Here is a 57671-nt window from a genome sequence, read left to right on the forward strand (position 1 = left end):
GTTATAAAAATGCACTATATAATAAATTGATTATCAATAAATTAATTTGAAAAAAAATTTCATTTATGCGATAAGAGATATTGTATTTGAAATTGAATAACTGTTTTTTTATTTCCGTAAATAAGATCGTTCCCACTTCCGGTTTTCGTTTGCCCGGGATAGACAGATTGATGAAAACGTGCCCAGCAGGCCAGCTGCCGGTTTACCTTCCATTTAACATTCAGGTAGTATTGCCACCCATTTCCGTATAACTGAGATACTGCGTTTTCATACAGTACACTACTTTCGGTAGCATAAATCCGGCTGCTATAGTCGCTGGTGCGGAAACTGGTGAGTCGCCCGGTAATACTGAAAGGCAGGCGCCTGAAATGATAATCAGCTTCCTGATAGATCATCCACCCCGATTGCCGGGCATCCTCATCCCGATAAGCGCTGTATTCCAAACGTGTTTTAGCTTCCAGTTGACGACCTTTTTTGACGGTATATTGTAAACGTATATGCGTTGACGTAATATCGCCCGGAGCCCTGATTGGATTTCCGGGAAGCGTAGTATTCTCTGCCCCTTGCCGTTGATTATACCGCAACAGTATAGCCATCTGCCGACCGGGTATATAGGTTGCCTGCACGAGAAAATCCTTGCCGGCAGAGGGAGCATTGGCGCGATACTTCAACCAGGGAAAACTAAAAACATCTGCATATGCATCCAGCTTCAGGCGGGTACTGACTTTCAGCGATATGGCGCTGTAAATTCCCTGTTCATTGGAAGTACGGTAACTTTCTCCAAATCCTTTAGCGTACATCGACTGATAGGCCCGGTCGTAATAGCGATACAACAAAGCTACATCTGCTGCCGGAGCTACACTTGTCATCAGTCCCTGCAAAATAGCGGGCTTTCCATTGGCACTCATGGCCATCTCTCCGAAGAAGTGTACATTTTTCCATCCGGCGGCATAATCGATACTTGCTGCTGTCAGTTCTCCGCTGTTAAAGTCAAACTGATTATACGGGGCCGTTTTCTTCTGCAATATGGGCGTAAAGCGATGATTGATAATGTTTGCGCCGATCCTCCATCTCCCGTTATTAAACTGTACATTGCCTCCTGTACTAACAGCGCTGATCGCTCCTTTTTTGGCACTTTCCGCCAATGTACGATGGTACCCGCTACTGTTCAGACTGGCCGTCGTTATTTCTTCCATCAGTGTATCGGTACTGCCATCCAGCCGGCGATAGGAAACAAATACAGTGGCCTCCCAGCGGCCATACTGCAACGTGGCGGCCGCGCCTCTGAAAAAATAAAACTCACCAGGGGAAGTATATGGCTTCAATACATCTCCTTCTTTCTTTATCTGCATAACGGCTGCCCCTTTGCCATAGGCCTGCCCCTGCCAGTTCAGCAACCCCTGTCCGAGGTTGACGCTGTAATCCCCCAACGCCAGCGCTTTTAACCGATGACGATTCCTGACAAACAAGTGAGCACTGTAAAAATCGAATCCCTGCCGCTGTGCCCCTTTAAACAGGGCTTCACCGGGATCTTTCTCCATTGTTACACCCCAGCTGCAGTGCCGGGGAAAGCTATAACGGTAACGGATAAACATTTTTTCGGGACTGCCCCGGTAAGCCGGCAAGGTACTGTCTGTACGCAGGTATCCCCTGGATTTTTCCAGCTGCCGGCTGGCACGCAGTAAAAATGTATGCTCTCCTTTACGCATGTAGTCACGCAAAGTGTAATGAGGCTCCAGGTCGTCGCCCACATATACATAAGGCAGGATGCGCCGGATTACCTCCGGCTCAAAGCCCGGCACTGCCTGCAATTCATAAATACTCACCAGGTTTCCGAGCAACGCGCGATATTGAAGAAAGCTGCTGATTTGCAACGGCGTCAACAGACCTATCGACTGTAAGTCCGCTTCATCAGCCTTGTTGAGCTGTATTGGATGTGTAGCCAGGGCATTTAGTTGCTGCCATTGCGCATCATCTTCTGATACCCGGTCTGTTGCTGCGGCCTCGCGCTCCAGGCTGTTCTCCATTGCAGCAGGAACCTGCTCGGTCTGTTGCCGGGCACTCAGCTGAAAACTCATGCCGGATAGCAATAGCACGCCTGCAGCTATTTTGCGGAAGTTGGTAACTGCCATATCAGCACGGTTGAAGGAGTAAGCCCCAACTGGGGATGAAATGCAGCAGCAACATCTATCCGCAATGAATGCAGGTAAAAAACAATTCCGGCATTATTGTACACGGGAGCAGAAGTCACTCCCATCTCCAATGCGAGGGCCTGCCCCAACCGGTAGAAAGCGGCTGCCTTTACCTGTGTGAATGCCGGCATACGCATCAATTCTCCCGTTAGCAGGCATTGCCCGGAGGCCTCCCATCCAACGCCCAAACTATACACAGTGCCTTCCTGTAGCGGCTTCAGAAAATTCACTCCCATATGAAGCTTTTCACTGAAATGCCATAGCAATCCTCCCTGTACACTGAAGCTTCCGGAATTACCTGCTCCCTGCACAGTAACCGAAGTATAACTGAACTTCAACCCCACTCCTGCCTTTGCGCCAAGCCGCCTGCCGTAAGCGCCTCCAACCTGTTGCTGATGCCAGGCTGTATTTCCAAAACGAAAGATGCCCGCCCCGAAAGCTCCACCGGGTACGGGCACCGTTCCAACAACACCATACAACGGCATCTCCTGCAGCATAAACCGGCGCTCAGCATAAACACCCAATGCAGCAGCAGATAAACACGACAAACCCGCCGGAGTATACCACGCGGATAATAAATGCTGAAAATGACGACTGTAACTTCCTACACCAATATTCCTTCCAATAGGCGCCAATATAGGCTGGGCCAATAACACAGGTATCAGCCATAACAACATAAGGGTTAACATCAACCGTTTCATACGGGAATTGGGTTTAACAATAAATCAGGCTAACAAACTATTACAACACAAATGTAGGTATCAAAAAAAACAGGTTTGTTAATGAAATCTAAACATAAAAAAGCCGGAACACCTCTCATGTTCCGGCTTTCCTCCGAGGGACGGAGTATCTTTAAAACAGTCCGTATAACTGTGAATCTATCTTTGATATTATCTCCCCGAGATCTTCATCACTCTCCGGAAATTTGTTCTTATCAATGTCGATGATCAATAACGGTCCTTCTTTATACTTCTCAATCCAGTTATTATAATATTCATTCAGTCGCTTCAGATAATCGAGCCGGATATTTTCTTCATATTCCCTTCCTCTTTTCTGGATCTGTGCCACCAGTGTAGGCACCGAAGCCTGCAGGTATATCAGCAGATCCGGTGGCTTCACCATACTTTGCAGCGTTTCGAAAAAATTGAAATAATTATCAAAATCCCGCTTCGTCATCAGCCCCATTTCATACAAGTTAGGCGCAAAGATGTGCGCATCTTCATAAATAGTGCGATCCTGTATCACTGTTTCCTTACCATTCTGGATCTCCAGCAATTGCTTCAACCGGCCGTTCAGGAAATATATCTGCAGGTTAAATGACCAGCGTGGCATATCCTCATAAAAATCGTTCAGGTAGGGATTATGCTCCACATCTTCATACTGTGCATGCCATTTGTAATGTCTGCAAAGCATTTCTGTTAACGTGGTCTTTCCTGCGCCAATATTCCCGGCGATAGCAATATGCTTGATCTTATTCTGTTTTGCCATGCGATATGTGGTGATTCGTATTGAAAATAGCTACTGTCAGCGACTTTTTCAATAATAATTTATACCAATGAGTTTTTTCGCCTGATGCAAAGTTTGTGCCGCATTTGCCCTTGCTTTTTCAGCACCGGCCTTCACTACATTTTCCATGTAACTGGTATCCTGCTGCAGTTCTTTTGCTTTTTCGCGGATCGGCGCTATAAACTTCACCATATCTTCTCCCAGCTGTCCTTTCATATCACCAAAGCGGATCGTCTGATTATCCCATGCTGCTTCATAAAATTGCACCACATCCGGAGCTGACACAAGTTTCATCAGATCAACCAGGTTGCGTACTGATTCCGGCATCGGAGTGCCCGGACTAACAGCGGCGCTATCGGTTTTAGCCTTTTTGATCTTCGTGCGGATCTTATCATCATCATCTGCCAGGTAAATGGTAGCCATCTCATTTTCACTCTTGCTCATTTTGCCGTTACCATCCAGGCTGGGAATGCGCAGCAGGTTATCTCCGTAGTTGAATGCCACCGGCTCCGGGAACAAATCAGTTTCATAACGGTGATTGAAGCGCTGGGCAAAATTACGGGCCATCTCCAGGTGCTGTCCCTGGTCTTTACCCACCGGAACTTTTATAGCCCTTTGTATCAGGATATCCACACTCATCAGCACAGGATAAGTAAGCAATCCTGCATTCACGTTCTGGGGCTGCAGGCGCACTTTATCTTTAAAAGTGGGTACTTTTTCCAGCTCCCCAACGTAAGCCAGCATATTCATCAGGAGGTATAGCTCTGCGATTTCGGGGACATCACTCTGTACATACAGGGTCACCTTCTCAGGATCCAGCCCGGAAGCAATGTTCTCTGCCAGCACACGCATTACGTTGCCCTTCAGATCTTTAGGATTGGGATGGGTGGTCAGCGAATGCCAGTCTGCCACAAAAAAGTAGCAGTTAAAGTCTTCCTGCATCCGGATATAATTACGGATCGCACCAAAATAGTTGCCTAAATGCAAATAACCGGTAGGGCGAATGCCACTTACCACAATTTCTTTTTCTGTTGCCATAACAGGGCGCAATTTAATGAAAAACCGCAAAGCTTTAAGGGGAAAGCTTAAGCCACCGAAGCAGGAACTTATCCCGTTGCAGTCATCCCGCAGCATAAAGGTTTCCTCTTTTTTCTGGCCGTTTATCCCTAATTTTGAAGCACTATCATAATTACCCTTTATATTTAATTATCTTTTGATTTAATTTGACTATGGAAGTGAATGACGCACTGGTACAACAACTGGCTGATCTGGCCAGACTTGAATTCAACGACCAGGAAAAGGCGGAAATACGCGGAGATCTGCAACGAATGATCACTTTTGTGGAGAAACTGAATGAGCTCGACACCAGGGATGTAGCACCATTACTTCATCTTACAGATGATTATAATGTTTTCAGAGAAGACAAGGTGATACCGGCTATTACCCGTGAAGAAGCCCTGCTGAACGCTCCTTCAGCCACTGAAGAATACTTCAGTGTACCCAAAATAATAAAGAAATAACCCACATGCAAAAGTCCGTCATCCATCTGGAAGCAATCAGGAAAAGTTATTACCTCGGTAAGAACGAATTGCCGGTACTCAAAGGTGTATCGCTCGATATCTTCCGGAATGAATATGTGGCGCTCATGGGCCCCTCCGGCTCAGGGAAATCTACCCTGATGAATATCCTGGGATGCCTGGACAGTCCTACCAGTGGTAAATACATACTGAGCGGACATGATGTTAGCAAGATGGAAGACAATGACCTTGCCACCGTACGCGGAAAGGAGATCGGCTTCGTTTTTCAGCAGTTCAACCTGATGCCGCGTCTGACTGCCCTCCAGAATGTTGCCATCCCGCTGATCTATGCAGGTGTAGGCAAGAAAGAAAGAGAGGAAAGGGCCATGACCATGTTGAAAAAAGTGAAACTGGGCGACCGGTTCGACCATAAGCCCAATGAGCTTTCCGGCGGACAATGTCAGCGCGTGGCCATCGCCCGTGCCCTGGTCAATAATCCTTCCCTGATCCTTGCAGATGAGCCCACCGGAAACCTTGATACCAAAACCTCTGTGGAGATCATGGAAATTTTTGGAGATATTCACGCTTCCGGTAATACCGTTGTTTTAGTGACCCATGAAGAAGATATTGCAGAACACGCCAAACGCATCATACGACTGAGAGACGGTGTCATTGAATCCGATATGGTCACGGCAGAGGTAAGAATGACGAATTAATCATCATGAATTATAAAGAGAAGATCCCGGCGGAGAGGCACTCAATTAGTGCTATCTTCGCCGGGATCTTCTCTTTATAATTCCTAATGCTCAATTTATGTCATTAAAGATATATACCAAAACTGGCGACAAAGGTAAAACCTCCCTCATTGGCGGTACCAAGGTGCCTAAAAGTGATATCCGTATTGATGCCTATGGCACGGTAGATGAACTCAATTCTTATATTGGTCTGGTGAATGATCACATGGCAGACCCAGGCACCAAAGCCCTGCTCAGGGAAGTACAGGACCGGCTCTTCACAATCGGCGCTGCCCTGGCCTGCGATCCGGAAAAAGAAACCAAACTGAAGATACCCGATCTCCATGATGCTGATATTACACTACTGGAAAAAAGCATTGACCAGATGAATGAAGAATTGCCACCCATGAAATCTTTTATTCTGCCCGGCGGACATGTAGCCGTGTCTACCTGTCATATTGCACGTTGTGTTTGCAGACGTACGGAAAGGCTCTGCGTTGGGATGCAGGAACATGAACTGTTTATTGAGCCGCTGATACTGAAATACATTAACCGGCTGAGTGATTATCTTTTTGTGCTCGCCCGCTGGACAGGTCACAAACTCGGCGCGGAAGAAATTCCCTGGAAACCCCGGGTATAGAAAAAGTCTTAAATTCGCTTATGTTTACAGGAATCATAGAAACACTGGGAGAAGTAGTTACTACCAGGGAAGAAGGTGCCAACCGTGTATTCACCATTAAAACACCGCTGGCGTCCGAATTAAAAATAGATCAGAGCGTATCACATAACGGCGTTTGTCTTACCATCACCCATGTGAAAGATAATACCTATGAGACCGTTGCTGTCGCTGAGACATTGCAGAAATCCAATCTCGACCGGCTCGCTCCGGGGCAGCTGATTAACCTCGAAAGAGCCATGCTTTTCAATGGCCGGATCGACGGACACCTGGTGCAGGGCCACGTAGACGGTGTAGGTGTTTGCCTGTCTGTAACACCACAGGATGGCAGCTGGCTGTTCCGCTTCCACTTTCCGGACGAATTTGCAGCACTCATCGTGGAAAAAGGCAGTATATGCCTGAACGGTATCAGCCTGACCGTTTTCGATGTTACAGATAACGAGTTTTCTGTAGCCATCATTCCATACACATACGAACACACCAATATATCGAAAGTAAAACCAGGCGACATGGTAAACCTGGAATTCGATATCCTTGGCAAGTATGCCGCCAAACAGATGCAATTGGCCCGCTATTAATATCAGACCATGATCAATATTTCCCGGATACTGAAGTTATTGTTGTTCCTGCCCGCACTATACTGTTATTTACCGGCAAACGCCCAACAGACAGGGATAGTGCGGGTAACGGCCAGTTACGATCCGAACGCAGTACCAGAACTGTATAACCAGGTACCTATCGGCCTGCAACTTACTTACAACGACAGCTCCTACCGGCAAACTACCGGGTATTTACGTGGCAATTACCGCTGGAATAAACTCAATATCAAAAGCAATAACGGCGCCGTACAAAACGGTATACTGAGCTTCAACAGAGCACAGCTCGTGCGGGATAATTATCGTATAACCATTACCGTTATAACTGAAGAAAATGTGTCTCTGCAAACAAACCTGGAACTGCCCAGGCTAACCGGAATACGCTTCAATCATTATGCAGACAGCATAAAGCGGGACATTCACTTTTATCTCAATGTAGAAGGAAAATTCAGCAGCGGTAAAGTATTTCCACTCGACACCGCCACTATCAGGTTCGCTGCTTCCGATGGAAAACTGATAGGCCAGGATCTGCTGCTGCCTAAAGAGGATACTACCAAAACTGTCATAGCAGAAGCCTGGTACAAATACAACAACCAGATGTACCTACGCTCCGTAATCCCCGTCAAACAAGCCCCTGAAGATGAATCACTCATCATGAAAAACGGACAGGATCTGTATAATAATAACAAACGCCGCAGGCGGCAATAGCTAAATCAGCATTCTGGATTTAAGTTCAAGATACTTGTTCACCACATTCAAGGTAAGATGTTCCGGTGGTGTCAGCAGCGACATGATGCCGTACTTTGCCAGCTCTTTAACGATCAGTTTCTTATCATACGCAAATTTCTGCGCAATGGTTTGCTTATAAATATCCTCGATATCAGTAGCTGTATTTTCTGTCACCTGCTTTAGTTCAGAGTTTTCAAAGAAAACCACCAGCACCAGGTGATAACGTGCCAGCCTGCGGATAAATGGCAGCTGCCGCTGCAGGCTCGACATCGACTCAAAATTTGTATATAACATCAACAGCGAGCGGGTGGATAAGCGGCCGCGCAATTGTACAGTAAGTGCCTCGTAATCGCTTTCCTGCCAATGGGTTTCCTGTGCATAAAGCGATTCCATAATCTTGTTTATCTGCACCTTTTTACTGCTTGCCGGCAATATTTCTGTCTTACTTTCCATGAATGTGATCAGCCCGGCTTTGTCGCCTTTATTCACAGCAACATTGCTGAATACCAGCGATGCATTGATGGCATAATCCAGCAACGCTAAACCGTTGAAAGGCATTCTCATGGTACGTCCCTTATCAATCACGGAATATACCTGCTGTGATCTTTCTTCCGTAAAACTATTCACCATCAAATCACCGGTACGGGCAGAAGCCTTCCAGTTGAGCAGGCGCACATCGTCGCCTTTTGTATAGGGCTTGATATGATCAAACTCCATGCTGTGTCCGATTATCCGGCGCTTGTGTACCCCCAGTTCGTTCAGCCTGTTCATGGCTGCATACAATTCGTAATGCCGCAGCTGCTGAAAACTCGGATATACACTAACAGACTGCTCTGTATTAAAAACAAAGCGGCGACAAACCAACCCAAGAACACTTTGAATAAATACATTCGTATAGCCGAAGTTGTATATCCCTCTCTCTACCGGGCGCAGTTCATAACGAAAGCTATATGTTTGTCCTGCCGGAACAGTTGCTGCCAGGTTGAAATCGCGCTGCTGAAACTGCACCGGCAATTCATCGATAATGGAAACATCTACCGGAAAGGGATACCTGTTCTGCAAGGTAAGCACCACTTCGTTGTTATCGCCATTGCTGAACCGGGGACTGAGTTTCCTTTCAAGCTCAACCACTTCACTCGGACGAAACAGCAGCAATACCATATCCAGCAACAGCAGCACCACTACCGCCAGCAAGGCTATGAGGGCGACATTGTACAGGGCTGGCATGAAAAAAGAAACGATAAACAGCAGAATATTTCCCCCGATCAGGTAGTATAACCTTCTGGTGAAGAAAAGTATCTGGTATAAATTATTCTTTATAGTTGAAGACACGTGCTTACTTTTAAAATCAATACTACATCTTATCTCGGCACTTCTATTGCCTTAACAATCTGTGCGATCACATCATCTGTTTTAATACCTTCCATTTCCTTTTCCGGCGTAAGCATGATGCGATGCCTTAATACATGCGGTAATACTTCTACTACATCATCCGGTGTTACAAAGTCGCGGCTCCTCATAGCAGCTATTGCTTTCGACGCATTCATAACGGCAATGGATGCACGCGGAGAAGCGCCCAGGTATAAAGACGGATTCATCCTCGTTTCATTGATAACAGATGCGATATAACGGAAGAGCTTATCGTCTACAATCACCTGCCGTACACTATTCTGAAATTCGATGATTTGTGTAGTAGTGATCACCTTACTCACCATCTTTGTCAGGTCTGTTTCTCCGTTGAAATGATGAATGCTGCGCAGTACATTGATCTCTTCCTCCAGGCTGGGATATTTCACCTCGACTTTGAAAAGGAAGCGATCCAGCTGAGCCTCAGGCAGGCGGTAGGTTCCCTCCTGCTCTATCGGGTTCTGAGTAGCGATCACCATGAAAGGCCTGTTCATTTGAAACGTAGTACCATCGTTGGTAATCTGCCTTTCTTCCATTACTTCAAACAAAGCAGACTGCGTTTTTGCAGGTGCCCGGTTTATTTCATCTATCAATACCAGGTTACTGAAAACAGGTCCCTTCTTATATTCAAACTCTCTTGTTTGCGGATTAAAAACAGAAGTGCCCAGCACATCCGCCGGCATCAGGTCGGGAGTAAACTGGATACGGCTAAAGTCAGCATCTACGCACTGTGCGATCAGTTTTGCGGTGAGGGTTTTGGCTACGCCGGGCACCCCTTCGATCAACACATGTCCCTGTGTCAGTAATCCTGCTATCAACAGATCTACCATCTGATGCTGTCCTACGATAACTTTCCCGATCTGTGCCCTGATGGCCTCCACTCCTTCGTGCAATGAGGAGAAGTCTGTTCTGGATTGAAATGTACTGGTATCCATTTATTTCGTATTTAAATAAAACTGTTGTATCCGGCTATAAAATTCTTTCAGGTATTCATCACTTACAGATGTTTCCTGTTGTACCTGCTGCATCATTTGCAGCAGTGTCCTGATATCGTTTTCAGGAACGGCAGACTTGCGTGATAACATCCCGATAAATTCATCATTTAATACATTCGTATCGAGGTTATAACGGGTACGTATATACTCCATAAAATGAAGGATCATCTTATGAGTGAGGTTCTGATTGTTATGCTGTTGAAAATACAGTTGTCCGATCGCATCCACAAATTCAAGCGAATTATTCGTCATCGCCGGCCTGTCGGGCACAATACGTTGACGTCGTTTACTTTCAAATATCATGAACAGTGCCGCCAGTATCAGCGATAACCACACCGCCCAGCGCATGGCAGGATAACGCATCAGTGCCTGAAAATCGCTGAAGCTTCCGCGGCTCTGCGCATTGTGTATCCGGTTGTAGTAATCATCCCAGTACACATTGGCCGGGTCATAATGCAGATAGGATAGCTGCGTTTCCAACGCAGCTACATTCTTTTCGTGCATCAGAAAATAATTGGAAAAGGTATAAGGGTTCAGCAACAGGTAGATAAATCCTCCGCCATAGGCAATCTTTATAAAGTTGGGTTTATTCTTATAGTTGTATCCCAGTATCATGGTTGATGTAGAATCTATACCGGAAATATAATTACCTGTCACCATACCATTGTAATTAAAGCTGGTATCATGCGGTATTGCGGGGTCGAGATAATGTTCCACGAAACCAACTTTCGAACCCTGGAACCTGGAGCTTTCCACTACTGTAAATCCGAATTCCTTTTCCAGCAGGGGATCAGGCTTATTTACAGCAAGGAACAAATCGTTGCCTGATCTCACATAGTAAAGCATTGCTTCGAGATCCTTTGCAGTTGTATACATTTCTTCAGCTACGAGGATGTATACGTTATCTTTCTCCTGCAATGTGGGCTCTTTTTTATAAGTATCTTCGAAAGGTTTGGTAACCACCTGTACAGAATGGCTCGCAAATAATTGCGGCAGCATTTTAAACGCAGCATAGGTACCTCCTGCTTTTTTATCGCGGTTAGAGAAGGAAGATACACTCATGTTGGTTGTCTGATCCCGTTCGCTGAGCGCCTGACTACCTCCCAGGATCATGAGCACAATAAGCAGAAACGCCACTACAGCAATGATTATAATATACTGTTTCTTCACCAGGCTTTATTTATTTCATTATTAAAACTCCGAAACTCCTGATTGATTTTATTGAAATCAGGTTCGCTGACTTCAAATCCGCCATACCAGGCATACTCATAACCCAGCGTAAGCATAGAAAACTGCTTGTAATAAGGAGTTTCCCGCAAACTTCGCAGGTAGTCTGTATTTGTTTTTTCTTTACTGGTAGTGATTAACTGGCGACCGGCAAGCTGGAACAGTGTGTACAGATACCACCAGCGGATCGCCTGCCGGAGATCGCCGGCGGAAATAGCTTTACTGATATGCGCTTCATATTCCTGTGCGCTGGTGAGCTCCTCTTCCTGCTGTATATCGGGCATTACGGCCACAATCTGGTTCCGACGCCGGAAGGTAAGTCCATTATTTTTCAGGAACCAATATAACAAGATGCCTAACACAGCCACAATTAAAGTCAGCACTATTACATATACCGCTCTCGAAGCCTGACTGAGCGCCAGCAGCAATTGCTCCAGCCAGTTAAGACGGGGCGGCTCTGTTTTTTGAGGATCAAAATAATGCAGCTTTTTATCCTCCTTCAACGTCTTTACTACCTCATCAGGCACTTTTCTTGGCTCATAATAAGGAACGTTGTTGTCGTCCGTTTCCTCCTGAGATCGAATACTTTCTACCATAGCAGTGCTATCTGCAGCAACTCTTTCTTCTATTGCAGCCTGCTCCTGCCCTCTTATCTGTAAGGAGGAACAGCATATTAAAAGACAGACTGCGATCCAACAATATTTCTTCATATCACTGCTTTAAAAAAGTCGGTATAATCACTTTTCCTTCTGCACTCAAACGAAAGCCATTTTTATACAGAAAAATAGGATAGAGAATAAAATATCCCAGGATAAATGCGAGCGACGATAATAAGATCAGGAGACTAAGTGCTACCGGCATTTCTGTATGCCTGGTCACAAAGCTTTCCAGGAAAGCCGCTACTATGAATACAGGAACAAGGGTCACCATAATCTTGATGCCATCTTTTGCACCTTTGCGCAATGCATCTACTCTTTTGCGGGTGCCGGGAAAAAGAAGGCTTTGTCCCAGTATAATTCCTGCTGTACCGGCAATGATGATGCTGGATATCTCAAGCGTACCATGTATCCAGATAACGAGAATGGATTTCATGCCCAGGCCATGGGAAAAGAAAATGTATTGAAAAACGCCCAGCATGATACCGTTCTTGATCAGGAAATATAAAGTACCTACTCCAAACAAAATGCCTGCAACATAGCAAACAAAAGCAACATAGATATTATTGGAGGCAATCATGAAGAACATCATCAGGGGATTATCCTGCTTATATACATTGAAAGGATTTCCGTTGGCGATATTCCGCTCTGTCATATTGATGTACTCATCTCCGAGGAAGCCTCTGGCAAATGTTTCATCATGCGAGGCAGAGAATACGCCTACAATAACGAACAGCGCAAAAAAGCAGAAAACAAATAACAACAGCCGGTGATATTTGCGAAAAAGTAGTGGCAGCTCATATTGGAAGAACATCTGGAAACGGCCAACGTTCTCTTTTTTATTCTGATAGATCTTACGATAGATACCTGCGGCTATTCCATTGATATAGCGGGTTACTTTACTGAAGCTGTAAAACGTTTTGGCATACGACAGATCATCCAGTATAGATACGAATCTCTCTGCCATCTCATCGGGGTCGTCTGTTGGCTTCTCCTGGTATTCTTTCCACCGGGATAAATTCTTCTTGATAAACAGCGATTCTCTCATATTGAGTTATTTCCCTTTTTTTATTACGGATATTTACCTACAGTAGTGGGTTACTTATGGGGAATACCGTCAAACATACTAAATCGTTGAACAATATATAAACAAATATGTAAATTTGAATATGACGAATATAAAAATACCAACTTCTTTTAATATAGAACTTGAATTTGAATCCGCTGATTTGGGCCAGCGCCTGCTGGCCTGGTTAATCGATTTTGGTATACGGGCAGTTTATCTTATTGGCGTACTGCTGGCATTCAATTTCACCACGGCAAATTTCCCGGGTGTGCTCTTCCTTATCCTGTTTCTGCCGGTTATGTTTTATTTTCCTGTTACCGAAATCAGTATGAGAGGCCAGACGCCCGGAAAAAGGGTCATGAATCTGCAGGTAGTGGGTATGATGGGCAATCAGACAAGCATAAGCCAACACCTTATCAGGTGGATTTTCAGGTTGATAGAAACACCGCTGGGTGTGTTCACCCTCTTCATCCCGGTCATTATTCCTATCGTTTCCATTGTACGTTCTCCGTACAACCAGCGCCTGGGCGATATCGTAGCGGGTACCATTGTAATCAGCACCAAACGGAAGGGCAGCATCAGCGATACCATTTTCAGAGACCTTTCGGATACTGACTACCAGCCTAAATTTCCTCAGATCATGAAGCTCTCCGACCGTGATATGAACAAAGTAAAAGAGTTGCTGGACCGGGCACTGCAGGCCAGGGACGAAGAACTCGCTTTCCGGGTAGCCAACAGGGTGAAAGAAGTATTACATATAGAAGCAGAAATGTCGAATGTGCATTTCCTGGAAACAGTGCTGAATGATTATAACTATTATACCACCAGAGAGAATTAAGCATATAGAATGAAGAAACAGAGCGAAGACCTCAGCAGATAACTACAAAATTGTTGAAATCTGCTGAGGTCTTCGCTCTGTTTCTTCATTCTATATGCTTAATTCTTTCTCTCTATTTGCCAATAGATCCCAGCTCTTCATTTATATTCATATTCATGAAACGGTTAGGATCGCCTGCAGGGCCCTGGTAGGTAATGGTGCGGTCGAATGCCAGGATCGGGTAAAACACGATTCCAAGGAAGATGAGACCGATCGTAAATCCCTCACTCTTACCGAAACTCTTACTGAGCAGGTTGGTCATCCAAATGGCAACAACGATATTGGCAATTGGCACAAAGCACAGCAACAGCCACCACCAGGGTTTACCCACAATTTTGGTAAGGATGTAAATGTTGTAGAAAGGAACAATAGCAGCCCATCCTTCCTGGCCAGCCTTGGTATAAATTTTCCACATACAGATAATCATAAATACTGACACAATGAGCCAGAATAGCATAAAAGTACCAAACATAGCACCCATAGCGCTGCTGCTCTCATAAGTAGTTGTTTCCATAATCTTGGTTTAAAGTGTTATTGTATATACGGTCAAATGGGGGTTGGGGACAACCTGATATCAAATATATATATAATTTCCGATAATACACATACATCACATTATTAACATTAAGAGAAATCTGATTTATACCTGCTGAAATTTTTTTTTCAACTTTTTCAATGCTAATATTTGGAGATTCAACTCATTATATTACCTTTGCAACCGGCAAGTCTTATACGACCAGCTCCTACTGAACTCCCCCAGGACAGGAATGTAGCAAGGGTAGGTGGTTGTAGCGGTGCGATATAAGTAACTTGCCTTTTTTTTCTTTTTTTATTGTCATTAGTTGCCTGTCAATAGTATCCTGGTTGCTATATTCTTCACCTCTTCACTAATGACAGCGATTTCCACAAAGAGTTCATTTCCTGACAACTAATTTTATCATAGTATGAAATTCTTTATCGATACAGCGAATCTGGCGCAAATCAAAGAAGCTCATGATCTTGGCGTTCTGGATGGTGTAACCACCAATCCTTCCCTGATGGCCAAAGAAGGTATTAAAGGAGAGGCTGCCATTATCAAACATTATAAGGATATCTGCGACATCGTAGATGGTGATGTAAGTGCTGAAGTATTCTCCACCGACTTTCAGTCGATCATTGAAGAAGGTAAAAAACTGGCAGCGATTCATCCGAACATCGTGGTGAAAGTACCCATGATCAAAGATGGTGTAAGGGCAATCAAATGGTTTACTGACAACGGTATCAGAACAAACTGCACACTGGTATTTTCAGCAGGTCAGGCTATTCTGGCTGCAAAAGCAGGTGCTGCTTATGTATCTCCATTCATCGGCCGTATCGACGATACCAACTGGGATGGCGTGGAACTGATCGCTCAAATCGCGCAGATATACAGCCTGCAGGGTTTTAAAACTGAGATCCTCGCAGCTTCCATCCGTAGCGCTCTCCACATTGTGAAATGTGCAGAAGTAGGCGCCGACGTATGTACCTGCCCGTTAGACTCTATCCTCGGGCTGCTCAAACATCCGCTGACTGATATCGGTCTGGCTAAGTTCCTGGAAGACGCTAAGAAAATGTAACCTTAGAATATTTTTTAGATGGTGTATCCCCGGTGCAGTAATTGCATCGGGGATTTTTTTTGCTGCTTTTGTTGTATAATTTTATTTAAATTCAACCATATTATCCACGTAGTTCATAAAAGAAAACCTGATGGGAAAATATATCCTTTCGCTGGATCAGGGAACCACAAGTTCACGAGCCATCGTCTTCGACCATAACGGCAGCATCAAAGCAGTTGCTCAGAAAGAATTCAAACAGATATTTCCGCAACCCGGATGGGTGGAGCACGACCCGATGGAGATCTGGGCGTCACAGGCCAGTGTTGCTGCTGAAGTATTGCTCAAAGCAAGGGTCACTGGCGAAGATATAGCCGCAATAGGCATCACCAATCAAAGAGAAACCACTATCGTATGGGACCGTAAAACCGGTAAACCCATCCACAATGCCATCGTGTGGCAGGATCGCCGCACTGCTGCCTATTGCGATGAACTGATCAGCGCAGGCAAAGAACAACTGGTAAAAGATAAAACCGGGCTACGCCTCGATGCTTATTTCTCCGGTACCAAAATAAAATGGATACTGGATAATGTGCCAGACGCACGCAAAAAAGCTGAAAACGGCGAACTGGCCTTTGGTACGGTCGACAGCTGGCTCGTGTGGAACTTCTCCAACCATAAACTGCATGTTACTGATGTCACCAATGCGTCGCGCACCCTGTTATTCAATATCCACGATATGCACTGGGACAGGGAATTGCTGCAACTCTTCGATATACCCGAGTCTATGCTCCCGGCAGTAAAACAATCCAGCGAAGTATACGGATATTCAGAAGCAAACCTTACCCCCTATCGCATTCCTATTGCCGGTATCGCCGGCGATCAGCAGGCGGCTCTTTTCGGCCAGATGTGCATCCACCAGGGAATGATCAAAAATACTTACGGCACCGGATGCTTCATGGTACTGAACACCGGCGACAAACCGATCGTCTCTAAAAACAACCTGCTCACCACCGTAGCCTGGAAAATCAACGGTAAAACTACTTATGCCCTAGAAGGCAGCATCTTCATCGGAGGTGCTGTAGTACAGTGGTTACGCGACGGACTGGGTATCATCCGTCATTCAGCCGATGTGGAAAAGCTGGCTGCCACTGTTCCTCACAGCGATGGCGTATACCTGGTACCTGCGTTCGCAGGATTGGGCGCGCCCTACTGGAACCAGCATGCACGGGGCACGATGGTAGGACTTACGCGTGGCTCCACTGCCGCACATATTGCCAGGGCGGCGCTCGACAGTATTGCTTTTCAGACCATGGATGTGTTGAAAGCCATGGAAGCAGATACTGGCGCACCGGTCACCGAACTACGGGTAGACGGCGGCGCGACGGCTAATAACCTGCTCATGCAATTCCAGGCAGATATACTGAATATCCGCGTGATACGCCCGGTGATTACCGAAACCACCGCGCTCGGAGCGGCCTACCTTGCCGGCCTCGCAGTGGGTTACTGGGATAGCCTGGAAACCATTGCCGGGCAATGGAAGATAGACGCTACTTTCAATACAGCTATGGAAACGGCCGAAAGCAAACGCCTCTGCAGCGAATGGAAACGCGCTATCAGAGCAGCCCAGGCATGGACAGAAGAATAATTTTACCACGTTTAACACATACTCTTTTTATGTCTCCTTATTTAGCCGAAATCATAGGCACCGCTTTCCTTATCGTATTGGGTGATGGCGTTGTAGCCAGCGTAATACTCAACAAATCAAAAGGCGCCAATGGCGGCTGGATCGTTATCACAGTGGGATGGGCCATGGCCGTGTTTGTTGGCGTATATGCCTCCGCACGGTACAGCGGAGCCCACCTGAACCCGGCCGTTACTTTCGCTCAGGCACTCCTGGGAAATTTTCCCTGGGAAAAAGTAGCTGGTTACATCGCAGCACAGGTAACCGGCGCCATGCTGGGAGCATTCCTCGTATGGCTTTGCTACAAACAACATTTCGATGCCACCGAAGATGCTAACACTAAACTGGGCGTCTTTTGCACCATTCCTGCCATTCGCAACAGCAAATACAACTTCCTCACGGAATTTATTGCTACGCTGGTATTCATACTCGCGATCCTTTACCTGAGTGCACCAACTGCGGGTATCGGCTCGCTCGATGCATTACCGGTAGCACTGCTCGTATTGGCCATTGGCATGTCGCTTGGCGGGCCCACCGGTTATGCCATCAATCCTGCCAGAGATTTCGGGCCAAGACTGATGCATGCACTGCTTCCCATCCCCGGCAAACGCGACAGCGACTGGAGTTACGCCTGGATCCCTATAGCTGGTCCGCTGGCCGGCGCAGCAGGAGCAGCACTTATTTTTAAGTTTCTTCTTCAATAAAACACTCCCGGAGAAAGCTGAAATGATTTATCGCTTTTCAAGATTTTCAAGACGATTCTTCATTTCAGCATTTTCCTGTTTGATCTGCTCATTCTCTTTTTTCAAATCAATCATATACAAAGTCAGTTCTTCTACCTTCTTCAGAAGTGCCGCCTGCGTATTTCCTATATCTATCCCCTCTCTTGCTACGTCAGCAGCAGAAGGCATATCCGGTAAATGTTTATTGCTTTTTATGTACTGCTCTACTGATTGTAAAGATGGTAACTGATAAGTGGGCTCAAATACATAATCCGGCCAGTTGGCTGCCTGCTTTACTGTCACTTTTGTGAATATAGCGGAGCCATTCACAGCCAGCTTATACCCTTTCGTATCAGCAGTACCTATCCCCAGATTACCTCCCACATCTAGCCTCATTTTTTCAGTACCATCATTGGTACTAAAAGTTAGGAAGCCACCTGTAGTGCTCCCTCCCCGATGAAAATTAATAGCACTGTTCAACGAGCCGTAAAACCGGTGTTCCAAAGAAAAAGACATCGAATTAACAGGACTGGTTTGCAGGTTTCTTACCCCCAGATAAGTACCGCTTCCCGCACCATTCCCTTCGGGTAATCTTCCCAACACAGCAGATAGCCTGTTTTCTTCAGCCACCCCAATGTCAAACCGAGCGCCAGGTACAGTTGTTCCGACTCCCACATTGCCTGCCGCATCTATGTTGATGGCGCCGGAAGTGGGTGCTGCAGCACCTGTACCGCCAATCGACAACGAATTACCGGTAGGCACATTTACCCAAAAACTAGTACCACCGGAATTTTGTAGTCTTACCCCTCCGTTTGCTGAAGGATTTACAAGCACATTCCCGGCAACATTCAGCAACTCAACAAGGGCAGTGGTACCTACTCCTACATTACCATAGCTGCCAATGCGCATGCGCTCTACCAGAGCATTACTACTGCTTGTACTGAAAGACATGAATCCGTCTGCACCGGAACTTCCCCTATGAAAGTTGATAGATGCCTTAGGCGTGGTATACCAGTTGTAAATTAACCTGGTAGTAGGCATATTAATAGGATTGGTGGTGGTATTCACCTGTTGGATGCCCAACGAAGACTGCTCTCCATTTGGGGAGGTGCTTACTTCCAGCAGATAACCAGGATTGGTGGTACCTATTCCTGCATTGCCGGTAGTAGGAAAAGTATTTGTTTGTGCCTGGATGGGTTCATTTAAGCAAATGCTGATCAATGCAAATGCAATAACCGGGATAATCTTTTTCATTTTATTAAAGGGATATTATTTATTGGATATCGGATTAAAAACAATTAGCTACACTCGGAATATAATTGAAAAATTAGGGTCTTTAAATAAAAAGCAAATTGATCATTCACATGATTGATCAGCTCGTCAGAACAAAATAGGGAAAAATTCATTGGAAGCAAAAGAACACATAAAAGCTAATGTTAAGCTTTTATGTATTTTCATTTTTTTCTGAAAGTTTCGTAACTTTGATACGAATTTAAACCTTGATTGCTGAAAAACCAGCCGGATATTTGTAGCGCTAAACCGGATTTCATTTCAGCAACAATGGCTGTAAAATCTAAAACGATGAATTATGATTCAGCCCAACATTCCGGAAACTAAACTGCCACGTATTGTTATTGTGGGAGGAGGATTTGGTGGCGTAAACCTGGCGAAACAGCTGAAACACGCTCCCGTGCAGGTAGTATTGCTAGACAGGAACAACTATCACCTCTTTCAGCCACTGTTGTACCAGGTATCAACAGCAGGCCTGGAGCCGGATAGCATCGCATTTCCGCTGCGAGGCATCTTCAGAAAACAGCGTAACCTTGTTTTTCGCATGGCGGAAGTAACCGGATTACGAGCGGAAGAAAATATGCTGGAAACAGGTATCGGAGATATACATTACGACTACCTGGTATTTGCTACAGGAAGTAATACCAATTTTTTTGGTAACAAGAATATTGAAGAGAATGCCATTGGGATGAAGTCGCTCATAGAAGCTGTGCAGATCAGGAATTACGTCGTGAAACAATTTGAGGAAAGTTTGCTACTGCAAAACGAAGCTGAAATCAAACCCAAGCTGAATTTTGTAATGGTAGGCGGTGGCCCTACCGGCGTTGAGCTTGCAGGCGCATTTGCTGAACTGCGGAAGTATATCATGCCTAAAGATTATCCTTCCCTGCCCCAGTCACTCATGAACGTATACCTGGTAGAAGCAGGTCCAAAATTGCTACCATCTTTCAGTGAAAAAACATCCCGGAAAACATTGGAAGCATTGCAGGAACTGGATGTAAAGGTGATGACCAATACTGGTGTGAAAGAATACGACGGACAAATAGTTACGCTCAGCACCGGAGAACAGATACCAACACATTCCCTCCTCTGGTCTGCCGGAGTAAAAGGCATTCCCGTAAAAGGCATTCCTGCCGATATTATATTGCCCAATGGCCGGATACTCGTTAATGAATTCAATCAGGTAAAAGGATTCACCAACGTGTACGCTATCGGCGATATCGCACAGATGACCAACGATCCCAGATTTCCTAAAGGCTATCCGATGGTAGCTCAGGTGGCGATCCAACAGGGAAAAAACGTGGCTCATAATATCCGGCTGGGACTGGAAAATAAACCCATGAAAGGCTTTACCTACAAAGATCTTGGAAGCATGGCCACCATAGGCCGTAACAGGGCTGTTGCCGAAATTTCCGGTATGCGCCTGAGCGGCTATTTTGCATGGATAGTGTGGATGGTCGTACACCTGTTAAGCCTGCTGGGATTCAGGAATAAACTGGTAGTGTTCATCAACTGGTTCTACCGGTACTTTACTTTCGAAAGAGGAACCCGCATCATCATCAAACGCGGTGCCGCGAATATAGTGAAGCTGCGGCAGAGTGTGGGAGCCTGAGAAGAATGAAGAATATAGAATGAAGAATGAAGAAAATGCAGCGGAGATGATAGCGAATAATTAAAATTAAATAGTAGCATTATTCGCTATCATCTCCGCTGCATTTTCTTCATTCTTCATTCTATATTCTTCATTCTTATTTCCTATTCAATATTGAATTCAACGTAATCGACGATACCAACTCATCCGCCCTGCCTCCCAGCGCCCGGTAATACAACAGAATAGTGTAGTTGTTCTCTGTCTCCCACCAGTCTCCTTCCGTCATTTCAGTACTTACTTTTGAATTGGGTTTGGTTTTATCCACCAGCCCATAGATGTAATTATAATAGCCCTGCTTCAGGAAAAGCGTTGTCTCATAAGCCCGGGTGCTGCCGTTATACGTAAGTTTGCTGCGGTCGTTCAATTCATAATCGGTCACCTCTCCCATCAGATACATATCATAACCAGCATACGGCTCCGGCGCATCAAACGAAAAATGAACAGTGGCATAATCTCCTTCAAAATTAGGATCATAATCGTCCAGTGTAGCCAGATAATATTTACCATTGATATCTTTAATGAACTGATAAATCTTATCCGCCTGTTCATAATCTCTCGTCACATATACATCCGTACTATTGGCATGGTATTCCGAATGCTTTACCCTTTCCGTCTGCAGACGGAAACTACGCAGATCTATCCAACGAAACTCTTTGCCCGCAGGCATGATACAGTCCTGCTCCGCATTGTACTTCAGTACATTTCCATTGATGAACTGTGGTTTAAGACCAGTTAAAGCATTATCCCATCGATAGTTCTGCAATACCACCACCTTTATCTGGTCAAAAGGATTCTGAATGTTCAGGGCTGCTGTATTGACTTCAAAATTGATCTTCTGATAAGTACGGAATATTTTAGGCGCGATAGGCTGCTGAATAAATCCGGAAATTCCGGCTTTGTTATCTACCACATACATCCTGCGGGTAAATGCCAGCTGTGAGGTATCACTATCCAGGTAAACCTTCAGCAGATAGTTACCTGATTTCACCGGATAACTGTTGGTGCCCGGTAACTGCACACTGTAATGTGTATAGCGCTGTAAAGAAATACTCGACAGCTTATAGTTCATGATCCTTGTTTCAGAAAAACCCCTCATATAATCAAACTGATTCACCTGAGCTGGCGTCCAGTCAGCGTTACAGAGCACAAAACTATAATAGTAATTCTTCACATCATTATCCAGATCATCAAAAGATAATTCCAGTCTGTCACTTCCTCCAAGCGTAAACATCGGCATACTTAACGGATCTCCGGCCCGGTTAAATTTAACGGACTTGATGTTATTGTAGTAGATATGGTCCGGGGTTATAACATTCGCCTGGGCATAAATGCCATTATACACAAAGCAGGATATGAGGGCTATCACAAATGTAAATGCTGCTGTACGCATACTAATTGTTTGATTATCTAAGATACAACTAAAAGCCAAATGCTAAAGGTCAAAGGCTAAAAACGCTATATTTGTTCTATGAGTTTATCATTTTTCATTGCCAAACGGATTGCTTTCAATAAGGGATCTTCTTTCTCAAAGTTTATTATCAATATAGCCATTGCTGCTACGGCAGTAAGTGTAGCAGTAATGATACTGGCAACGGCATTGGTAAACGGTTTCCAGGAAGTGATACAGGAAAAAATATTCAGCTTCTGGGGGCATATTCACATCAATCAATATCAACCCAACGCCGGACCTCTCACAGAGGAAATACCGTTCAGCAGCCGAAACAGCCTGATAGACAGTATCAGACTGGCTCCGGGTATAAAAACAGTGAACCGCTATGCCACCAAATCCGCTATCATTAAATCTGATAAGGAAATAGACGGCATCTTGTTTAAGGGTATTGATAAAGACTATGACTGGCAGGAACTAAAGCGCTTTGTTCAATCAGGAAATCTTATACATTACAACGACAGTTCCTTTGCTCCGGAAATCATGATCTCCGAGCATATGGCCAAAGAGCTGCACCTTAAAGTAAACGACAAGGCTGTTATCTATTTCATACAAGGCGGCGGCCTTCCTCCCAGAGCACGCAAACTAACGGTAACGGGCATATTTAAAACAGGTATCGAGGAATATGATAAAACTTACGTGATCGGGGATCTTAACCTGATCCGCAGGCTCAACGACTGGTCGCCCGATGAAGTGGGTGGATATGAGATTATATTGAGAGACTATCACATGATGGATTCTACCGCCCGGTACATCGACAATCACCTGTTGCCCGACCAGCTCTTCACCCGCACCGTGCGCGATATTTATCCGAACATTTTCGACTGGCTGCAATTACAAAATCAAAATGAGCTGATCATTCTGATCATCATGACTATCGTTGCCATCATCAACATGACAACAGCGATACTCATCCTGATACTGGAACGCACTAATATGATCGGGATTGCCAAAGCGCTGGGAATGCGCAACTGGAATATACAGATGGTATTCGTGTACCAGGCTGCCTACATCGTACTGATTGGTATACTGATAGGTGATTTCTTCGGACTGGGCCTTGCTTTCCTTCAGCAAAACACCGGCTTTTTCAAGCTGCCCGAAGAATCCTATTATATGTCGGTGGCCGCTATATCTATCCACTGGGAAGCGATCATCAACATCAATATCAGCACCTTCCTGATCTGTTTCCTGATACTGATGATCCCTTCTTTTATCATTCAGCGCATCTCTCCGGTAAAGGCCATCCAGTTTAAGTAGCTACTTTTTGCGGCTCTTCACATAATCCTGCAGGTAACCGCACTGGTGGTATACCTCATCGTAAAATTTTGTTTGTGAATACCCTGATGCCAGCAACGGGAAGTAACGGTTACCTATCAACGCATTAACGTATAGCTTATGGTCCTGATTAGTAGGCGTATGTTTCTGTGAGCAACGGGCCGCCATGAACAGGCATCTTGCCTTAAACTCTTTGTCGGTGGTAGCCTGTGCTGCTTTCAGGTAATACGTTTCCGCTTCATAACAGCCAAAGTACTGTTTCAGAAACGGATCTTTCTCACAGCCGGAAGTATACCACGTTGTTGATGGACGATAATCCTTTACAAAATACCAGGTACGGCCGTAGTACGACATGCCGAACAAAGCCGTCGCGTAATCATAATATACATTAGCAGGTACCGGGTTCGTTTTCATTTTTTCCTGAAGCTGCAACATACGTTCGCACAACTGCAGTTGAGTAACCTTCTTCGTATAACGTGCCTCTGCCGTGTCTTCCCCAAAATCCTGTAGCTGATCCCGGAATACCTGATAAGAGGTGATCTGATTAGCAGCAGGTACTTTTTTGAACCAGTTTCGGGCATTCGCAAAATCATGTATTCGCAGATAGCTTTCTCCAATGGTCTGATCCATATTGATCTCTTTTGGGAAAAATCCCGCCAGATAAGCTTCGTAAGGCGTCTTAGCCGTTTTATGAAGGAAGTTGTTCAAACTGATAAGTGCCGCTGGCGTCATATCATTTCTTACCTGCGACACCGCTGATGCTCCGGATATAAAGTAATCCTGCATCTGCAGTGAATCGCAACGGCCTCTGATCAGCGCCTCTCTCGTTTCATTGCCCTGTTGGTGGTAACGCGGTGCCAGCACAGCAAACAGCAGGTTCCTGTACACTTTGCGGAACGCAAATGCTTTATCCATTGATCTTTCCGACCAATAAATCTCGCTATACTTTCTTTCCGGAGTTTTTGCATCCAGCCACTTAAAAGATGTCAGCAATTGCGCTTCGAAGGTACTGTCTATCGTTTTCCGCTGGTTGATATTCACCAGCAGGTTTACTATCTCCCATTGATCCCTGATATCGGTATCCTTCGTTTTCACATCATCCAGGCGTGTTCTGGCAGCCGGATAGTCGTGCAGGAAATAAGAGAGGTAGGCAGATGACACCCGCCACATGTCTATATCCTTTACTTTCCCTAACCGGATAATGCTATCCGCAGTGCCCTGCAGTTCACGTATCCAGGCTTTCGTCATACTTTTGTTTTCCGCTGTTGGGCTTTGCAGACTGATAAATGCAACCCCGCTGTCGACCAGTGCCGGGCTGGCATATTGTTCTTCCAGCTTATTAATTTCCCTTGCCAGTAAAATATTCAGCGCCGGAGAAGCCGGATCTTCTGCATATACTTTCCTTATAGATTCCACGCTGGGCCCGGAGTTGTCGAACCCGAAGATGGCAGCTACAGTGGCTCTTTCATGATTATTTTTGCAGAGAGGATAAATCTGCCGGTCGCTGGTATTTGTCCACATCAGGCTGGTAAAACAGCTGATCCGCTGGGAAGGGGCCTTGTCAAATACCTGCGAGAAAAGGTAAGCACTTTGTACGGTATCTTTCAAACGCAACATAGCGCCTGCTTTTAGCGCCAGGGCTTTATAATAAACAAGGGAGTTTCGCTCCTTCCCGTCGAACATCTTATCGAAATCTGTTATTGCACGCTCATATGCCTTTGCATAATGCTGCAGCCTGATCAGCTGAAACGCATAACGCTCACGGATATCCTGTTCCTTCGTTTGCTGATACAGTGCTTCGCCCATACGATACAAACTATCCAGCTGCTGCGTATTCCGTTCCGGCACCGACCAGGGATCGCTGTTAACCACCGCCGGTTCGCAGGTTTTAGCAAACAGCAGGTAACGGGCTGCTTCCCTGTTTTTCCCCTTTAGCAGAAATTGAGCAAAACTGTTCTGCTTCACACTATCCGGCAATGCCTCATTTCCGCTGGCAATAGCCGCAAACTGCTCGGGTTTATAGGTATAGATATATTCCCGTATATCCTTCCCCGTTACTTTCTTTCCGGCATACTCCTGCCAGTCGGCCACATTACTTGTTGCTTCCGATGGAGTAGGATCTCCATAAAAAACGGAAAGAGATGTATAGTAAAAAGGTTCATACCCCGTTCCTTTGGTATAAGGAGAGAAGAAAGATACGTAATAGTCATACGGATCAGGGTCCGGGCCACATGACAACGTATAGATAATGTTGCCGAAGAAAACAAGGCAAAAACTAATTAAAAAAACGACAGACTTTTTGTAGTTCATTCAATGGGTATTTTTTCAGGGTTACTGAATCAAGATGATAAAATATAACAGCCGGATCTGTTGTCTGCAGCTGTGCTGCCACCATTTGCGCGGCGGCCTCCAGTACTGAAGGGTCAATGGTTTCCCGCCGTACCGTACTTCCTTTTCGTAGAAGAAAACCATTCAGCAAAGTATCTTTCCTCACCACATACTGGCTGACAGTCGTTTTGCTGAAGAGCAATGTATCCTTTAGTTCCTCCTCTCCTACATACCTCAGAATACCTGCATAGGTATTATCAGGTAGAAACAACACACTCCATCCGAAAAGCGGCAAAGCGATGTCCAAAGGTAAAGGATATCCGGCAACCCGCTGCTCTTCTATATATGATCTCAGGGTTACCAGATCGAGGATGGAATTATGATCTCCTGACTTACGAAGGTCCCCCATATTGTAACACATGAGCAGCCCCCTGTTGGCCGGGGGGATTCCTGCACGGGAGGCATACTTCATCTGGTACATGCGTATAGTAACGGATATCCTTCGGTTCCGGAAAAAGGAAGTATTCCTGATCTGTTTGAGAAAAGAGAAATAGGCTTCGCGCGTTGTTTGCGTCCAGTCGCAATCGAGCTGTATTTCATGAATGCGGTCGCCTGGAATGCTGTCGCATAGCTGCGCCGTCAGTTTCGCCACCCTGGAAGCCAGCGTGGTATCTGCATGCGCCCAAACCTCGTTCATGAGAAATATAACCGGTACAATTTCCACTCCCGCTGGCCATGGAGCTGCCTGCCGGAGCACAGCTACCGGCACGGGAGCTTTTGTTACCTCATCCGGGCTCACATCAAACAATTTAATATAAAGCCGCCCGGCAGATAAGCCCCGTAAATAGCGCAGTTCTTCACTGTTCCCGGTCCATGTTTGTTTCCAGTAATAAAACGCAGGCGTCACTTTCCGCGGTACATGCGGCCGGCACGATACTCCGGCTATCAGCAGGCATATAAATAAGCATAAGCGGGGCATCATAACTTTCTAAATAAGCAGGCGGCCACAGATAATACCGGCGGCCACGGCAGCATTCAGCGACTCGGCGCCACCAAGACGGGGAATGGTGATCCGATGAGTAGCCATCGCAATAACATCTTCCGATAATCCCCTCCCCTCATTACCAATCAGGATAATCCCCTCTTTTATTACCGGGAATCCGGCGATATTTTTCCCATGCAGCGTAGCGGCATAGGAAGGCACCGGCGATTGCCGCAACAATTCCTTTATATCGTATTCGGCTATACGTACCCTCACTATACTGCCCATGGTGGCTTGTATGGTTTTAGGATTATATACATCCACACAATCCGGGGAACAAATGATCTGCCCGATCCCAAACCAGTCGGCTATACGAATAAGTGTTCCCATATTTCCGGGATCCTGTATGGCTTCCAGTGCAAATACCACGGTACCGGGGGCCGGCAACGGATCTATAGCGGGAGGCATATCCAGTAATGCCATCGCCCTGTTGGGGGTAGTAAGGGAAGATAACTGTTTTAAAACAGACGCGTCTACTGTTATTACTGCACCAGACAATTTGCCGAGTAAATGGTTATGTTGTTCCAACCAATCGGCAGTAGCATAAAGCCCTTTTATTGGCATGCCCGCCTGTAGCAGCTCCTGTACGATCTTATCTCCTTCTGCCACATACTGGCTGGATTTTTGCCTGTTTTTTTTGTGCTGTAATGATTGAATATATTTAATTTGCGCCTTTGACAACATAGGACCAAACCTACACGATTTCTTTTAATCAGCCAAGAAACGGCATGGTATCCTGTACGTCAGTTCTGGCTTCTAACATTATTAACAACGTTTTCGCCCGTGATGCAGCTGCCTTCGAAATGCGGATTCTTAATGCTGAAATATGTACTGCTGGCAGCAGTAATATCAGTATTGGCAGCATGTTCCAACACTAAATATCTTCAGAAAGATCAAACCCTGTACACCAGCGCCAAAGTGAATGTCAACGGTAATGATATTCTCAATTCTGAAAAACAGGATCTCCGCGGTTCCCTGTCTTCCAAATCCCTGATGACCCAGCAGCCCAATAAAAAACTCCTGGGTACCCGTATCAAAGTATTTCTTTATAACCAGAAATACAGGGAGAAAAAATCAAACTGGTTCTGGAATATGATGCTGGCTCAGCGGAACCTGGAAGAACCAGTGGCGTATGATTCAACCAAAGCAAAGGAGTCGGTCGACAGAATGACCAGTTACCTGCATAACCAGGGCTTCTTCCATGCTACGGTGGGATATGCTTCCAAAACCAAACACCGGAAAACAAACGTTACCTATGATGTGAATACCGGCCGGAATTTCGTGATCGACAAAATCACTTACAACATACCGGATAGTGCACTGCTGAAAATCGTAAAAGATAACTCCAATCTATCCCTGATTCAGAAAGGAACTGTTTTCAAATCCGCCACACTGGGCAGCGAAAGAGAACGGCTCACCCGGCTGATCCGGGATGCAGGGTACTATAAATTCAACCGCGAGGCCATCGAATACACACTGGATACGCTTAACAAGGCACTGTTCAGGAACAGCCTTAATCCCTTTGAAGGTTTTGTGAATATCTTCAATGAAAATAAGGGCCGCGACAAACTCACTATGGACGTGGAAATCCGGGTTAAAAATCCGGAAGATAGTACCACCCGCTGGGAAATGTACCATATCGGGAAGATATTTGCTTATCCTGATTTTCAGCTGAATGGCAATCCCGACGATACTTCCCTGAAACAGGATGCGCGGAAATATATCACGATCCGCTATCACCAGGAAACGCTAAAACCAAAGATCCTGTCGCGTTCTATCCTGCTCAGGCCGGGAGAAACCTACTCGCTGCAGCAATATAACGGCACCGTCAATAAACTATACGACATCGGAGTATGGCAATTCGTAACCCTGCAGTATAAAGAACCAAAAGATTCTGCCCGGACACTGGACGCCTATCTGTTTCTTACTCCCCGGCGTAAACAGGAGCTGGGCGTGAGTTTTGAGGTAAGTAACAGTTCGGATTATACACTTGGTTCAGGTGTTACACTGAATTACCGGCATGCGAACCTCGGCAATTCGGCCACCCAGTTTGGTTTTACACTCAATACCGGCATAGAGCTGATACGCCCTTCGTCGGGCTGGGAGCTCCAGGCCAAACAATTTGGCGGCGAGGCCAGTCTTACCTGGCCCCGGTTTGCCCTGCCTTTTCATATCAGGCAGTCGAACCGCACAAATGCTAAAACACGCCTCACGCTGGGCGCCAACTACCTGTCGCGTATCGACAAATTCGATATCAAGAGCATCAATGCCACCTACGGATACGACTGGAACGAAACAGCCTATAAACGCTGGATTGTCCGGCCTTTCACACTGAACTACGTGGGAGTAGCCCTGAATCCGTCTTTCCGCGATACCGTGGTAAACCTCAATCCTTATCTGAAACGCAGTTTCGAGCCAGCTCTCATCGGCGGAGAAAGCGTTTCCTATATCTACAGCAACCAGGATCTGCTGCATCCACGCCACTACACTTATTTCCGGGTGAATGTGGAAGAATCCGGCCTGTGGCTGAATGGCATCAACAGCCTGATGAACGGCATCAGCGGTAAGAAAACCAACCTGGAGAAACTAACCAATGTAAGTATTTCGAATTTTGTTAAGATAGAAGCAGACTACAGGCATTTCTGGAAATTGGGCATACACAGCGTTTTAGCCACCAGGGCGTATGCTGGTCTGGGTATACCATACAGCAGTTCTACAGTACTGCCTTATGTACGACAATTCACTTCCGGCGGACCAAACAGCATCCGCGCATGGCGACTCAGGACCCTCGGACCCGGCGCCTATAAAGATTCTTCCGCTACAGCACAGGCTTTCCCCGATCAAACGGGCGACTTGAAGCTGGAAGGAAATATCGAATACAGGTTCGACCTCCTGCGGATGTTCGGAGGTACCGTTAACCTCAAAGGCGCTACCTTCCTGGATATGGGGAATATCTGGATGGTGCGGAAAGATTCTACCAGACCTGGTTCTGAATTCCAGTTCAGCCAGCTGTACCACGACATTGCAATTGGAACCGGCGCAGGGCTGCGATTGGATTTCTCCTTCTTCCTCGTACGCCTCGACTGGGGTATTCCGTTAAAAGTGCCTTATTTCACCGGCAACAAAAACGGCTGGTACCTGAGCCAGTGGGATCTTTCGGATGCCCGCTGGCGCAGAAATAATATTATCTGGAATATCGCTATTGGTTATCCGTTTTAGGAACCGGGTAAGTAGCAATGAAATCCTCCATTTCAGTAGCGTCTTCCAGCCTGAACGCTCCGATCCTGGTTCTGCAAAGACTGCTCAGATAAGCACCACAGCCCAGCTCTGCGCCATAATCATTGGCCAGCGACCGAATATAAGTACCCGTGCTGCATACAACCCGGAAATGAACTTCCGGCAATGCAATCTTCGTGATCTCGAATTCAGCAATTGTCAGCTTCCGCGGCTCCACTTTTACATCCACTCCTTTCCTCGCCAACAGATAAATAGGTTTGCCATTCTGCTTGATAGCAGAGTGTATAGGAGGCAATTGCATAATTTCCCCGATGAAAGGCCTGGTAGCAGCCAGTATGGCCGCTTCATCCAGATGACTGATATCCTTGAAATTCTCCGGCTCCGACTCTTTATCAAAAGTTGGAGTAGTAGCGCCCAGCGTAAATGTACCCGTATACTCCTTCTCCTGGGCCTGGTATTCATTTATTTTCTTAGTCATCTTACCGGTACAGCAGATCAATAACCCCGTGGCCAGAGGATCCAGTGTGCCGGCATGACCGATTTTAGCTTTGGTAAGATTTCTTATTTTCCGTACAACATCAAAGGAAGTCCAGGTCAGCGGCTTGTTGATGAGAATGACCGCTCCTTCCTGGAAATTATTTTTTTCGTTCGTTTGCATAACACAAAGATACTTTGCATTATGCAAAGCCCGAAAACTCTCTGCCGTAGAATGAAATGCGCGAAGCCGCTTATTTCTTCCACTGATTTTACTAAATTCACGCAATTTTCAATTACATGGCATTAGAACATCATTTAGACGCAAGACTACGGTACCAGCAGCAGGTAGACAATTCGCGCGACTATGTCATGCCCTTTATCCAACAGGAGTTCCCGCAACTGCAGGGCCTCAGGATCATGGAAGTAGGGTGTGGCGAAGGCGGCGTACTGACGCCTTTCCTGGAGCAGGGCTGTAACTGTGTGGGAGTGGACCTGGCCCCCGATCGCATAGAACTGGCAAAAAGCTTTCTGCAGCAATATCTCGACAACGGGCAACTAAAGCTCATTGCACAAAATATTTATGATGTTGATTTCCTGGGAGAATTCAGGAACTCATTTGATGTCATTATTCTGAAAGATGCCATCGAGCACATTCCTGACCAGGAAAAGATCATCGGCCATCTGAAACAGCTGCTCACACCGCGCGGACAGGTATATTTCGGTTTTCCACCCTGGTATATGCCTCATGGCGGACACCAGCAGATCTGCAGAAACAAGTTTCTGAGTATGGTGCCCTATGTACATCTGCTGCCTCGCCCGTTGTATAAAGGAGTACTGCGTCTTTTTGGTGAAAAAGATGATGTAGTGATAGACCTGATGGATGTAAAATCCACAGGCATTTCCATTGAACGCTTTGAGCGCATTGTAAAGCAACAGCAGTACATTGTCACTCAGCGCAGATTTTACCTGATTAATCCTATCTACAAATATAAATTCGGGGTAAGTGCACGCGTACAGTGGAAACCCATAGCAGCCATCCCCTTCTTCAGGAATTTCGTGACTACCTGTGTCTACTATATGATAAAGAGTCGCTAGCATTTTAGCAAAATGCAGCGATGATTATCAGATAATCATCGCTGCATTTTGCTAAAGACTATTCCAGATTTCCCATGAAGCTTCTGCCTGCAGGATCAGCATTTCATGACCATTTTTTATGGCGGCGCCCTGAGCGGCACCCTTTTGCAGGAAGGCTGTTTCTGCCGGATTGTATACAAGATCGTATAGCAAATGTTGGGAAGACAGGTACTGGTAAGGTATTTCCGGGAAAGTATCTACTTTGGGATACATTCCCAACGGAGTAGTATTTACAATGAGGGTATGCGTGTCTAATATTTCTTTGGTAAGCGATTCATATGATACGGCTCCATTAACAGCCTGCCGGCTAACCGCAGTATAAGTAATACCCAGTTGTTCCAGCGCATACATAATCGCTTTGGCGGCGCCACCAGTGCCTAATACCAATGCCTGCTGATGATGAGGCCTGAGCAGAGGCTGCAATGATTTAGAGAATCCTATCACGTCCGTATTATAGCCTTTCTTTTTTCCATCCCTGAAATGTATACAGTTCACCGCTCTTATCCTGGCGGCAGCATCACTAAGTTCGTCGAGGAAAGGAATCACTGCTTCCTTATAGGGAATAGTCACGTTCAGGCCCTGCAGCTGCGGATGTTGCTCCAGTAAAGCCGGGAACTCATTAATCCCGGGTATCGGAAAATTATCATATGAGCACCCCGTGATATGCTCCTTCTCAAATTTTTCACCGAAGAATCCTTTGGAAAAGGAATGGCTGAGCGGATAACCTATTAGACCGTATTGTTTCATTCATGTAGTGTTTTGGAATTACGAATGAAGAATTACGAATGAAAGCGAAGACTGAAGCGAATATCAAGTTTAACACTCTTCATAAACTTCGCTTCAGTCTTCGCTTTCATTCGTAATTCTTTATTCTTCCAGGATTATTCCCTGTCAAGAAACAGATTAAAAGTATCTCCTCTGAGGCCTACGCGCATAGCTTCCAGGGAAATTACCTCATTAGGGGCGAGGTTACCTAAATTAGCATTGCAGCCTACGAGTTCCAGGAAATAGAGCTGTTGGGCTTTCTGAGGTGCTTCCCAGATGATTTTTTCGGCGGGTATTTTGGTCAGGATCTCCTGTACCAGTCCTTCTCTTACTTCTCCACTGCCACGATAGATACCCACGTTTCCGCTTTCGCGTGCTTCAGCGATAACGTAAGTAGCTCCGGCAGAAAGCTCTGCACTCATCAGTTCAATCCATTTGTAAGGCGGAATAATATGCTCTGCATCTTTAGAGCCCACTTCACTCAGCACCAATCCGATCTTGGAAAGCTTTTCTATATATCCGCATTTTTCCGCATGAGGGATAATCACAGAACCATCAGATACTTCCATATAAGTGATGCCATAATCCTTTACCACCTTCACATATTCGTCGAATTGGTTGCGGATCATAAAAGCTTCAAACAACGTTCCGCCGAAATATACAGGAATGTTTGCCGATTGATAAAGTTCAATTTTAGCGCGCAGGTTGGGGGTTACGAAAGCAGTGCCAAAACCCAGTTTCAGGATATCTACATGCGGGCCCGCTACTGATAAAAAATTTCTTGCTTCTTCCAAACTCAGCCCCTTGTCCATCACCATGGTAAGCCCATGTGTACGGGGTTTCTTTGTCCTTTCCGGGATTTGTGTAAGATTAAAATTCATTTGAAATATTTTTATCTTCTTAGTTGGTCAGTAAAACACATACTAATTCTCGCCAGGCACTTCGGGATAGCGGATATGCAATTTTAATAACCGGGAATACTATTGGCTTTTTTGTTCATGACAATTGAAAGCCGGCGCAAAAATAAGAAGTATACTTTATTTTATTAAAGTAAATAACACTGGTTAACGTTTGCGGCGGTACTGGGCTATCAGATCTACTACACTCACATGCTGCAGAATGGCCGGATCCAGTTCTACCAGTTTTTTGACAATTTTTGGTGCCTGTTGCAAGGCTGTTTCCAAATGCAGTAAACCTTCTTTGGTTTTTCCCATGGCTATCAAAATAGCGGCCCGGTAATACATAAATATGGGTTTTCGACCTGCTTTCTCTTCAGCAATGGACAGCTGGGTCAGCGCTTCTTCCATAAACCCGGATACATACAGCCCCTTGAGCAGCGCCTGCCAGGTGGTAGCACTTTTAGGCCGGGTACGCACCGCGTTCATAAAATGCACCAGGGCATCCTTGTTTTTTCCGAGCTCCAGGTAACATTCACCCAGGCTCATATTATATTCTGCGTTGGTTTTATTTATTTTCAGGGCGCTCAGCAACGATTTCGCCGCATTCTCCCAATTGGCTTCCATCATGTACGCCACTGCTATCTTGTAGTACAGCTTATCGTCATTCGGGCTCAGATGCGACGCCTTACGGTAATAGTACCGCGCCTGCGTAAACTTACGCTGCCTTTCATAACAATGCCCGATGGCTTCATAAATTACATCCTCAGGTTTGGCTATCTCCAGGTGTTTCTGCAATACTTCAATAGCATCCGCATATTTGCGCAAACGAATGAAGGCATCTCCCATATTACGGTAAGCATAGTCGAATTTCTCATCTATTGCCACCGCATACTGATAAGCATCTATCGCCTTCTCATACAGTTTCAGCCCCTGATAGGCAGTACCCAGGTTAAACCAGGCCAGGTGGTTGAAAGGATGCTCTTCAATGATCGCATTGTGCAAACGGATACTCTCTTCATTCCGACCGGTAAACTCAGTCCAGAAACAGATCTTATGCAAAGCTTCCTCATTGGTAGGATCATACTCCAATGCCATCTTCAAACAATCAAACACCTTTTCAAACTCTTCCCAGTCGTCATAAACATCCGCCAGCTCCAGCAACAACTCCGTCCGGTCTTCTCCGGAAAACTGCTCTATCTGCTCCTCCAGCACATCAGCCGCTTTCTGGTGCTGATTCAGCGCCAGGTAAACATCCGTCTGTAATATGTAAAGATTAATATCAGTGCGGTCCAGTACTTCTGCTTTTTCCAGCAAATCCAGCGCCTCTTTATATTTCTTGGTTTCGATCAGTAAGTTGGCCTTCTTGAGAAGTAAGGTGGAAGAGTAAGGGAATTGTTCGATGGCTAGTTCTGCAGCCTGCAAGGCCGTCGGCATCTCATCATGCTCGTCATAGTAGTCTATGATCTGCTCAAATGAATCTTCGTCCAAAAAAGAATGAGACTTACCAGCCCTGAGGTTTTCAAACTGCTGCAACAAGTCTCTCAGATCATCAAAATCCTCGTTTAAAAATGAAAAGTCTTTACTCATTACTGTAAATATAGTACTTTTATCATTGACCGGATAAATGAGGAAATCAACCTTTTAAAATATTTTTAACAATTCTTTGTGATTTAATTGTATCTTGCGTTAAGAATTTGTTATAAGATATATCAAAAAGTTTGTACATTTGTGATATAATAATGAAAACGAAATTCAACATATCAAGGACTTTTTCACTGTCTTGCCTGTTGGCCGGCGTGATGGCGTTCTTTGCCGTTAATGTAATGGCAAGCGACCCCTTCATGCATGCCGACAATGATAAAGACAAGGGGAAGAAGGCATCTGACAATCAGCATTTCACGCTGAATATTGCGATGCCCAAAACCAATCTGAGTCTGGATGGGAGTTTCCGTTATTCCGGTACATTCAACTCATCTTTCAGGCTCACACCTGCTGCTACTGTACCCAACAATAACACTTACAATGTTAATCTGAAAGCAGTAACAGCCTATACAAAAGGAAATGTCACCTATGTGGTGCCTTCCAACGTTCAGGTGCAGTCACAGCCTCCGGGAAGCATGAACTTCCAGAAATTGCAGATCATTCTGCCACTTAAAAAAGGGTAATTCAACAAATTACGTTTCTTCAGATACAAAAACAGGCCGGTCATTTGACTGGCCTGTTTTTTTGCTAAAAGCTAACAGCTCTTTCTACATATTCTGTAGCTCTTTCTGGCTAACTTCTTTATAACCTGATTTCGGAATATCAAATAACGATGCCGGAATAGGATACAACTCTACTTTCGTGGCAATTACACGCGTTTTAGCGCCTGTTTTGGTCAATATCTCGAACTCCAGAGGGATACCCTTCAGATTAACGAAACGGCGGTTATATTGCCTGTTTTCAGGCACCAGGTCAGTAGCATAGTATACCTCAAATGTTTTTCCGTCGGGCATGGTGCCAATTGCCTTCCGGCAGGTATATCCGGCAATCTGCTTCGTTTCTGACTGATCCTTGAATTGTATGTTCTCGTACTGTTTCAGATCTTTTTCGTACTGGTCTTTTCCACCATGGATCAGATATTTATTCCCATGCTGATCAATCAGCGTGGTAAACGTTTCATCTTTACTGTTAATGAGATAAGTGTAGTGTACGATATTGAAATTCATATCGATCCGGCTTAACGGCCCCCGCATATACTGGGTAAAGGTGCTCCCTTCCAGCATGGCATCCATTTGCAGCTGTTCAGGGGGAAGCTCCATTTTGTACACGATCCTGGCATCTGAAATAGTTTTTTGAGCCAGCGCTAAACTGGTGATGCACAGGGAGATAAAAGTTAATAGCAACCGATTTGACATAGTGTGGTGTATTTGCTTATTGACAGCGGCATAAATAAAAACCCCTACCAGTTAAACTTTTCTTTATTTAAAAAAGCGGCAATACCTCGCTTGCAATCTTCATGGCCACGGGTAGTTGCGTTTAGTACAGCCGCATGGGATAATGCTTCTTCCATAGGTAAGTCCAACACTGTGCCAATCAATTTCTTGGTTACTTTGAGAGAATTAGCAGACGCTTCATTACAAAGTTGCGCTGCCACTACATCTATATGCCGCTGCATATCTGAAGCCGGAATAACGGCGGTTATCAGACCATCTGCAGCAGCTTTTTCAGCGGTTACGGGCCTTCCGGTCAACAATAATTCCCTCGATCTGCCCTCCCCTATTTTCCTTACCAGGAAAACAGCCACCAGGGCCGGAATAAAGCCAATCCTTACCTCTGTATAGCCCAGCAACACCTCGGGCACTGCATAACTCAGATCACAAACTGTTACCAGCCCGCATCCACCGGCTATAGCATGACCTTCCACCTGCGCAATCACTATTTTATCAAGCTCGTAAATCTCCCGGAACAATTGCATCAGTTCCTTCGAATCGTCCAGGTTCTCTTCATAGGTGTTCTTTTGCAGCTGTTGCAGGTACTCCAGATCCGCTCCTGCACAGAACGCCTCCCCATTCCCTTTCAACACAATTACTTTTACCTGTTCGTCTGCAGACGCAGCCCGGAACGCCTCCCGCAGCGCCGCTACCATTTTCCCATTCAAAGCATTACGCTTTTCGGGGCGGTTCAGGGCTATTGTTGCCACCCGATCCGCTACAGAATACTGCACCATAAGAAAGATATTACGCATTACGAATTAAGAATCAGGAATTACCAGGCCTTGTTAGCGCTTTACAGCCACTAAATAAATGAGCTGGAGGTAATCACTGATGCTTAATTCGTAATTTCTTTCTTGGCAATCTAAGCAAAAAAAATTTAATGGGTAATCTCCTGTATCACCTGGCCGATATTCCCGCTTGGCATCTGGATATGTAACAGAGCTGCCAGTGTAGGAGTGATATCAGTCATGCCCACCGTACGGTTGGTTTTACCCGGGTGAATCCCCCAGCCCATCCACACCAGTGGGATATGCGCATCATAGGGATACCATAAACCGTGTGTAGTACCGGTTTTACCGCCGTCGATATATCCGGGTGTCAGTATCAGCTGGATATCTCCGCTTCTTTTAGTGTTAAAACCGTTCGACAACATCGTACGCATAGGCTCAGGGAGCGTGGTTTCCATGAGATGATCCAGCGGAAATGCCTTTGCAATGGCAGGTGATTTCAGCAGCTGCGCGATGATAGCCTGGCGGATATCCTTTTCACTCTTCCCCGCGGCAGCAATGGCGTCATGATTCAGCCACAACTGGTAGTTATCAGCAGCTTTCACGGCCTCTTTCACCCCGAAATGGCCTGCAATTAAATCGTTCAGCTCCTTTAATGCCGCCTTATCATCCCAGGTACCTCCGGGCAGCTTATTTTCCTGCATAAAGCCCGGCACATGTGCCACACCGTGATCGGCAGTGATAAAGAACAGGTACTGCCCCTTGCCCACACGGGCGTCCAGGTATTTAAAAAGCGTGGCCAGATCCTGATCCAGCCGCAGGTAGGTATCCTCTATTTCGATGGAATTAGGCCCAAACTGATGCCCTACGTAATCTGTAGAAGAAAGACTGATCGCCAGCAAATCGGTTACGCTGCCTTTTCCGAGGTTGTAGGCTTCTATGGCCTTTTTAGCGAATTCCAGTGTCATAGTATTTCCGAATGGCGAAGCAGATATTGCGCTGTTGGCCATACTTCCCAGGTCGTGTGGAAAAGAAGTGTTGGCGGCATTTTTATACCTCCCTTCATATGGCTTTTCATCAGCTGTACTGAGGGTATAGGAAGATATTGGATAGAGCGGGTTCCAGGGCTTGCTGAGATACTGCTGAGGATACTTCTCATTGTTAAATTCCTGTACCCAGTGTGGCAATTCATTCATATAAAAAGTACTGGTCACCCAATTGCCGGTGCTGCCATCGTACCAGTAAGCAGCGTCGGCGCTATGGCCCGCGGGGAGAATAGCTCCACGGTCTTTGATAGCCACGCCCACCACTTTACTCTGGAAATTATTGGAAAGCTTTAGCTCATCACCAATTGTTGTTACCAGCATGTTGCGCGGACTCATCTTACCGGCGGCAGAAGTGCTGCCAACAGTATTTACCGTGGTATCTTCCGCACAATATACCGTACGGCCCAGCTCAGGACTGTACCAGGTATTGCCGATGACGCCATGTATGGCCGGAACAGACCCTGTATATACACAGGTATGACCACAGGCTGTAATAGTAGGGGTATAGTTGATCAATGTATTTTCACAGGAAAAACCTTCCTGCAGCAGTCTTTTAAAACCACCTGCGGCATAACGATTGCTATATCGGTAAAGATAATCCCATCTCATCTGATCTACCACCACTCCTACGATCAGTTTGGGTTTGGTGGCGGCAGCACCTGGTTTGGCTGCTGCATGATGATTAAAAGGCTTGGGAGAGGTCGCTTTCTGCGCGATGCCGGCTGTGGAGGAGAAAAGAAAGGCAGCCGCCAGGAAATGTGCAATTTTCATTTGGATTAAAAAATTTAAAAGTCTCTGTAACACAATAACATAAGTTACCATGTATATACAAAATTGTAACGGCGTTATTCGCGCCAATTCTAAACCAAGATTACAAAAACTAATATTTTAATACCTTTGTGTCCATTTTAAATGGAATGAATTAACCATTACATAATATATCGTATGGATATTTTCGAGAAACTGCTGAAACATCTGGGCCCTATCGGGGAGCATTCAGACAGAGCCCATGGCTATTTTGCATTCCCAAAACTGGAAGGTGAAATAGGCCCCCGCATGAAATTCCGGGGTAATGAGAAGATAATCTGGAGCCTGAACAACTATCTGGGGCTTGCCAACCATCCGGAGGTACGTGCCACAGATGCCCAGGCTGCTGCAGACTTCGGGATGGCGTCTCCAATGGGAGCGCGTATGATGAGCGGTAACACGAACTACCACGAGCAGCTGGAGAAGGAGCTGTCTGATTACATGGGTAAAGAAGCTACCACCTTACTGAATTATGGCTATCAGGGCGTTATGAGCGCTATCGATGCGATCGTGGGCCGTAGAGACGTAATAGTGTACGATGCAGAATGCCACGCCAGTATCCTGGATGGTTTACGTCTGCATCCTGGTAAACGTTATGTATTCAAACATAACGACATGGAAGATTTCGATAAGCAGATGAAACGTGCTACTGAACTGGCTAAGGCCCAGGGCGGTGGTATCCTGGTGGTGACAGAAGGCGTATTTGGTATGGCCGGCGACCAGGGTAAACTGAAAGAAATAGCTGCATTCAAAGATAAATATGAGTTCCGCTTGCTGGTAGATGATGCGCATGGTTTCGGAACAATGGGTAAAACCGGCGCCGGTACCGGCGAAGAACAGGGCGTTCAGGATAAAATTGACCTGCTGTTCAACACATTTGCAAAATCCGGTGCCTCTATCGGTGCTTTCATCTGTGGCGAGAAACCTATCATCAACTATCTGCGCTACAATATGCGTTCCCAGATCTTTGCGAAATCCATTCCACTGCCAATCGTTATCGGCCACCTGAAAAGGGTGCAGCTGATGCGCCAGCACCCGGAAATGAAAGCAAAACTGTGGGAAAATGTGAACAAACTGCAGAATGGTTTGAAAGAACGCGGATTTAATATCGGCAGAACCAATTCTCCGGTAACTCCTATCTACCTGCAGGGCGACATTCCCGAGGCTACTGCCATGTGCCTGGATCTGCGCGAGAACTACAATATCTTCTGTTCTATCGTGGTTTACCCGGTAATTCCAAAGGGACAGATTATCTACCGCCTCATCCCTACTGCTTCTCACACCGATGAGGATATTGAACTGACACTGAAAGCATTCAGCGAAACCAAAGCCAAACTGGACGAAAAAGTATACCAGGTGGCTGAAATTCCAATGGTATAGCCGATTGCCCGTTTCTATAAATAATCAAGCCTTCCTGCTTCAGGAAGGCTTTTTTTATTAAATAAAGGGAAAAAAAGGCCAGAGGGGTCATAGCCCGGAAGAAGGAATAGCCGGGAAAACAAAAGGGCTGATCTTACTCAGCCCTTACTACAAATCGTTCTTTCACTAGGTGTAATTTTTCTTAAGATTTCATCAGGACATGGTAGCAAAAATGGTTTTCATAGAAGTCTGGAATAACCGGATTATTCCAAAAATATCTTATATAAATTTTTCTATATAGAATTATTTTTTCTAATACTTTTTTAATCCGTTGATGTCTCAAAAGTAGACCAGTTTTAACAAGATAAAATAACATCTAAGTTGTATTTTGTTAACGGCTTGTTAAAAGCCACCACTGCTACAATAAGTCACTACTGTGGTAAAAATGCAGTTTTTTGCCGTTTACCTCAAAATATCCCGCACCAGTCCACACAATAATTTTTCTAATCCACAAAAAAATCAAGATAAATTCAGGCTGCTACCTGTCAATAGCACTTTCGTTGTTCCGGAAAATAAAAGAGGCCTGCAACGTTGCAGGCCTCTCAATATATTCAGTAACCACGACTGGCAGCTAAAAGCTAACAGCCAAAGGCTACAGACTATTCTTCATATGCTCCTCGATGGCTGTATCGTAGGTTTTCTTCCAGGTATCTACAGCTCCCCAGTCTTCGCCATTTACCTTGATATGTGAACCGGTTATCACACCCAGTTTTTCATGACGAACAGAAGTTTCTGAAGCATCCACCAGGCTGTGCATAAGCGCTTCAAATTTCTCTTTATCAGCAGGTTTAATGGTTATTACCACGCGGCTCTGGCTTTCACCGAACAGATAAGCATCTTTACGGAATTTGCTGTTGAGGGTCAGCTCAAAACCTAAGTTCTGTGGCATGGCGCTTTCCAGCAAAGTAATGAACAGACCACCATCGCTGATGTCGTGGGCCGACTGTATCAGCCCGGCTTTATTCAGTTTGGAGATTGCCTGATGCAGGTGCAGCTCTTCATCGAGATTCAAATGCGGAGCAGGGCTGTATTCGATACCGATGATTTTGTGCAGGTATTCAGAGCTGCTGATATCATTACGGCTACGGCCAATCAGGTATACCAGGTCGCCTTCTTCTTTGAAGTCGAGCGTAATGCGCTGATCCATGCTATCGAGTACTCCCACCATACCAATAGTCGGAGTCGGGTATACCGGACCATCAGGTGATTGGTTATAGAAGCTTACGTTTCCACCGGTAACAGGTGTATTGAATTTACGGCAGGCTTCACCCATCCCCTGTACGGCGTGTACAAATTGGTAATATACTTCCGGATCGTACGGATTACCAAAGTTCAGGCAGTTGGTAATTGCTACAGGTTCGCCACCGGAGCAAACAATATTACGGGCTGCTTCTGCCACCGCTATTTGTCCACCTTTGTGCGGATCAGCAAATACATAACGTCCGTTACAGTCAGTAGTTACCGCCAGGGCTTTTTTGGTGGGCTTTACCAGTACTATCGACGCATCGCTGGGGGCATTGGTGCTGGCATTAGCAGTACCTACCATACTGTCGTACTGGTTATAGATCCAACGTTTGGAAGCGATGCCTGGCAACGCCACCATTCTTTCTGCCACAAAGCGGGGATGATCTGTATCGGGGATATTCTGGATATCAAAAGCTTTCACTTTTGCAAAGTAAGCGGGCTCGGTATAAGCGCGGTGATACTGTGGTGCACCGCCGCCAAGCACCAGGCTTTCAGCAGGTACATCTGCTTCCAGCTCTCCGTTCATATAAAATTTCAGGCTCTTATCTTTGGTTACTTCACCAATCTGAGCACAGTGCAAATCCCATTTTTCGAAGATATCCAGGATAGGTTTTTCCTGTCCTTTCTTCACAACAATCAGCATGCGCTCCTGGCTTTCGCTCAGCAGCATTTCCCATGCTTTCATATCTTTCTGGCGGGTAGGTACTTTGTCTAACCAGATATTCATACCATGCTCGCCTTTAGCGCTCATTTCGGCGGTGGAACAGGTGATACCGGCTGCGCCCATATCCTGCATACCAATAATCGCGTTGGTTTTAATGATTTCGAGGCAGGCTTCCAGCAATTTCTTTTCCTGGAAGGGGTCTCCTACCTGTACTGCCGGTAAGTCTTCCACACTGTCTTCCGTGATATTGGCAGAAGCAAAAGAAGCACCGCCTATCCCATCTTTACCGGTAGCAGAACCAACAATAAATACAGGGTTTCCTTCACCGTAAGAAGTAGCGGAAACTGTTTGTCCAACTTTCACGATACCCACGCTCATAGCATTTACCAGCGGATTAGTACCATAACAGTCTTCGAAATAAACTTCACCACCCACTGTAGGCACGCCGAAGCAGTTACCATAGTGGCCTATACCATGCACAATACCTTTTACCAGATGTTGGGTCTTCTGATCATTAATATTACCGAAGCGCAGGGAGTTCAAAGCAGCGATCGGACGGGCACCCATCGTAAAGATATCGCGGTGGATACCTCCAACACCAGTGGCAGCACCCTGGAATGGTTCAATGGCTGACGGGTGATTATGCGACTCTATTTTAAATACAACCGCGTAGCCATCACCGATATCTACGAGACCGGCATTTTCTTCTCCTGCTTTTACCAGGAGTCTGTCACCTTCGCGGGGCAAGGATTTCAGCCAGACGATTGAGTTTTTGTAAGAGCAGTGCTCACTCCACATTACTGAATACATACTCAGTTCTGTAAAGTTGGGGACACGGCCTAAAATAGATTTTATTCGTTCAAACTCGTCAGCTGTAAGTCCTAGCTGTTCAGCAATTTCTACGGTGGTTTGCATGTATTTAAGTATAAAAAACGAGTAATTTAAAAGAAGTCGCAAAACTAAATGATTTTCCTGCAAATGCCAAGAGGTAAACGGTTAGCACATGAGGAAGCTTTTTATAGTCATTTATTCATATTAGTAATTTTTAAATTTATCAGATTTCTATGACACAGACCATAAATATTTAATCAAAAAACAAAAAAACAGCTCTTTTAAACCCACAAATGTAATTTTTCAGTTAAAATGAACAAATTATTTGCATTTATAACGACAGTTGCGTTTTTTTGTGTAAAATATATACAGCATGCAATCGTTACGTTTCAATGCGCTGGAAGGATTAGCTGGCGTAGACTCTACTCTCGCCGAACATAACGGTAAAATTACCGATGTATTTGGCAGCAATGTTTTCTCTGGTAAAGTTGTCAGAGAATATCTGAGCGACGAGGCTTATAAAAGCCTGATGAACTCCATTAAAAACGGCACCAAGCTGGAACGTAAGATGTCCGAGCAAATTGCTTCCGGTATGAAAGCATGGGCCATGAAGAAAGGTGTAACCCACTACACACACTGGTTTCAGCCGTTAACCGGTACTACCGCTGAGAAGCACGATTCATTCTTCACCCTGAAAAGCGATGGTTCTGCCCTGGAAACTTTTGATGGCGACGCCCTGGTACAACAGGAGCCGGATGCTTCCAGTTTCCCTAACGGTGGATTGAGAGCTACTTTCGAAGCCCGTGGTTATACTGCATGGGATCCTTCTTCTCCTGCATTTATCCTGGAACAGGCTACGGGTAAAACGCTCTGTATCCCTACCATCTTTGTTGCCTACACCGGCGAATCTCTGGATTACAAAGCACCGCTGCTGAAAGCACTTGCTGCATTGGACAAAGCGGCAGTTGATGTTTGTAACTATTTTGATAAAAACGTTACCAAAGTAACTGCTACACTCGGTTGGGAGCAGGAATACTTCCTGGTAGACGAAGCAATGGCTAATGCCCGTCCTGACCTGATCATGACTGGTCGTACCGTGGTAGGACATGCGCCTTCCAAAGGACAACAGCTGGAAGACCACTACTTCGGTGCTATTCCTGACCGCGTTTACGCTTACATGCGCGACTTTGAAGTAGAATCTTACAAACTGGGTATTCCTTTAAGAACCCGTCACAATGAGGTTGCTCCTTCTCAGTTCGAGTGTGCACCTATATTTGAAGAAGTGAACATCGCAGTAGACCACAACTCTCTGCTGATGGATGTAATGAATAAAGTGGCTAAACGTCACAAGCTGAAAGTGTTACTGCACGAGAAACCTTTTGCAGGCATCAATGGTTCAGGTAAACACAATAACTGGAGCATGGCTACAGATACTGGTGTGAACCTGCTGGCTCCGGGCAAAACCCCGAAAACCAACCTGATGTTCCTCACTTTCTTCGTGAACACAATCAAAGCTGTACACGATTACGCTGACCTGCTGAGAGCTTCTATTGCTTCTCCAAGCAACGATTTCCGCCTGGGTGCCAACGAAGCTCCTCCGGCTATCATCTCCGTGTTCACCGGTAAATACCTGTTTGAAGTATTGCAGGAACTGAAAAACCGTGTTAACAACAAATTCGATGAGCAGGACGAAGCTATCCTGAAATTGGATCTGCACCGTCACATTCCTGAGTTGCTGCTGGATAACACCGACCGTAACCGTACTTCTCCGTTCGCTTTCACCGGCAACAAGTTCGAGTTCCGCGCCGTAGGTTCTTCCGCCAATTGCGCCTCTGCAATGACTGCGCTGAACACCATCATGGCTAAAACCCTGGTTGATTTCAAAGCAGAAGTTGACGGCCTGATCGAAAAAGGTGAGAAAAAAGAGATTGCTATTATGCAAACTCTTCGTAAATATATTGTAGATTCGGAAAAAGTATTGTTCGAAGGAGACGGTTACAGTGATGATTGGGAAAAAGAAGCTACCAAGAGAGGTTTACCGAATATCAAAACCACTCCTAAAGCACTGGATGCTTTCGTTACCGAAAAATCCACCAAGCTCTTTACTGAAACTGGTATCTACAACGCGAAAGAACTGCATGCACGTCATGAAATCCTCCTGGAAGACTACGTGAAGAAAGTGCAGATCGAAGCCCGCGTTATCGGCGACCTCGCTACCAACACTATTCTGCCATCGGCTATCAGCTATCTTAACGAACTGATTGAAAATATCCGCGGCCTGAAAGAAATCGGTATGGGTGAAGACGCCGCTAAAGCTCAGAAACAGATTGCTGCTAAAATAGCTGAACATATCAACGTAATCAGTGAAAATGTACAGGCTATGATTGAAGCCCGCAAGGTAGCTAACAAGCTGACAGACAGCCGTCAGAAAGCTATTGACTACTGTGAAAAGATTAAGCCGTACTTTGATGTTATCCGCTACCACTCCGATAAACTGGAGTTCCTGGTGGACGACAAAAAATGGGCGCTGCCTAAATACAGAGAGCTGCTTTTCTTGCGATAAAACCGTAAGATTGTTTTGGTGTATGATTAGCCCCGGATTTTCATCCGGGGCTTTTTAGTGGTTAGCCTTCAGCTATTGATATTTAGTAAAAAGCGAATGACCGAAGTGATATAACATCGCTTCGGTCATTCGCTTTTTTACTAAACGCTGGTAGCTAACAGCTAAACAAGTTTAAATGTTTCGGTGAACTTCGTTGTGAAGTTGCCTTTGCGGAAGTTCTCATCACGCATCAGTTGCTGATGGAACGGAATAGTGGTTTTAACACCTTCTATCACAAACTCGCTCAGGGCGCGTTCCATAGTGTTGATGGCTTCTTCACGGGTTTGTGCCATAGTAATGATCTTAGCCACCATAGAATCATAGAACGGCGGAATCACATAACCGGCATAGATATGCGAATCCACTCTTACTCCATGTCCGCCTGGAATATGCAGGGTGGTGATCTTACCGGGCGACGGACGGAAATCGTTGTACGGATCCTCCGCGTTGATACGGCATTCGATCGCATGCATCTGCGGTGTATAGTTCTTACCGGAAATAGGAATACCTGCAGCAATTTTGATCTGCTCTTTTACCAGATCAAAATTGATCACTTCCTCCGTTACGCCGTGCTCCACCTGGATACGGGTATTCATTTCCATGAAGTAGAAATTACGATGTTTGTCGACCAGGAACTCAATAGTACCAACGCTTTCATAGTTGATAGCACTGGCTGCTTTAATAGCAGCTTCTCCCATCTTCTCACGCAATTCGGGCGTCATGAAAGGTGATGGAGATTCCTCCACCAGCTTCTGGTGACGACGTTGGATAGAGCAGTCCCTTTCGCTGAGGTGACATACTTTTCCGTACTGATCGCCAGCTACCTGAATTTCAATGTGACGGGGCTCTTCCACGAATTTCTCCATGTAGATACCATCGTTATTGAAAGCAGCGCGCGCCTCATTCTTAGCCATGTTATAGGCATTCTCTATCTCGCTTTCTTCCCATACCACACGCATACCTTTACCACCACCACCGGCAGTAGCCTTGATGATTACAGGTAAGCCCATTTTTTTGGCAAGTGACTTCGCTTCATCCACACTTTGCAACAGACCATCGGAACCTGGAATTACAGGCACTCCCGCAGCTATCATTGTTTCCTTAGCTGTCATCTTATCTCCCATTCTGCGGATCATCTCCGGAGTAGGGCCGATGAACTTGATGCCATGTTCGCCGCAGATCTCGGCAAAACGGGCGTTTTCCGCCAGAAAGCCGTATCCCGGATGTATCGCGTCCGCATTGGTGATCTCAGCTGCGGCCATCAGGTGAGGGATGTTCAGATAAGACTCGGTGCTCTGAGGCTTGCCTATGCAAACTGCTTCATCGGCAAACTTTACGTGCAAGCTGTCTTTATCCGCTGTAGAATAAACTGCCACCGTTTTGATACCCATCTCCTTACAGGTACGGATAATCCTAAGGGCAATTTCACCACGGTTAGCAATCAGTATTTTTTTGAACATTGTTTCGCTTGAATAGATAAAAAATGAAAGCTTTTAGCCTTTAGCTGTTAGCCATTAGCAGCACAACAATAGTTCACTAAAGGCTAACAGCTAAAGGCTAAAGGCTATTCTTACGGTTCAACTAAGAATAAAGGCTGATCGTATTCTACAGGAGATGCATCATCTACCAGTACTTTAACGATTTTACCGCTTACTTCGCTTTCTATTTCGTTGAATAATTTCATTGCCTCGATGATGCACACCACTTTGCCGGAGGTTATCTCGTCGCCTACGTTGATGAAAGGTGCTTTATCCGGACCGGCGCTGCGGTAGAAGGTACCAATCATAGGAGATTTGATGGTTACCAGGTTGTCTGCTTTGGGAGCAGCAGGAGCAGGAGCGGCAGCTGGTGCAGCCGCAGGTGTGGCCGGAGCTGCTGCTGGCGCTACAGCGGGTGCTACCGGTGCGGTTGCCATGGTTGCAGGAACAGCGATTACCTGTTGTACTTCGTTCTCTTTCTGTTTTATCGTAATCTTAAACTTGTCCTGTTCAATGCTCAGTTCACTGATATTTGACTTGTTGATCATTTTTACCAGTTCCTGAATCTGTTTAAAGTCCATGTAGACAGTTTTTGGTTTAGAAATATTGTATCAGACGGGATTCCCCTTTACGCATTCAGGAACTTAGTTTCCAAAGAGATCCCCCTCCGAAACAAAGTCCCTGTCCCCGAAAATCAGAATTCCTGAATAATTTATGCTTTTACTCTCTCGATATACTCGCCAGTCTTGGTATTAATACGGATGAGCTCACCCTCTTCAACAAACAGCGGCACCATTACAGTTGCACCGGTTTCAACAGTAGCTGGCTTCAGCGTACGCGTAGCCGTATCACCCTTTACACCAGGCTCTGAATAAGTTACCAGTGCAACAATTTTGTCGGGCAGTTCTACCATCATGTACTGCTCCGTTTCTGTATTGATCTGTACGCTTACTTCCTGACCGTCTTTCAGGAACTGAGGAGCGTCGATAGAAGATTCCGGCATAGCAATCTGCTCAAACGTTTCATTGTCCATGAAATTGTAGCCGGTGTCATCTTTATATAAAAACTGGAAAGGCTTCTTTTCAATACGGATCGGGAAAATAGTGTCTCCTGAGTTCCAGGTATGCTCTATAGAACGGCTATTGTCAACGCCCTTCAATTTTGCCCAAACCTTGGCGGCTGCACGGGCGGTTTTATTCTGACCAAACTCTACAACAGAATACAAGCTGTTATCCAACTTGATGATTAATCCTGTTCTGATATCTGCGGTGGTAGCCATAAATAGGTTACTAATTTTAAGTTAAAAATTTATACGGATTGCAAAAGTAAAAATTTTAGAATATGAACAAGCAACTAATTCCCAAAATTAGACAGATTAGTCCCTTTTTGGCCCAATTTTCGTCTTTTTAATGCAAAAAATGACATTTATCCGGTAAATTTAAAGCCAAATCAAGAAACTTTTTTTAGTATGCGCTACGTGTTATTCGTTATTTTAAGTTGCCTGCCTGCTTTTTTGATGGCACAAACTACACCTGCTCAGGCCAATAAACCCGCCTACCTTCAGTATCCTATTGTTCCTGCATTTCCTCTTCAACTCGTTGATGGTCATACTATTACCAAAAACGATCTGAAAAAGAATGAAAAAACAATGGTTTTTGTGTTTAGTGTCGATTGTGATCATTGTAAACATCTCACGGAAGAGGTGCTGAAGAACATAGATAAATTCAGGAAAACACAGATCCTGATGGTTACACCGTTCAAGGTCGACCAGATGAAAGAATATTATGATCATTACAAGATCCAGAACTATCCCAATATTGTGATGGCCAGCGAACCCACCCGCCAGATCATGTATTTTTATGACCTGCATTATTTCCCTGGTCTCTATATCTATGACCGGAAACAACAGTTTGTAAAAGGATTTGAAGGTACCGCCAAGCTGGATTCCCTGTTACATTATCTCAATAAATAATCTTGCATACCCGGCCCTTTATTATTAAGCCGAATCGTTACATTTGTTTAATCACATCATTTCTTCACTTTAAAAGCTATAAGACAAAATGAAAGTTACAGTAGTAGGAGCCGGCAACGTAGGTGCTACCTGCGCCAATGTACTGGCCCACAGAGATTTTCTGCAGGAAGTGGTTTTGTTGGATATCAAGGAAGGAACGGCTGAAGGTAAGGCGCTGGATACGTGGCAGCAGGCCCCCATTGATTATTACAGTACCAAAACTACAGGGGTCACCAACGATTATGCAAAAACAGCCAACAGCGATGTGGTAGTGATCACCTCGGGGCTTCCCCGTAAACCCGGTATGAGCAGGGATGACCTTATTTCTACCAATGCGAATATTGTAAAATCAGTAACTGAAAATATCATTAAATATTCCCCGGATGCTATCATTATTGTGGTAAGTAATCCACTGGATGTGATGACCTATTGCAGCTACCTGACCGCGAAGAAAAACAGCAACAAAGTATTTGGTATGGCCGGTATCCTCGATACTGCCCGCTACCGCGCTTTCCTGGCCGACGAAATCGGTTGTTCTCCGAAAGATATTCAGGCTATCCTGATGGGTGGTCATGGCGATACCATGGTTCCCCTCCCCCGTTACACTACTGTTGGTGGTATTCCTGTAACTGAGCTGGTAGCTGCCGATAAACTGGAAGCTATCATCCAGCGTACTAAAGTAGGTGGCGGAGAGATCGTTAACCTCCTCGGAACTTCTGCCTGGTACGCTCCCGGTGCTGCTGCCGCGCAAATGGTGGAAGCTATCGTAAAAAATGAAAAACGCATTTTCCCTGTATGCGCATGGCTTACCGGCCAATATGGATTGAGCAATATTTACCTGGGCGTTCCGGTAGTATTGGGCAAAAACGGTATCGAAAAAATTATTGAGCTGAAGCTGAATGCAGAAGAAAAAGCCCTGCTGGATACTTCTGCCCAACACGTGAGGGAAGTAATGGATGTTTTAGACAAAATGCAATCTGCTACCGCCTAACCCGACTTTACTTTTTATTTTTTAAATAGAAAGATATAAAGCACGAGGGGAGAAAGGAACGTACGGTGTATGTTTCTTTCTCCCTTTGTTATTAAAATCTTATTATAAATAAAATCAGAACAAGTAAATATCGTAATTTTATCCCGATCCTGATACTGGCTAAATCAGTATAAATGAAACAGTTCTAACACGCTTCCAATTATTTGGTTTAACTCTCTACGTATGTCTAATCTCGAAAAACTGATTACGCAAAAATCTTTCGAAAGCGAAAATCAACGAGGATTGGTGAGCCTTATATTCATCGGCAACTGGATCACCTCCCGTCATCAACAGTTCTTCAAGCAATATGGTATTACCATGCAGCAGTTCAATATACTGCGGATATTGCGTGGTCAACACCCTCATGCTGCAAGTATCAATCTGCTTAAAGAACGCATGCTCGACAAAATGAGTGACGTGTCGCGTCTTGTAGAAAGATTAAGAAAGGCCGAATTTGTAGAGCGCAAAAACAGTGAACTCGATCGCCGTGCAGTGGATGTGCACATCAACGAAAAGGGGCTCCAACTGCTCAAAACCATTGATGGAGAGCTTTCGCAGCTGGATAACACCCTTCAGTCGCTTAATGAGAAAGAAATAGTACAATTAAACAGGTTGCTGGATAAAATGCTGGAAAGCTATCACTAAATTTTCTCCAGGTAGTTCAGATCCTTGCCAAATGTTTCTTCTATGTTCCATGCAGTGATCAACGCAATGCCAATACATATCACTGCCACTATAGCCCCACTCTGCAGAAAAGTAAAATAGCTCTGGACCTTTACAAACAGAATGGATATCAACGGAAGCATTCCTCTCGCAAAATTTGGTACCGTAGTAGCTACGGTAGCGCGCAGGTTAGTGCCGAAACTTTCTGCCGCTATGGTGACGAAAATAGCCCAGAAGCCAACGCTGAAGCCCAGTATGAAACATACAGTATAAAACACCCAGGTTTCTACTCCATGCAGATTCAGGTAGATCCCCACCATGATGCTGGTGAGTACAAGGAACAACAACATTACCTTGCGGCGGCTCTTCCATACCTGGCTGAGAAATCCGCTGGCGAAATCACCCAGCACCAATCCGGCATAACAGAAGGCAATTGAATCACCCGGACTGATAGCACCATTTACATTCATCATGGTCGCGAATTTATTGGAAAAAGCCACCAGTATCCCCACCACAAACCAGGTAGGAGTGCCCAGCAACATGCACTTCAGGTATTTGAGAAACCTGTCGCGGTTAGTAAACAACGCCAGGAAGGAACCTCTCGATGCTTCTGAGGTTCTTACTGCATTGAACATATGCGATTCCATTACGCTTACCCTGAGTATGAGCAAAGCCAGCCCCAGTCCGCCTCCTATGAAATAACATATACGCCAGTCGCCCACCAGCTTTGCAATGAGGTTGGCCGCTACAGCGCCCGAAACCCCTATGGTAGCTACTATCATAGTGCCATATCCTCTTTTTTCTTTAGGCAGGATCTCGGACACGAGGGTAATACCAGCACCCAGTTCTCCCGCCAGACCAAAGCCTGCAACAAAACGCCAGAGCAGGTAGCCACTGATACCATGTACAAAACCATTAGCTATGTTAGCAATCGAATAAATGAGGATGGAGCCAAACAATACACGCAGCCTTCCTTTCTTATCTCCGATGATCCCCCAGAAAATCCCGCCCACTAACAGACCCAGCATCTGGATATTGATCAGGAGCATACCTGCGCCGGCATCAATTTCCGATTGCGGCACTCCCAGCGACTTCAGACTGGGTACCCTTACAATAGTAAATAATAACAGATCATAGATATCCACAAAATAGCCCAGGGAAGCAACTATTACAGCGATATTAAAAATGGAGGCAGCCTGCTGGCTTCCGGTTTTCATTTCAGTTTGGTTGACAATCATATAACGGGAATTAATAAAAAAAGGGCCCTGAAGGCCCTTTTAAAGATATAAAAAATTATAACTGAGTATCGGTTTTTTCGACGGTTTCGGAGTGGGAAGACGGATGGCTTTTTACCTTCCCGAATACCACCTTGATGATAACCGGTGCAGTGGTGATAAGGATGATGACCAGGATGATCAGCTCCAGATGCGATTTAAGATCCGGGAAGAGCTTATCCAGGTAATGACCTGCCAGCATCATTGAAAATACCCAGGCGAAAGAGCCTATAATGTTAAAGAACATGAACTTCTTTCCTTCCATACCCACTATACCGGCCACGATAGGAGCAAAGGTGCGGATGATAGGCAGGAAACGGGCAAAGAAAATTGCACCACCGCCATACTTCACAAAAAATTCGTGTGCCTGATGCAGGTGTTTCTTCCGGAAAAAGAAGGTGTCTTTCTTCTTAAATAACAAGGGACCGGATTTTCTGCCAAACCAGAATCCTACCATATTCCCCAATACGCCCGCAGTGGCAATAAGGAACATGATCACTGCAAACGGAAGATTAAAGAAGCTTTGGCAAAGGTCGTGGCTATAGATACCGGCCACAAAAAGCAGGGAATCCCCTGGCAGGAAAAAGCCAATAAAAAGGCCTGTTTCTGCGAAAATAATTGCCAGTAACAGGTAAAGGCCACCGTGTTCAATAATCCACGAAGGATTAATGAGGTGTTTAAAAAACTCAATGATCTGGTCCATGCTGAATGAATATAGCTATTTCTGAATCGGTAAAATACGCATTAATCTGTTACGCATTTGTTAAGTTAAGCTTTGGGGGACCTCTTCCGGTGCGAGTTTCTTCTCCCATTTAGAAACAACAGCGGCTGCCATTGCGTTTCCTATCACGTTGGTAGCGGAGCGGCCCATGTCCAGCAGGTGATCTACCCCAAGCAATAATAAAAGCCCTGCTTCCGGAATGTGGAACATAGACAAGGTACCTGCAATCACCACCAGTGATGCGCGGGGAACCCCGGCAATTCCTTTACTGGTGATCATCAGCACCAGTAACATGGTAATCTGCTGATCAATCCCCAGGTGCATACCATAGGCCTGTGCGATGAACAAGCTGGCAAAAGTCATATACATCATAGAACCATCGAGGTTAAATGAATAACCCAACGGCAGCACAAAGCTTACAATACGGCTGTCGCAGCCAAATTTTTCCAGTTCTTCCATGGTACGTGGATACGCCGCCTCACTGGTAGCAGTACCGAAAGCCAGCAGCAACGGGTCTTTGATCCTACCAAGCAACCTGAACACCGGCTTCCCCAGGATCAGGTAACCCGCCAGGGTAATCAGCAACCACAGGCAGATCAGGGCGATATAAAACTGAATGATGAACTTGCCATAAGTAACCAGTACTATGGGGCCTTTTACAGCAATCACTCCTGCAATGGCGCCAAATACAGCAAAAGGAGCAAAGTTCATCACGAACCCCGTTACCTTCAGCATAATGTGCGCTACACTGTCGAGCAGTTTCACCACGGGCATAGCTTTTTCGCCAATGGAAGCTGCTGCAATCCCAAAAAAGATAGCGAATACCACTATCTGCAGGATTTCATTATGTGCCATAGCATTTACCACACTATCGGGCACCATGTGCTCGAAAAAGCCCTTCAGCGTCATACTTGCCTTGGCAATGCCCGTAGCGGCATGTTCGTCCGGTAACGGTAATTGCAGGGCAATACCCGGTTTCATCACATTTACGAGTATCAAACCGAGGAACAATGATACAAAGGTTGCACTGATAAACCACAGCATCGTTTTTCCACCTATGCGGCCCACTGCTTTGATGTCTCCCAGTTTGGCCACACCTACCACCAGGGTAGAAAATACCAGCGGAGCGATGATCATCTTGATCATCCGTAGGAAGATATCTGTCAGAATGGATACATTATCGGCAAAGGTCTGAGGAGTGCTACTGGCAGCAGCGGCAGCAGTGCCTTCAGCAGGACTGCCATAGCAGAGGAATACGGCATAACCGGTACCAATTCCCACCAACATGCCAAGAAAGATGTATAAAGTAAGCAGATTCGACGATTTCTTCATGCCGCGCAATAGTTTATCTCGTAATAGTTTAGAAGTTATAACCCGAAAAATTTCCCAAAAATAAGGTTATGCGGCTAAACATGCGCAGGAACGGGCAAAATAAAACGTCCGGTTTTGATTTTAGATATTATATTTGGCGATCAACTTGAAAACAACAACAAACTAAACTACCTTAAAACATCAACCACAATACGACTGCGTATGAGCAAACTTTTTGCTAAAAAACAACTATCTGTATTAATGGCTGAAGCGGGAGATTCCGAAAAGGGTCTGAAAAGAACCCTTGGAGCCGGTTCACTGATTGCCCTGGGTATTGGCGCTATCATCGGCGCCGGCCTCTTTGTAAGAACCGCAGCTGCAGCCAGCCAACACGCTGGTCCTGCAGTAATTGTTTCCTTCATCATTGCCGCCATAGGTTGTGCCCTCGCAGGTTTATGCTATGCCGAATTTGCCTCTATGATACCGATTGCCGGAAGTGCATATACCTACTCCTACGCCACTCTGGGAGAATTCGTAGCCTGGATCATTGGATGGGATCTGGTACTGGAATATGCATTGGCTGGTGCAACTGTGGCCATAGGATGGTCGCAATACCTGAATAAACTGCTTACTTCTGTATTCAATGTCACGATACCTTATGAATGGTCGCATAGCCCTTTTGAGGTATCAGATGCAGGCGTGCATGGTATCATGAACCTTCCGGCTGTAGGCATCCTGCTACTGCTCACCCTGCTGCTGATCAGGGGTATCCAGGGTTCCGCTATTGTGAACAACATCATCGTAATTACCAAAGTGGGTATCGTGCTGCTGTTCATTTTTCTGGGCTGGCAGTTCATCAATCCTGCCAACCACACTCCGTTCACCATCTCTGCTGATGCTGGTTCTATTAAAATGCACAATGGTCAGATAGTGGATTATTCTAATTTCTGGAACCACGGATGGCCAGGTGTGTTAAGAGGCGCCGGAGTGGTATTCTTCGCCTTTATCGGATTCGATGCCGTATCCACCGCTGCACAGGAAACGAAGAACCCAAAGCGTAATATGCCTATCGGGATCCTGCTGTCGCTCGCTATATGCACCGTACTCTATATACTGTTCTCTTATGTGCTGACTGGTATTGCACCTTTTCAGGATTTCCTGAAAGCTGGTGGTGAGGCTTCCATTGCATATGCGATCGATACTTACATGCACGGTTACAGCTGGCTGTCGACCTTTATCACTGTGGCTATCCTCGCAGGTTTCTCTTCTGTGATCCTGGTCATGCTGCTCGGACAAACCAGGGTATTCTACTCCATGTCCAATGACGGGCTGGTACCACCTGTATTTGCAAAGCTGCACCCCACTTACCGTACGCCTCACCGCTCACAGGCAATGTTCTTTGTATTTGTATCGCTGTTCGCAGCATTCGTACCAGACAATGTGGTAGGCGATATGACCAGCATTGGTACCCTGTTTGCGTTTGTACTGGTTTGTATAGGCGTGGTAGTAATGCGCAAAACCAGTCCTGATGCCCCCCGCGCCTTCAAAACGCCATGGGTGCCGGTTGTACCGATTGTAGGAGCCATTTTCTGCACCGTAATGATCATCAGCCTGGGTATAGAAAACTGGACCCGTTTGTTTGTATGGCTGGGAATTGGTCTGCTGATCTACTTCGGTTACAGTGTAAAACATAGTAAAGTTCGCAAGATGACCGAATAACGGCCATTTCGCGACTTCAGTCTGGCGGAGAACAAAACAGGAAAATAGTCCTTGTTTTGTTCTCCGCTTTAGTTAAATCCGCTGACAGGCTACTCCTGAATCTGAAATTTCTTATTTTTGCGTTCTGTTTTTACAAGTCAATACTAATTATACCACTCCAATGGGAAGAATATTTGAAGTAAGAAAATCAACCATGTTTGCCCGCTGGGACAAAATGGCGAAAGCATTTTCAAGAATAGGAAAGGAAATTGCCATTGCTGTTAAAGCCGGTGGACCTGATCCTGACAACAACCCCGCTCTACGCCGCTGTATACTGAACGCCAAGAGTGTGAACATGCCGAAAGACCGTGTAGACGCGGCTATCAAACGTGCTGTAGGAAAAGACAAAACTGATTATGAAGAAGTTGTATATGAAGGTTATGCTCCGCATGGCGTAGCGGTAATGATTGATACAGCTACTGACAATACCACCCGCACTGTTGCCAACCTGCGTATGCACTTCACCAAAGGTGGAGGCAGCCTGGGTAACAGCGGTTCTGTAGGCTTTATATTTAACCGTGTTGGTGAATTTAAAGCAAAGAATGCCGGCCAGGATCTGGAAGAACTGGAACTGGAACTGATTGATTTTGGTCTGGAAGAAATTGGTGAAGATAGTGAGGGCAATATTATTATCCGTGCTGCTTTCAATGAATTCGGCAATATGGCCAAAGCGCTGGAAGAAAAAGGCCTGGAAGTGATCAGCTCCGAGCTGAAACGCATCCCTTCCACCACGGTAGAGCTGAACGATGAGCAGGCGAAGGAAGTGTTGGAACTGGTAGACCGCCTGGAACAGGATGACGACGTACAGCAGGTTTTCCACAATCTGAAATAATGAATGATCCCCATAAAAAGAAACGTCCGCTGATACAGCGGACGTTTTTTCCATTGGATACGGTTAACTACTAAACCAATACAGCTAAATTTTAAAAATACTGTGAGATCTTCCCAGATCATCTGTAATGAACATCAGCCCTTTACCATGATAGGTTTCCAGTTTAACGGAAGGATCCTGTGCAATATGCTTCCGAAGGCGGGTCAGGTAAACGTCCATTACACGGGAAGCAAAGAAGTCTTCCTGCCCCCAGATACAAGACAGGATATCATCTTTCTTCAGTTTTTTGTTTGAATTTTCGCAGAGAAAGCGAAGTAATTCCGCTTCTTTTGGGGCCATACGAACATGGGAGTCGGCATCTTTATGCCTTATATGATATTGTGAATAATCAAAAATCAGGTTGCTGATCGTGTATACAATACGGCGTTCGCTTTTAAGCAGCCGGCTGCGTTTTAGATATACTTCCACCCTGCAAAGCAGTTCCTGAATGCTGAAAGGCTTTATGATATAGTCATCAGCTCCGCATTCAAACCCCTTCAGCTTGTCCTGCTCCATATACCGGGAGGTTGTAAACAG

At 45.5% G+C, this 57671-nt stretch carries 51 protein-coding genes and 1 other RNA gene (1 of these 52 running past the window's edge); 22 read left to right on the plus strand and 30 right to left on the minus strand.

The window, feature by feature from the left end; genetic code table 11:
* Positions 1-59: 59 nt before the first annotated feature.
* The 4 genes from UNH61_RS24800 to trpS all read right to left on the minus strand — a co-directional run bounded on the left by UNH61_RS24800 (position 60) and on the right by trpS (position 4736).
* Positions 60-2132: a helix-hairpin-helix domain-containing protein gene (locus tag UNH61_RS24800; protein WP_326994706.1), complete on the minus strand. Its 2073-nt coding sequence runs from the start codon at positions 2130-2132 to the stop codon at positions 60-62.
* Entirely contained in the window at positions 2105-2893 is a 789-nt protein-coding gene (locus tag UNH61_RS24805) for a hypothetical protein (protein ID WP_326994707.1), read from the minus strand. Before UNH61_RS24805 ends, UNH61_RS24800 begins: the two co-directional genes overlap by 28 nt.
* 151 nt (positions 2894-3044) lie before the next feature.
* Positions 3045-3680, minus strand: coding sequence for a deoxynucleoside kinase (locus UNH61_RS24810; RefSeq protein WP_326994708.1), 636 nt, complete (start codon positions 3678-3680; stop codon positions 3045-3047).
* A gap of 48 nt (positions 3681-3728) precedes the next feature.
* Positions 3729-4736, minus strand: coding sequence for a tryptophan--tRNA ligase (gene trpS / locus UNH61_RS24815; RefSeq protein WP_326994709.1), 1008 nt, complete (start codon positions 4734-4736; stop codon positions 3729-3731).
* Positions 4737-4927: 191 nt separating this feature from the next.
* Here trpS and gatC point away from each other — a divergent pair, with 191 nt between their 5' ends.
* The 5 genes from gatC (at position 4928) to UNH61_RS24840 (ending at position 7929) form a co-directional block, all read left to right on the plus strand.
* A complete protein-coding gene (gene gatC, locus UNH61_RS24820) occupies positions 4928-5218 on the plus strand; it encodes an Asp-tRNA(Asn)/Glu-tRNA(Gln) amidotransferase subunit GatC (RefSeq protein WP_326994710.1) in 291 nt (96 codons plus the stop codon).
* A gap of 5 nt (positions 5219-5223) precedes the next feature.
* Positions 5224-5931 (plus strand): ABC transporter ATP-binding protein, encoded by a 708-nt coding sequence (locus tag UNH61_RS24825; protein WP_326994711.1) that lies wholly within the window; start codon positions 5224-5226, stop codon positions 5929-5931.
* Positions 5932-6028: 97 nt separating this feature from the next.
* Positions 6029-6589: a cob(I)yrinic acid a,c-diamide adenosyltransferase gene (locus UNH61_RS24830; protein WP_326994712.1), complete on the plus strand. Its 561-nt coding sequence runs from the start codon at positions 6029-6031 to the stop codon at positions 6587-6589.
* Between the two features lie 20 nt (positions 6590-6609).
* Complete coding sequence (locus UNH61_RS24835; RefSeq protein ID WP_326994713.1) at positions 6610-7203, plus strand: riboflavin synthase; 594 nt, start codon at positions 6610-6612, stop codon at positions 7201-7203.
* A gap of 9 nt (positions 7204-7212) precedes the next feature.
* Positions 7213-7929 carry a hypothetical protein gene (locus UNH61_RS24840; RefSeq protein WP_326994714.1) on the plus strand — a complete coding sequence of 239 codons (717 nt, stop codon included), beginning with the start codon at positions 7213-7215 and terminating at the stop codon, positions 7927-7929.
* Here UNH61_RS24840 and UNH61_RS24845 read toward each other — a convergent pair whose 3' ends face one another.
* Genes UNH61_RS24845 through UNH61_RS24865 form a run of 5 tightly spaced genes read right to left on the minus strand, consistent with a single transcriptional unit; the run spans position 7930 to position 13283 of the window.
* Entirely contained in the window at positions 7930-9282 is a 1353-nt protein-coding gene (locus UNH61_RS24845) for a DUF58 domain-containing protein (RefSeq protein WP_326994715.1), read from the minus strand.
* A 29-nt stretch (positions 9283-9311) separates the two neighbouring features.
* Positions 9312-10292, minus strand: coding sequence for a MoxR family ATPase (locus tag UNH61_RS24850; RefSeq protein WP_326994716.1), 981 nt, complete (start codon positions 10290-10292; stop codon positions 9312-9314).
* Entirely contained in the window at positions 10293-11522 is a 1230-nt protein-coding gene (locus UNH61_RS24855; RefSeq protein ID WP_326994717.1) for a DUF4350 domain-containing protein, read from the minus strand.
* Positions 11519-12289, minus strand: coding sequence for a hypothetical protein (locus tag UNH61_RS24860; RefSeq protein WP_326994718.1), 771 nt, complete (start codon positions 12287-12289; stop codon positions 11519-11521). The genes UNH61_RS24855 and UNH61_RS24860 overlap by 4 nt, the downstream gene beginning before the upstream one ends.
* 1 nt (position 12290) lies before the next feature.
* On the minus strand, positions 12291-13283 hold the full coding sequence (locus UNH61_RS24865) for a stage II sporulation protein M (RefSeq protein ID WP_326994719.1): 993 nt from the start codon (positions 13281-13283) through the stop codon (positions 12291-12293).
* 121 nt (positions 13284-13404) lie between these two features.
* Here UNH61_RS24865 and UNH61_RS24870 point away from each other — a divergent pair, with 121 nt between their 5' ends.
* Complete coding sequence (locus tag UNH61_RS24870) at positions 13405-14139, plus strand: RDD family protein (protein WP_326994720.1); 735 nt, start codon at positions 13405-13407, stop codon at positions 14137-14139.
* Positions 14140-14251: 112 nt separating this feature from the next.
* On the opposite strand, the gene UNH61_RS24875 is transcribed toward UNH61_RS24870, so the two are convergent.
* The gene (locus UNH61_RS24875; RefSeq protein WP_326994721.1) at positions 14252-14692 is read right to left on the minus strand and encodes a DUF5684 domain-containing protein; all 441 of its coding nucleotides are present in this window, start codon (positions 14690-14692) and stop codon (positions 14252-14254) included.
* Positions 14693-14897: 205 nt separating this feature from the next.
* Here UNH61_RS24875 and ffs point away from each other — a divergent pair.
* From ffs to UNH61_RS24895, 4 genes are all read left to right on the plus strand, one after another.
* Positions 14898-14997: signal recognition particle sRNA small type (gene ffs, locus UNH61_RS24880), an RNA gene on the plus strand.
* A 125-nt stretch (positions 14998-15122) separates the two neighbouring features.
* Positions 15123-15773: a fructose-6-phosphate aldolase gene (gene fsa / locus UNH61_RS24885; RefSeq protein WP_326994722.1), complete on the plus strand. Its 651-nt coding sequence runs from the start codon at positions 15123-15125 to the stop codon at positions 15771-15773.
* A 130-nt stretch (positions 15774-15903) separates the two neighbouring features.
* Complete coding sequence (gene glpK, locus UNH61_RS24890; protein WP_326994723.1) at positions 15904-17397, plus strand: glycerol kinase GlpK; 1494 nt, start codon at positions 15904-15906, stop codon at positions 17395-17397.
* Entirely contained in the window at positions 17382-18137 is a 756-nt protein-coding gene (locus tag UNH61_RS24895; protein WP_326994724.1) for an MIP/aquaporin family protein, read from the plus strand. Before glpK ends, UNH61_RS24895 begins: the two co-directional genes overlap by 16 nt.
* A gap of 27 nt (positions 18138-18164) precedes the next feature.
* Here the strand turns inward: UNH61_RS24895 and UNH61_RS24900 are convergent, their stop codons facing one another.
* Positions 18165-19409 (minus strand): hypothetical protein, encoded by a 1245-nt coding sequence (locus tag UNH61_RS24900; protein WP_326994725.1) that lies wholly within the window; start codon positions 19407-19409, stop codon positions 18165-18167.
* A 334-nt stretch (positions 19410-19743) separates the two neighbouring features.
* On the opposite strand from UNH61_RS24900, the gene UNH61_RS24905 reads away from it, so the two are divergent.
* A complete protein-coding gene (locus UNH61_RS24905; protein WP_326994726.1) occupies positions 19744-21057 on the plus strand; it encodes an NAD(P)/FAD-dependent oxidoreductase in 1314 nt (437 codons plus the stop codon).
* 136 nt (positions 21058-21193) lie between these two features.
* Here UNH61_RS24905 and UNH61_RS24910 read toward each other — a convergent pair whose 3' ends face one another.
* Positions 21194-22486 carry a type IX secretion system plug protein domain-containing protein gene (locus tag UNH61_RS24910; protein WP_326994727.1) on the minus strand — a complete coding sequence of 431 codons (1293 nt, stop codon included), beginning with the start codon at positions 22484-22486 and terminating at the stop codon, positions 21194-21196.
* Between the two features lie 78 nt (positions 22487-22564).
* Between UNH61_RS24910 and UNH61_RS24915 the strand changes: the two genes are divergently transcribed.
* Positions 22565-23800, plus strand: a complete 1236-nt coding sequence (locus UNH61_RS24915) for an FtsX-like permease family protein (RefSeq protein ID WP_326994728.1) — start codon at positions 22565-22567, stop codon at positions 23798-23800.
* Here the strand turns inward: UNH61_RS24915 and UNH61_RS24920 are convergent, their stop codons facing one another.
* The 3 genes from UNH61_RS24920 to UNH61_RS24930 are packed head-to-tail and all read right to left on the minus strand — an operon-like array spanning position 23801 to position 27797.
* Complete coding sequence (locus tag UNH61_RS24920) at positions 23801-26128, minus strand: hypothetical protein (RefSeq protein ID WP_326994729.1); 2328 nt, start codon at positions 26126-26128, stop codon at positions 23801-23803.
* Positions 26094-27128, minus strand: a complete 1035-nt coding sequence (locus tag UNH61_RS24925; protein WP_326994730.1) for a hypothetical protein — start codon at positions 27126-27128, stop codon at positions 26094-26096. The genes UNH61_RS24920 and UNH61_RS24925 overlap by 35 nt, the downstream gene beginning before the upstream one ends.
* 6 nt (positions 27129-27134) lie before the next feature.
* Entirely contained in the window at positions 27135-27797 is a 663-nt protein-coding gene (locus UNH61_RS24930; protein WP_326994731.1) for an RNA methyltransferase, read from the minus strand.
* 207 nt (positions 27798-28004) lie between these two features.
* On the opposite strand from UNH61_RS24930, the gene UNH61_RS24935 reads away from it, so the two are divergent.
* On the plus strand, positions 28005-30407 hold the full coding sequence (locus UNH61_RS24935; RefSeq protein WP_326994732.1) for a BamA/TamA family outer membrane protein: 2403 nt from the start codon (positions 28005-28007) through the stop codon (positions 30405-30407).
* On the opposite strand, the gene truB is transcribed toward UNH61_RS24935, so the two are convergent.
* Positions 30388-31083, minus strand: coding sequence for a tRNA pseudouridine(55) synthase TruB (gene truB / locus UNH61_RS24940; protein WP_326994733.1), 696 nt, complete (start codon positions 31081-31083; stop codon positions 30388-30390). The genes UNH61_RS24935 and truB overlap by 20 nt on opposite strands.
* Positions 31084-31199: 116 nt before the next feature.
* Between truB and UNH61_RS24945 the strand changes: the two genes are divergently transcribed.
* Positions 31200-31997 carry a class I SAM-dependent methyltransferase gene (locus UNH61_RS24945; protein WP_326994734.1) on the plus strand — a complete coding sequence of 266 codons (798 nt, stop codon included), beginning with the start codon at positions 31200-31202 and terminating at the stop codon, positions 31995-31997.
* 51 nt (positions 31998-32048) lie between these two features.
* Here the strand turns inward: UNH61_RS24945 and aroE are convergent, their stop codons facing one another.
* The 3 genes from aroE to UNH61_RS24960 all read right to left on the minus strand — a co-directional run bounded on the left by aroE (position 32049) and on the right by UNH61_RS24960 (position 35287).
* Entirely contained in the window at positions 32049-32783 is a 735-nt protein-coding gene (gene aroE, locus UNH61_RS24950) for a shikimate dehydrogenase (protein WP_326994735.1), read from the minus strand.
* A gap of 134 nt (positions 32784-32917) precedes the next feature.
* Complete coding sequence (locus UNH61_RS24955; RefSeq protein ID WP_326994736.1) at positions 32918-33682, minus strand: phosphosulfolactate synthase; 765 nt, start codon at positions 33680-33682, stop codon at positions 32918-32920.
* Positions 33683-33865: 183 nt separating this feature from the next.
* Positions 33866-35287: a tetratricopeptide repeat protein gene (locus UNH61_RS24960; protein WP_326994737.1), complete on the minus strand. Its 1422-nt coding sequence runs from the start codon at positions 35285-35287 to the stop codon at positions 33866-33868.
* A 152-nt stretch (positions 35288-35439) separates the two neighbouring features.
* Here UNH61_RS24960 and UNH61_RS24965 point away from each other — a divergent pair, with 152 nt between their 5' ends.
* On the plus strand, positions 35440-35865 hold the full coding sequence (locus UNH61_RS24965; RefSeq protein WP_326994738.1) for a hypothetical protein: 426 nt from the start codon (positions 35440-35442) through the stop codon (positions 35863-35865).
* An 84-nt stretch (positions 35866-35949) separates the two neighbouring features.
* Here UNH61_RS24965 and UNH61_RS24970 read toward each other — a convergent pair whose 3' ends face one another.
* The 3 genes from UNH61_RS24970 to pafA all read right to left on the minus strand — a co-directional run bounded on the left by UNH61_RS24970 (position 35950) and on the right by pafA (position 39220).
* On the minus strand, positions 35950-36597 hold the full coding sequence (locus UNH61_RS24970; protein WP_326994739.1) for a hypothetical protein: 648 nt from the start codon (positions 36595-36597) through the stop codon (positions 35950-35952).
* A 44-nt stretch (positions 36598-36641) separates the two neighbouring features.
* Positions 36642-37409: an enoyl-CoA hydratase-related protein gene (locus tag UNH61_RS24975; RefSeq protein WP_326994740.1), complete on the minus strand. Its 768-nt coding sequence runs from the start codon at positions 37407-37409 to the stop codon at positions 36642-36644.
* Positions 37410-37552: 143 nt separating this feature from the next.
* Positions 37553-39220: an alkaline phosphatase PafA gene (pafA, locus tag UNH61_RS24980; protein ID WP_326994741.1), complete on the minus strand. Its 1668-nt coding sequence runs from the start codon at positions 39218-39220 to the stop codon at positions 37553-37555.
* 174 nt (positions 39221-39394) lie between these two features.
* Between pafA and UNH61_RS24985 the strand changes: the two genes are divergently transcribed.
* Positions 39395-40636: a pyridoxal phosphate-dependent aminotransferase family protein gene (locus UNH61_RS24985; protein WP_326994742.1), complete on the plus strand. Its 1242-nt coding sequence runs from the start codon at positions 39395-39397 to the stop codon at positions 40634-40636.
* Between the two features lie 631 nt (positions 40637-41267).
* Here the strand turns inward: UNH61_RS24985 and purL are convergent.
* Positions 41268-43499 (minus strand): phosphoribosylformylglycinamidine synthase subunit PurL, encoded by a 2232-nt coding sequence (gene purL / locus UNH61_RS24990; RefSeq protein WP_326994743.1) that lies wholly within the window; start codon positions 43497-43499, stop codon positions 41268-41270.
* A gap of 289 nt (positions 43500-43788) precedes the next feature.
* Here purL and UNH61_RS24995 point away from each other — a divergent pair, with 289 nt between their 5' ends.
* Positions 43789-45978, plus strand: coding sequence for a glutamine synthetase III (locus UNH61_RS24995; RefSeq protein WP_326994744.1), 2190 nt, complete (start codon positions 43789-43791; stop codon positions 45976-45978).
* A gap of 161 nt (positions 45979-46139) precedes the next feature.
* Here the strand turns inward: UNH61_RS24995 and accC are convergent, their stop codons facing one another.
* The 3 genes from accC to efp form a co-directional block, all read right to left on the minus strand.
* Positions 46140-47477: an acetyl-CoA carboxylase biotin carboxylase subunit gene (gene accC / locus UNH61_RS25000; protein WP_326994745.1), complete on the minus strand. Its 1338-nt coding sequence runs from the start codon at positions 47475-47477 to the stop codon at positions 46140-46142.
* Between the two features lie 110 nt (positions 47478-47587).
* On the minus strand, positions 47588-48076 hold the full coding sequence (accB, locus tag UNH61_RS25005; protein ID WP_326994746.1) for an acetyl-CoA carboxylase biotin carboxyl carrier protein: 489 nt from the start codon (positions 48074-48076) through the stop codon (positions 47588-47590).
* Positions 48077-48207: 131 nt separating this feature from the next.
* On the minus strand, positions 48208-48774 hold the full coding sequence (efp, locus tag UNH61_RS25010) for an elongation factor P (protein ID WP_326994747.1): 567 nt from the start codon (positions 48772-48774) through the stop codon (positions 48208-48210).
* Between the two features lie 189 nt (positions 48775-48963).
* Between efp and UNH61_RS25015 the strand changes: the two genes are divergently transcribed.
* The 3 genes from UNH61_RS25015 to UNH61_RS25025 all read left to right on the plus strand — a co-directional run bounded on the left by UNH61_RS25015 (position 48964) and on the right by UNH61_RS25025 (position 51181).
* Positions 48964-49467, plus strand: coding sequence for a thioredoxin domain-containing protein (locus UNH61_RS25015; protein ID WP_326994748.1), 504 nt, complete (start codon positions 48964-48966; stop codon positions 49465-49467).
* 88 nt (positions 49468-49555) lie between these two features.
* The gene (gene mdh / locus UNH61_RS25020) at positions 49556-50497 is read left to right on the plus strand and encodes a malate dehydrogenase (protein ID WP_326994749.1); all 942 of its coding nucleotides are present in this window, start codon (positions 49556-49558) and stop codon (positions 50495-50497) included.
* Between the two features lie 222 nt (positions 50498-50719).
* Entirely contained in the window at positions 50720-51181 is a 462-nt protein-coding gene (locus tag UNH61_RS25025; protein WP_326994750.1) for a MarR family transcriptional regulator, read from the plus strand.
* Here UNH61_RS25025 and UNH61_RS25030 read toward each other — a convergent pair.
* From UNH61_RS25030 to UNH61_RS25040, 3 genes are read right to left on the minus strand one after another with little or no spacing between them, the layout of a single operon-like run.
* The gene (locus UNH61_RS25030; RefSeq protein WP_326994751.1) at positions 51178-52437 is read right to left on the minus strand and encodes an MFS transporter; all 1260 of its coding nucleotides are present in this window, start codon (positions 52435-52437) and stop codon (positions 51178-51180) included. The genes UNH61_RS25025 and UNH61_RS25030 overlap by 4 nt on opposite strands.
* A 55-nt stretch (positions 52438-52492) precedes the next feature.
* Positions 52493-53176 (minus strand): DedA family protein, encoded by a 684-nt coding sequence (locus tag UNH61_RS25035; RefSeq protein WP_326994752.1) that lies wholly within the window; start codon positions 53174-53176, stop codon positions 52493-52495.
* Between the two features lie 60 nt (positions 53177-53236).
* Positions 53237-54526: a dicarboxylate/amino acid:cation symporter gene (locus tag UNH61_RS25040; protein WP_326994753.1), complete on the minus strand. Its 1290-nt coding sequence runs from the start codon at positions 54524-54526 to the stop codon at positions 53237-53239.
* Positions 54527-54727: 201 nt separating this feature from the next.
* Here UNH61_RS25040 and UNH61_RS25045 point away from each other — a divergent pair, with 201 nt between their 5' ends.
* Positions 54728-56224, plus strand: coding sequence for an amino acid permease (locus UNH61_RS25045; RefSeq protein ID WP_326994754.1), 1497 nt, complete (start codon positions 54728-54730; stop codon positions 56222-56224).
* 160 nt (positions 56225-56384) lie between these two features.
* Positions 56385-57095, plus strand: coding sequence for a YebC/PmpR family DNA-binding transcriptional regulator (locus tag UNH61_RS25050; RefSeq protein ID WP_326994755.1), 711 nt, complete (start codon positions 56385-56387; stop codon positions 57093-57095).
* A gap of 84 nt (positions 57096-57179) precedes the next feature.
* On the opposite strand, the gene UNH61_RS25055 is transcribed toward UNH61_RS25050, so the two are convergent.
* Positions 57180-57671: the 3' portion of a response regulator transcription factor gene (locus UNH61_RS25055; protein ID WP_326994756.1), read on the minus strand. It continues 231 nt past the right edge of the window; 492 of the gene's 723 nt are visible here — the last part of the coding sequence; its start codon lies off the right edge, out of view; the stop codon is at positions 57180-57182.

Origin of the sequence: Chitinophaga sp. 180180018-3 (assembly GCF_037893185.1) — a bacterium.
Taxonomy (GTDB): domain Bacteria; phylum Bacteroidota; class Bacteroidia; order Chitinophagales; family Chitinophagaceae; genus Chitinophaga.

Coding starts and splice junctions, on each gene's coding strand:
- UNH61_RS24800 (WP_326994706.1), bottom strand. CDS start 2,132: ATGGCAGTTACCAACTTCCGCAAAATAGCTGCAGGCGTGCTATTGCTA.
- UNH61_RS24805 (WP_326994707.1), bottom strand. CDS start 2,893: ATGAAACGGTTGATGTTAACCCTTATGTTGTTATGGCTGATACCTGTG.
- UNH61_RS24810 (WP_326994708.1), bottom strand. CDS start 3,680: ATGGCAAAACAGAATAAGATCAAGCATATTGCTATCGCCGGGAATATT.
- trpS (WP_326994709.1), bottom strand. CDS start 4,736: ATGGCAACAGAAAAAGAAATTGTGGTAAGTGGCATTCGCCCTACCGGT.
- gatC (WP_326994710.1), top strand. CDS start 4,928: ATGGAAGTGAATGACGCACTGGTACAACAACTGGCTGATCTGGCCAGA.
- UNH61_RS24825 (WP_326994711.1), top strand. CDS start 5,224: ATGCAAAAGTCCGTCATCCATCTGGAAGCAATCAGGAAAAGTTATTAC.
- UNH61_RS24830 (WP_326994712.1), top strand. CDS start 6,029: ATGTCATTAAAGATATATACCAAAACTGGCGACAAAGGTAAAACCTCC.
- UNH61_RS24835 (WP_326994713.1), top strand. CDS start 6,610: ATGTTTACAGGAATCATAGAAACACTGGGAGAAGTAGTTACTACCAGG.
- UNH61_RS24840 (WP_326994714.1), top strand. CDS start 7,213: ATGATCAATATTTCCCGGATACTGAAGTTATTGTTGTTCCTGCCCGCA.
- UNH61_RS24850 (WP_326994716.1), bottom strand. CDS start 10,292: ATGGATACCAGTACATTTCAATCCAGAACAGACTTCTCCTCATTGCAC.
- UNH61_RS24860 (WP_326994718.1), bottom strand. CDS start 12,289: ATGAAGAAATATTGTTGGATCGCAGTCTGTCTTTTAATATGCTGTTCC.
- UNH61_RS24865 (WP_326994719.1), bottom strand. CDS start 13,283: ATGAGAGAATCGCTGTTTATCAAGAAGAATTTATCCCGGTGGAAAGAA.
- UNH61_RS24870 (WP_326994720.1), top strand. CDS start 13,405: ATGACGAATATAAAAATACCAACTTCTTTTAATATAGAACTTGAATTT.
- UNH61_RS24875 (WP_326994721.1), bottom strand. CDS start 14,692: ATGGAAACAACTACTTATGAGAGCAGCAGCGCTATGGGTGCTATGTTT.
- fsa (WP_326994722.1), top strand. CDS start 15,123: ATGAAATTCTTTATCGATACAGCGAATCTGGCGCAAATCAAAGAAGCT.
- glpK (WP_326994723.1), top strand. CDS start 15,904: ATGGGAAAATATATCCTTTCGCTGGATCAGGGAACCACAAGTTCACGA.
- UNH61_RS24895 (WP_326994724.1), top strand. CDS start 17,382: ATGGACAGAAGAATAATTTTACCACGTTTAACACATACTCTTTTTATG.
- UNH61_RS24900 (WP_326994725.1), bottom strand. CDS start 19,409: ATGAAAAAGATTATCCCGGTTATTGCATTTGCATTGATCAGCATTTGC.
- UNH61_RS24905 (WP_326994726.1), top strand. CDS start 19,744: ATGATTCAGCCCAACATTCCGGAAACTAAACTGCCACGTATTGTTATT.
- UNH61_RS24910 (WP_326994727.1), bottom strand. CDS start 22,486: ATGCGTACAGCAGCATTTACATTTGTGATAGCCCTCATATCCTGCTTT.
- UNH61_RS24915 (WP_326994728.1), top strand. CDS start 22,565: ATGAGTTTATCATTTTTCATTGCCAAACGGATTGCTTTCAATAAGGGA.
- UNH61_RS24920 (WP_326994729.1), bottom strand. CDS start 26,128: ATGAACTACAAAAAGTCTGTCGTTTTTTTAATTAGTTTTTGCCTTGTT.
- UNH61_RS24925 (WP_326994730.1), bottom strand. CDS start 27,128: ATGATGCCCCGCTTATGCTTATTTATATGCCTGCTGATAGCCGGAGTA.
- UNH61_RS24935 (WP_326994732.1), top strand. CDS start 28,005: ATGCTGAAATATGTACTGCTGGCAGCAGTAATATCAGTATTGGCAGCA.
- truB (WP_326994733.1), bottom strand. CDS start 31,083: ATGCAAACGAACGAAAAAAATAATTTCCAGGAAGGAGCGGTCATTCTC.
- UNH61_RS24945 (WP_326994734.1), top strand. CDS start 31,200: ATGGCATTAGAACATCATTTAGACGCAAGACTACGGTACCAGCAGCAG.
- aroE (WP_326994735.1), bottom strand. CDS start 32,783: ATGAAACAATACGGTCTAATAGGTTATCCGCTCAGCCATTCCTTTTCC.
- UNH61_RS24955 (WP_326994736.1), bottom strand. CDS start 33,682: ATGAATTTTAATCTTACACAAATCCCGGAAAGGACAAAGAAACCCCGT.
- UNH61_RS24960 (WP_326994737.1), bottom strand. CDS start 35,287: ATGAGTAAAGACTTTTCATTTTTAAACGAGGATTTTGATGATCTGAGA.
- UNH61_RS24965 (WP_326994738.1), top strand. CDS start 35,440: ATGAAAACGAAATTCAACATATCAAGGACTTTTTCACTGTCTTGCCTG.
- UNH61_RS24970 (WP_326994739.1), bottom strand. CDS start 36,597: ATGTCAAATCGGTTGCTATTAACTTTTATCTCCCTGTGCATCACCAGT.
- UNH61_RS24975 (WP_326994740.1), bottom strand. CDS start 37,409: ATGGTGCAGTATTCTGTAGCGGATCGGGTGGCAACAATAGCCCTGAAC.
- pafA (WP_326994741.1), bottom strand. CDS start 39,220: ATGAAAATTGCACATTTCCTGGCGGCTGCCTTTCTTTTCTCCTCCACA.
- UNH61_RS24985 (WP_326994742.1), top strand. CDS start 39,395: ATGGATATTTTCGAGAAACTGCTGAAACATCTGGGCCCTATCGGGGAG.
- purL (WP_326994743.1), bottom strand. CDS start 43,499: ATGCAAACCACCGTAGAAATTGCTGAACAGCTAGGACTTACAGCTGAC.
- UNH61_RS24995 (WP_326994744.1), top strand. CDS start 43,789: ATGCAATCGTTACGTTTCAATGCGCTGGAAGGATTAGCTGGCGTAGAC.
- accC (WP_326994745.1), bottom strand. CDS start 47,477: ATGTTCAAAAAAATACTGATTGCTAACCGTGGTGAAATTGCCCTTAGG.
- accB (WP_326994746.1), bottom strand. CDS start 48,076: ATGGACTTTAAACAGATTCAGGAACTGGTAAAAATGATCAACAAGTCA.
- efp (WP_326994747.1), bottom strand. CDS start 48,774: ATGGCTACCACCGCAGATATCAGAACAGGATTAATCATCAAGTTGGAT.
- UNH61_RS25015 (WP_326994748.1), top strand. CDS start 48,964: ATGCGCTACGTGTTATTCGTTATTTTAAGTTGCCTGCCTGCTTTTTTG.
- mdh (WP_326994749.1), top strand. CDS start 49,556: ATGAAAGTTACAGTAGTAGGAGCCGGCAACGTAGGTGCTACCTGCGCC.
- UNH61_RS25025 (WP_326994750.1), top strand. CDS start 50,720: ATGTCTAATCTCGAAAAACTGATTACGCAAAAATCTTTCGAAAGCGAA.
- UNH61_RS25030 (WP_326994751.1), bottom strand. CDS start 52,437: ATGATTGTCAACCAAACTGAAATGAAAACCGGAAGCCAGCAGGCTGCC.
- UNH61_RS25035 (WP_326994752.1), bottom strand. CDS start 53,176: ATGGACCAGATCATTGAGTTTTTTAAACACCTCATTAATCCTTCGTGG.
- UNH61_RS25040 (WP_326994753.1), bottom strand. CDS start 54,526: ATGAAGAAATCGTCGAATCTGCTTACTTTATACATCTTTCTTGGCATG.
- UNH61_RS25045 (WP_326994754.1), top strand. CDS start 54,728: ATGAGCAAACTTTTTGCTAAAAAACAACTATCTGTATTAATGGCTGAA.
- UNH61_RS25050 (WP_326994755.1), top strand. CDS start 56,385: ATGGGAAGAATATTTGAAGTAAGAAAATCAACCATGTTTGCCCGCTGG.